This is a genomic window from Streptomyces sp. CB02366 (assembly GCF_001905905.1).
Classification (GTDB): domain Bacteria; phylum Actinomycetota; class Actinomycetes; order Streptomycetales; family Streptomycetaceae; genus Streptomyces.
In genome coordinates, this window is record NZ_LIVT01000015.1 from 1 (window position 1) to 57671 (window position 57671).

44 protein-coding genes are annotated in these 57671 nt (G+C 73.4%); 9 read left to right on the top strand and 35 right to left on the bottom strand.

What is annotated here, in order from left to right; all coding sequences use genetic code 11:
• Positions 1-187: 187 nt before the first annotated feature.
• From AMK24_RS28235 to AMK24_RS28250, 5 genes are all read right to left on the bottom strand, one after another.
• The gene (locus AMK24_RS28235; RefSeq protein WP_073771728.1) at positions 188-1291 is read right to left on the bottom strand and encodes a branched-chain amino acid aminotransferase; all 1104 of its coding nucleotides are present in this window, start codon (positions 1289-1291) and stop codon (positions 188-190) included.
• A 255-nt stretch (positions 1292-1546) separates the two neighbouring features.
• Positions 1547-2590, bottom strand: a complete 1044-nt coding sequence (locus tag AMK24_RS28240) for a 3-isopropylmalate dehydrogenase (protein WP_073771729.1) — start codon at positions 2588-2590, stop codon at positions 1547-1549.
• Between the two features lie 234 nt (positions 2591-2824).
• Positions 2825-2953 carry a hypothetical protein gene (locus AMK24_RS35250; RefSeq protein WP_267488353.1) on the bottom strand — a complete coding sequence of 43 codons (129 nt, stop codon included), beginning with the start codon at positions 2951-2953 and terminating at the stop codon, positions 2825-2827.
• Between the two features lie 331 nt (positions 2954-3284).
• The gene (locus tag AMK24_RS28245) at positions 3285-3836 is read right to left on the bottom strand and encodes a GNAT family N-acetyltransferase (protein WP_073771730.1); all 552 of its coding nucleotides are present in this window, start codon (positions 3834-3836) and stop codon (positions 3285-3287) included.
• Between the two features lie 255 nt (positions 3837-4091).
• Positions 4092-5159, bottom strand: a complete 1068-nt coding sequence (locus AMK24_RS28250; RefSeq protein ID WP_073771731.1) for a S1 family peptidase — start codon at positions 5157-5159, stop codon at positions 4092-4094.
• A 331-nt stretch (positions 5160-5490) separates the two neighbouring features.
• Between AMK24_RS28250 and AMK24_RS28255 the strand changes: the two genes are divergently transcribed.
• Positions 5491-6213, top strand: coding sequence for a nitroreductase family protein (locus AMK24_RS28255; RefSeq protein ID WP_073771732.1), 723 nt, complete (start codon positions 5491-5493; stop codon positions 6211-6213).
• A gap of 158 nt (positions 6214-6371) precedes the next feature.
• On the opposite strand, the gene pruA is transcribed toward AMK24_RS28255, so the two are convergent.
• On the bottom strand, positions 6372-8003 hold the full coding sequence (gene pruA / locus AMK24_RS28260) for an L-glutamate gamma-semialdehyde dehydrogenase (protein WP_073771733.1): 1632 nt from the start codon (positions 8001-8003) through the stop codon (positions 6372-6374).
• A gap of 53 nt (positions 8004-8056) precedes the next feature.
• Positions 8057-8983, bottom strand: coding sequence for a proline dehydrogenase family protein (locus AMK24_RS28265; RefSeq protein ID WP_073771734.1), 927 nt, complete (start codon positions 8981-8983; stop codon positions 8057-8059).
• A gap of 191 nt (positions 8984-9174) precedes the next feature.
• Here AMK24_RS28265 and AMK24_RS28270 point away from each other — a divergent pair, with 191 nt between their 5' ends.
• Entirely contained in the window at positions 9175-10341 is a 1167-nt protein-coding gene (locus AMK24_RS28270; RefSeq protein WP_073771735.1) for a PucR family transcriptional regulator, read from the top strand.
• 247 nt (positions 10342-10588) lie between these two features.
• On the opposite strand, the gene AMK24_RS28275 is transcribed toward AMK24_RS28270, so the two are convergent.
• Positions 10589-12064, bottom strand: coding sequence for a purine-cytosine permease family protein (locus AMK24_RS28275; protein ID WP_073771736.1), 1476 nt, complete (start codon positions 12062-12064; stop codon positions 10589-10591).
• 69 nt (positions 12065-12133) lie between these two features.
• Between AMK24_RS28275 and AMK24_RS28280 the strand changes: the two genes are divergently transcribed.
• Positions 12134-12760 carry a TetR/AcrR family transcriptional regulator gene (locus tag AMK24_RS28280; protein ID WP_073771737.1) on the top strand — a complete coding sequence of 209 codons (627 nt, stop codon included), beginning with the start codon at positions 12134-12136 and terminating at the stop codon, positions 12758-12760.
• Between the two features lie 150 nt (positions 12761-12910).
• Positions 12911-14533 carry an amidohydrolase gene (locus tag AMK24_RS28285; protein WP_073771738.1) on the top strand — a complete coding sequence of 541 codons (1623 nt, stop codon included), beginning with the start codon at positions 12911-12913 and terminating at the stop codon, positions 14531-14533.
• 219 nt (positions 14534-14752) lie between these two features.
• Here the strand turns inward: AMK24_RS28285 and AMK24_RS28290 are convergent, their stop codons facing one another.
• From AMK24_RS28290 to AMK24_RS28330, 9 genes are all read right to left on the bottom strand, one after another.
• Positions 14753-15304: a hypothetical protein gene (locus AMK24_RS28290; RefSeq protein ID WP_073771739.1), complete on the bottom strand. Its 552-nt coding sequence runs from the start codon at positions 15302-15304 to the stop codon at positions 14753-14755.
• Positions 15301-15999 (bottom strand): hypothetical protein, encoded by a 699-nt coding sequence (locus tag AMK24_RS28295; protein ID WP_073771740.1) that lies wholly within the window; start codon positions 15997-15999, stop codon positions 15301-15303. Before AMK24_RS28295 ends, AMK24_RS28290 begins: the two co-directional genes overlap by 4 nt.
• A 115-nt stretch (positions 16000-16114) precedes the next feature.
• Positions 16115-18682, bottom strand: coding sequence for a Tox-REase-5 domain-containing protein (locus AMK24_RS28300; protein ID WP_073771741.1), 2568 nt, complete (start codon positions 18680-18682; stop codon positions 16115-16117).
• A gap of 248 nt (positions 18683-18930) precedes the next feature.
• On the bottom strand, positions 18931-20523 hold the full coding sequence (gene serA / locus AMK24_RS28305) for a phosphoglycerate dehydrogenase (RefSeq protein WP_073771742.1): 1593 nt from the start codon (positions 20521-20523) through the stop codon (positions 18931-18933).
• Positions 20524-20816: 293 nt separating this feature from the next.
• Positions 20817-21818 carry a ketol-acid reductoisomerase gene (ilvC, locus tag AMK24_RS28310; RefSeq protein ID WP_073771743.1) on the bottom strand — a complete coding sequence of 334 codons (1002 nt, stop codon included), beginning with the start codon at positions 21816-21818 and terminating at the stop codon, positions 20817-20819.
• Between the two features lie 117 nt (positions 21819-21935).
• Positions 21936-22463, bottom strand: a complete 528-nt coding sequence (gene ilvN, locus AMK24_RS28315) for an acetolactate synthase small subunit (protein WP_073771744.1) — start codon at positions 22461-22463, stop codon at positions 21936-21938.
• A 23-nt stretch (positions 22464-22486) separates the two neighbouring features.
• A complete protein-coding gene (locus AMK24_RS28320; protein WP_073771745.1) occupies positions 22487-24337 on the bottom strand; it encodes an acetolactate synthase large subunit in 1851 nt (616 codons plus the stop codon).
• A 226-nt stretch (positions 24338-24563) separates the two neighbouring features.
• Positions 24564-27383 (bottom strand): putative bifunctional diguanylate cyclase/phosphodiesterase, encoded by a 2820-nt coding sequence (locus tag AMK24_RS28325; protein WP_073771790.1) that lies wholly within the window; start codon positions 27381-27383, stop codon positions 24564-24566.
• Positions 27384-27792: 409 nt separating this feature from the next.
• Positions 27793-28740 carry a 2-hydroxyacid dehydrogenase gene (locus AMK24_RS28330; RefSeq protein ID WP_073771746.1) on the bottom strand — a complete coding sequence of 316 codons (948 nt, stop codon included), beginning with the start codon at positions 28738-28740 and terminating at the stop codon, positions 27793-27795.
• A gap of 165 nt (positions 28741-28905) precedes the next feature.
• Between AMK24_RS28330 and AMK24_RS28335 the strand changes: the two genes are divergently transcribed.
• The 3 genes from AMK24_RS28335 to AMK24_RS28345 all read left to right on the top strand — a co-directional run bounded on the left by AMK24_RS28335 (position 28906) and on the right by AMK24_RS28345 (position 31624).
• Positions 28906-29862, top strand: a complete 957-nt coding sequence (locus AMK24_RS28335) for an aldo/keto reductase (protein WP_073771747.1) — start codon at positions 28906-28908, stop codon at positions 29860-29862.
• A 167-nt stretch (positions 29863-30029) separates the two neighbouring features.
• A complete protein-coding gene (locus AMK24_RS28340) occupies positions 30030-31241 on the top strand; it encodes a PQQ-dependent sugar dehydrogenase (RefSeq protein ID WP_073771748.1) in 1212 nt (403 codons plus the stop codon).
• A 38-nt stretch (positions 31242-31279) separates the two neighbouring features.
• Positions 31280-31624 (top strand): DUF6191 domain-containing protein, encoded by a 345-nt coding sequence (locus AMK24_RS28345; protein WP_073771749.1) that lies wholly within the window; start codon positions 31280-31282, stop codon positions 31622-31624.
• A gap of 25 nt (positions 31625-31649) precedes the next feature.
• Here AMK24_RS28345 and AMK24_RS28350 read toward each other — a convergent pair whose 3' ends face one another.
• From AMK24_RS28350 to AMK24_RS28420, 15 genes are all read right to left on the bottom strand, one after another.
• On the bottom strand, positions 31650-34790 hold the full coding sequence (locus AMK24_RS28350) for a helix-turn-helix transcriptional regulator (RefSeq protein WP_073771791.1): 3141 nt from the start codon (positions 34788-34790) through the stop codon (positions 31650-31652).
• Between the two features lie 179 nt (positions 34791-34969).
• Positions 34970-35146, bottom strand: coding sequence for a hypothetical protein (locus AMK24_RS34360; RefSeq protein ID WP_199876522.1), 177 nt, complete (start codon positions 35144-35146; stop codon positions 34970-34972).
• A gap of 402 nt (positions 35147-35548) precedes the next feature.
• Entirely contained in the window at positions 35549-36130 is a 582-nt protein-coding gene (locus AMK24_RS28355) for a GNAT family N-acetyltransferase (protein WP_073771750.1), read from the bottom strand.
• Positions 36108-38345, bottom strand: coding sequence for an MMPL family transporter (locus AMK24_RS28360; RefSeq protein ID WP_073771751.1), 2238 nt, complete (start codon positions 38343-38345; stop codon positions 36108-36110). The genes AMK24_RS28355 and AMK24_RS28360 overlap by 23 nt, the downstream gene beginning before the upstream one ends.
• Before the next feature lie 207 nt (positions 38346-38552).
• Positions 38553-40655: a phosphocholine-specific phospholipase C gene (locus AMK24_RS28365; RefSeq protein WP_073771752.1), complete on the bottom strand. Its 2103-nt coding sequence runs from the start codon at positions 40653-40655 to the stop codon at positions 38553-38555.
• Positions 40656-40801: 146 nt separating this feature from the next.
• Positions 40802-42061 carry an SLC13 family permease gene (locus AMK24_RS28370; RefSeq protein ID WP_073771753.1) on the bottom strand — a complete coding sequence of 420 codons (1260 nt, stop codon included), beginning with the start codon at positions 42059-42061 and terminating at the stop codon, positions 40802-40804.
• A gap of 235 nt (positions 42062-42296) precedes the next feature.
• Positions 42297-43805 (bottom strand): Asp-tRNA(Asn)/Glu-tRNA(Gln) amidotransferase subunit GatB, encoded by a 1509-nt coding sequence (gene gatB, locus AMK24_RS28380; RefSeq protein WP_073771755.1) that lies wholly within the window; start codon positions 43803-43805, stop codon positions 42297-42299.
• Between the two features lie 16 nt (positions 43806-43821).
• Entirely contained in the window at positions 43822-44055 is a 234-nt protein-coding gene (locus AMK24_RS28385) for a hypothetical protein (protein ID WP_073771756.1), read from the bottom strand.
• Positions 44056-44060: 5 nt separating this feature from the next.
• Positions 44061-45554 carry an Asp-tRNA(Asn)/Glu-tRNA(Gln) amidotransferase subunit GatA gene (gatA, locus tag AMK24_RS28390; protein WP_073771757.1) on the bottom strand — a complete coding sequence of 498 codons (1494 nt, stop codon included), beginning with the start codon at positions 45552-45554 and terminating at the stop codon, positions 44061-44063.
• Between the two features lie 5 nt (positions 45555-45559).
• Positions 45560-45856: an Asp-tRNA(Asn)/Glu-tRNA(Gln) amidotransferase subunit GatC gene (gene gatC, locus AMK24_RS28395; protein ID WP_003966094.1), complete on the bottom strand. Its 297-nt coding sequence runs from the start codon at positions 45854-45856 to the stop codon at positions 45560-45562.
• Positions 45857-46145: 289 nt separating this feature from the next.
• The gene (locus AMK24_RS28400; RefSeq protein WP_073771758.1) at positions 46146-48425 is read right to left on the bottom strand and encodes a putative bifunctional diguanylate cyclase/phosphodiesterase; all 2280 of its coding nucleotides are present in this window, start codon (positions 48423-48425) and stop codon (positions 46146-46148) included.
• 397 nt (positions 48426-48822) lie between these two features.
• Positions 48823-51036 carry an NAD-dependent DNA ligase LigA gene (gene ligA, locus AMK24_RS28405; RefSeq protein WP_073771759.1) on the bottom strand — a complete coding sequence of 738 codons (2214 nt, stop codon included), beginning with the start codon at positions 51034-51036 and terminating at the stop codon, positions 48823-48825.
• Between the two features lie 31 nt (positions 51037-51067).
• Positions 51068-52096 (bottom strand): methionine synthase, encoded by a 1029-nt coding sequence (locus tag AMK24_RS28410; RefSeq protein ID WP_073771760.1) that lies wholly within the window; start codon positions 52094-52096, stop codon positions 51068-51070.
• 80 nt (positions 52097-52176) lie between these two features.
• A complete protein-coding gene (locus tag AMK24_RS28415; RefSeq protein ID WP_073771761.1) occupies positions 52177-52866 on the bottom strand; it encodes an SDR family oxidoreductase in 690 nt (229 codons plus the stop codon).
• 60 nt (positions 52867-52926) lie between these two features.
• Positions 52927-53466, bottom strand: coding sequence for a TIGR00730 family Rossman fold protein (locus AMK24_RS28420; protein WP_073771762.1), 540 nt, complete (start codon positions 53464-53466; stop codon positions 52927-52929).
• A 103-nt stretch (positions 53467-53569) separates the two neighbouring features.
• Between AMK24_RS28420 and AMK24_RS28425 the strand changes: the two genes are divergently transcribed.
• Entirely contained in the window at positions 53570-53905 is a 336-nt protein-coding gene (locus tag AMK24_RS28425) for a DUF427 domain-containing protein (protein ID WP_073771763.1), read from the top strand.
• Between the two features lie 147 nt (positions 53906-54052).
• On the opposite strand, the gene mnmA is transcribed toward AMK24_RS28425, so the two are convergent.
• Complete coding sequence (gene mnmA, locus AMK24_RS28430; RefSeq protein ID WP_073771764.1) at positions 54053-55189, bottom strand: tRNA 2-thiouridine(34) synthase MnmA; 1137 nt, start codon at positions 55187-55189, stop codon at positions 54053-54055.
• A 61-nt stretch (positions 55190-55250) separates the two neighbouring features.
• On the opposite strand from mnmA, the gene AMK24_RS28435 reads away from it, so the two are divergent.
• Positions 55251-55991, top strand: a complete 741-nt coding sequence (locus tag AMK24_RS28435; RefSeq protein WP_073771765.1) for an N-acetylmuramoyl-L-alanine amidase — start codon at positions 55251-55253, stop codon at positions 55989-55991.
• A gap of 27 nt (positions 55992-56018) precedes the next feature.
• Here the strand turns inward: AMK24_RS28435 and AMK24_RS28440 are convergent, their stop codons facing one another.
• A complete protein-coding gene (locus tag AMK24_RS28440; protein ID WP_073771766.1) occupies positions 56019-57188 on the bottom strand; it encodes a cysteine desulfurase family protein in 1170 nt (389 codons plus the stop codon).
• Between the two features lie 84 nt (positions 57189-57272).
• Positions 57273-57668 carry a hypothetical protein gene (locus AMK24_RS28445; RefSeq protein WP_073771767.1) on the bottom strand — a complete coding sequence of 132 codons (396 nt, stop codon included), beginning with the start codon at positions 57666-57668 and terminating at the stop codon, positions 57273-57275.
• Positions 57669-57671: the final 3 nt, after the last annotated feature.

Here is a 57671-nt window from a genome sequence, read left to right on the forward strand (position 1 = left end):
GTCAATACATCTAGGGCGTGTTTCGGAAGGAGCGTCGTCCGCCCGGAGGGCGGGCTCGGCGGCGTCCGGTGCGTGCGATCGCAAGGCGGAGGGCCGCCCCGATACCGGTGGTATCGGGGTGGTCCCGACAACGCCGCGAGCGTGCGTGCCGGGCGTCGCCGAGCAGGCGGGACTCTCGAAACACGCCCTAGCCGAGCGGGTGCATCCAGCCGTGGGTGTCCTCGACGATGCCGCGCTGGATGTCGAGAAGGCGCTCCCGCAGCCTCATGGTGACCTCGCCGGGCTCGCCTCCGGTCTGGGTCCACTCGCCGCCCGCGGACTTCACCAGGCCGACGGGGGTGATGACGGCGGCGGTGCCGCAGGCGAACACCTCGACGAGGCTGCCGTTCGCCGTGTCCTCGCGCCACTGGTCGATGGAGACCCGGCCCTCCTCGGAGCCGTAGCCGAGGTCGCGGGCGACCTTGAGGAGGGAATCGCGGGTGACGCCGGCGAGCAGGGAGCCCGTGAGGGACGGGGTGACGATCTTCTTCGAGCCGTCCTGCTGGGCGTACACGAAGTAGAGGTTCATGCCGCCGAGCTCCTCGACCCACTTGTGCTCGACCGCGTCGAGGTAGGCGACCTGGGCGCAGCCGTGTTCGGCGGCCTCGGCCTGGGCGAGGAGGGACGCGGCGTAGTTGCCGCCCGTCTTGGCGTCGCCCATGCCGCCGGGGACGGCGCGGACGCGGTTCTCGGAGAGCCAGATGGAGACGGGCTTCACGCCGCCGGGGAAGTAGGCCCCGGCCGGCGAGGCGATGACCAGGAAGAGGTACTCGTTGGCCGGCCGCACCCCGAGGCCGACCTCGGCGGCGATCATGAACGGGCGCAGGTAGAGGGACTCCTCGCCGCCGTGTGCCGGAACCCACGCCTTGTCCTGCTGGACCAGCGCGTCGCACGCCGCGATGAACGTCTCGACGGGCAGCTCGGGCATGGCGAGCCGGGCGGCCGAGCGCTGGAAGCGGCGGGCGTTGGCGTCGGGGCGGAAGGAGGCGACCGAGCCGTCGGGCTGGCGGTACGCCTTCAGCCCCTCGAAGATCTCCTGCGCGTAGTGCAGGGTCATGTTGGCCGGGTCCAGCGACAGCGGGCCGTAGGGGACGAGCTGGGCGTCGTGCCAGCCGCGGCCCTCGGTCCAGCGGATGGTCACCATGTGGTCGGTGAAGTACCGGCCGAATCCCGGATTGGCCAGGATCGCCTCGCGCTCCGCGTCGGACAGCGGGTTCGAGGAGGGCTTGAGCTCGATCGTGGGCGTCGTCATGAGTGCGTGTCCTTCACCAATCTTGTGTGTGATGGACCGCGCTCACACCGTCTCGGCCCGACGCTTTCCGGTCAGGTCCCAGGACGTCCGAGCTTCACCGCGAGCCACGGCCCCGCGTTCGATTATCGCTTGCGGGAGGCCGTGCACGAAATGGCGTGAATGCGGTCCAGAGGTCGATGGTGGCACCCGGGGGCCGCACAGGTGAAGCCGCCGGGCGCTGTCGCGACCCGGCGGCTTCGAAGTGGAGTCGTCGGGTCAGCCCGCTACGCGTACCGCGAGGGCGTCGCCGATCTCGTCGGTCGTGCGCGCGGTGGCCCCGTCGCGCTCCGCGAGATCGGCGGAGACGGCGTCCTCGATGCGCCCGGCCTCGGTCTCGTGGCCGAGGTGGCGCAGCAGGAGGGCGACGGAGAGGACCGTGGCGGTCGGGTCGGCCTTGCCCTGCCCGGCGATGTCGGGGGCGGAGCCGTGGACCGGCTCGAACATCGACGGGAACGCGCCCGTCGGGTTGATGTTGCCGGAGGCGGCCAGGCCGATTCCGCCGGTGACGGCGGCGGCCAGGTCGGTGAGGATGTCGCCGAAGAGGTTGTCGGTGACGATGACGTCGAAGCGCTCCGGCTGGGTGACGAAGAAGATCGTCGCGGCGTCGACGTGCAGGTAGTCGGTGCTGACCTGCGGGTACTCGGCGGCGACCCGGTCGAAGGTGTTCTTCCACAGGTGGCCGGCGTAGACGAGGACGTTGTTCTTGTGGACCAGCGTCAGCTTCTTGCGCGGGCGGGCGGCCGCGCGCTCGAAGGCGTCCCGGACCACGCGCTCGACGCCGTAGGCCGTGTTGACGCTGACCTCGGTGGCGACCTCGGCGGGGGTGCCGGTGCGCAGCGAACCGCCGTTGCCCGTGTAGGGGCCCTCGGTGCCCTCGCGGACGACGACGAAGTCGATGTCGGGGCGGCCGGCGAGCGGGGTCGCGGTGTTCGGGAAGAGCTTGGAGGGGCGCAGGTTGATGAAGTGGTCGAAGGCGAAACGCAGCTTCAGCAGCAGCCCGCGCTCCAGGACGCCCGAGGGGACGGAGGGGTCGCCGATCGCGCCGAGGAGGATGGCGTCGTGGCCCTTGAGGGCTTCCAGCTCCGCGTCCGGGAGGGTGTCGCCGGTGCGGTGCCAGCGCTGGGCGCCGAGGTCGTACTCCTTGGTCTCCAGCTTCACATCCTGCGGGAGGACGGCGTTGAGGACCTTGAGGCCCTGGGCCACGACTTCCCGGCCGATTCCATCACCGGGGATCACTGCGAGATCGATGCTGCGAGACATGCCGGAAGCCTAACGGTGCGTCCCATCCCATGACATCCGATGTCCATCATGCGGACGAACGCATGCGTGTTCGGGGTACGGGCGGGCGGGGTGCTGGAGGACGGAGAGGCCGGTGAGCAGGGGCGCGAGGGCGCCGTACGCCCCGTCGCCCGGTGCGGCGCGACGGACGCGCCGCGCACCTCTCGGCACGCGGCGGTCCGGCGGTCCGGGTCGGCCGGACGAGGGGCCCGGGGCTCAGTGGCCGGTCGAGCCGCCGTTGTCGCGGCGGTCCAGGGCGCGCTGGAGGGCGGCGGCGGCGTTCTTGCGCTCGGCCTCGGCCTGGCGGGAGGCGTGGCGGACGCGGCGCGTGGTGACGTTGGCCATGAGGGATCGACTCCTTGAGATCGCGGATCGCGTGGATGCCGGGAACGGGGCGCACATCGCGGTGCGGGGACCGGGGCCGGGATCGGATTTCGAGGCGCCGGAAGGGGCGGGGAGCGTACGCGGCAGGGGTTGCCTGCTTCAGGGCGTACGCCCGCATCCACCCATCGCTCGATCGAGCGACGCGTTCGGCTCCTTCCACGGTAGGACAGTCGGGCCGTCCTGTCTCCACAGTTAGTCGGACTTCCTACTATCTGAGACGGACGACGCGTCGTCGCAGGTCACAGGGGTGGAGGGAAAGCTTCCACGGAGGGGGCGCGCACGGATCGCGCGCTCAGAGCAGGTCGCCGTCCCGCCAGTCGAAGCGGAGCGGGTGACCGGGGTCGGGCAGGGACCGGCCCGCCGCCGGGCGGACGTGGGTACTGCCCTCCTCCTCGGGCAGCGGGACGGGACCGGCCGGGCCGAGGGCGGCGAGCCGGCCCGGCCACACCTGCCAGCCGCGCGCCGCGTAGAGCGCCGCCCCGGCGTCGGACGCGGAAAGGGCTCCGAGGTCGTAGGCCCTGTCGATGACGTGCTCCAGCGCCGCCATCACCCGGTGGCCGAGGCCCTCGCGGCGGTGGTCGGCGCGGACGGCGACGGCTTCGACGTATCCGACCCGGTAGGAGCGGTCCGCGTGCTGGACGCGGCGCTGGACGACGCTGCCGTGCGCGATCGGACGGCCGTACGGGTCGAGGACCAGGGCGTGCAGGCCGCCGAGAGCGTGGTCCCAGTCGTGGTCGTCGAATCCCCCCTCGAAGGCGGCGTCGAGCAGTTCGCGGATGCGGGCCAGTTCGGCGGGGACGAGTTCGCAGGTGTGGGCGATCCGCACGGCGGGGGTCGAGGCCATGGCGTCAGCCTTCCAGGTCGCTCCCCCGCGCGACAGCGGGTTTCGCCCGCACACGGAGCCGCGTCGCCGCACGGGGAGCCGCGTCGCCGCGCGCGGAGTACGGGGTCACGTCGCCGCGCACGCGGGCCCGCCCGGACCGGGGTGCGGTGGTCCGGGCGGGCGGCGAGGGAGCGCACTTCGGCGGGGGCGGCCCCGTGCGCCGTCACGACGTGGGGGAAACCGCCCGGTGCACCGTCACCTCGTGGGGGAAACGGCTCAGTACACCGTCACCCCGTACGCCGACAGCGCCTCGGCCACCGGCTGGTGGATGGCCGAGCCCGCCGTACCCGAGCAGCCGGAGCTGCCCGAGTGGATGCCGAGGGCGACGGAGCCGGCGAAGTGCGCGCCGCCGCTGTCGCCGCCGGCCGAGCAGGCGGTGGTGCGGACCATGTTGTAGACGGGGCCGTCGCCGTAGTTGACGGTGACGTTGACGGCGGTGACCGTGCCGGAGGTCACCTTGGTGGTGGACCCGCTCTTCTTGATCGCCTGACCGACGACGGCGTTGGCGGCCGAGGAGATGTCCTGAGTCGATCCGTTGTAGAGGTCCACGGTTCCGGCGGGCGAGGAGCCGTCGGTGTAGCGGACGATGCCGTAGTCGTTGGTCGGGAAGCTGGTGCCCTCCCGGACGCCGATGACCGAACCTCCGGAGCTGGCCGACCAGTTGGCGGAGATGTTGGTGCAGTGCCCGGCAGTCACGAAGTAACGCGCCCCGCCCTTGGTGACGTTGAAGGCGGCCGAGCAGCGGCTGCCGCCGCCGTAGATCGCGCCGCCGCCGAGCACCTCGCGCTGGAAGACGCCGGGGACCCGCTTGACGTCGACCGCGCCGCCGAGCCGCTCGGCGACGGCTTCGAGGCGGGCCATGTCCCGTGCGGAGACGGAGGAGTCGGCTTCGACGGCGATCCGGTTGGCGCGCGGGTCGAGGCCCCAGGAGGTGCCGGTGATCTTCGCCTCGGCCTCCAGGGCGTCCATCGCGGCGTCGAGCCGGGCGGCGCTGCGGGCCACCCGGCGGACGGTGGCCCCGGCGGCGCGGGCCTGCTCCTCGGCCCGGTCGGTGGTGACGGTGACGACCAGCTTCCCGGTCTTCGCGTCGAGGTAGCTTCCGGCGGTGGCGTCCCCGAGCTGCCGCTCCACGGCGGCGTCGAGCGCGTACGCGGACGGGGAGGGAATCGCGGAGGGGGCGGCGGCAGGGGCGTCGGCGGCGGTGGAGGGGGTGGCTCCGAGACCGAGGGCGCCGGCGACGAGCAGCAGGGAAACGCCCAGGCGCGCACGGGAGTTGCGTCTCATGGGGGGAGCTCCTTCTGGGGCGACGTGTGGGGACGTACCGAGAAGGAATTTGACATGCTCATTACCTAATCCACAAGACCGCGTGCCCCGACTCCCCGGCGGGCGGTGGCGCCGGGGAGGGAAGGTGCGCCCGAGGCCGGGGCCCGCGGCCTGGGGGAGCCCGGGGTCCGGGGGGCGCGGCCCGGGAGGGAACCCGGAGTCCGGGAGCCCGCCGTCCGGAAGCCGCGAGCGGACAGCCGGTCCCGCTCATCGGACACTGACCGGGACCGGTCCCCGCGCCTGTCCGGTCCGCCGCTTCCCCCGCCCCTCCCCCACCGCGCACACTGCGCCCATGTCCGACACCACGCCCCCGTCCGCGACCGCCCCCGGCCCCTGGAGGCCCACCCACGGCGCCCCCTACCGCCCCACGCCCTACCGCCCCGAGCGGATCGCCGCCGAGGAGTCCCTGGAGCGCGCCGCCCGGCTGCGGCGGCGCATGGACGAGCGCAGGACCGTCCGCGCCTTCTCCCCCGACCAGGTCCCCGAGCAGGTGCTGCGCGACGCCATCGCGTGCGCGGCCACCGCCCCCTCCGGCGCCCACCAGCAGCCGTGGACCTTCGTCCTGGTCAAGGACCCCGAGGTGCGCCGCCGCATTCGGGAGGCCGCCGAGCACGAGGAGAAGGTGAGCTACGACGGGCGGCTCGGCGAGGAGTGGCTCGCCGCGCTGCGCCCGCTGGGCACGGACGCGGTGAAGGCCCACATGACGGACGCCCCGGCCCTGATCGTGGTCTTCCAGCAGCGCTACTGGCTGGGCGAGGACGGCACGAAGCGCAAGCACTACTACGTGGACGAGTCGGTCGGGATCGCGGTGGGCATGCTGCTCACCGCCCTGCACCTGTCCGGGCTCGCCGCACTGATCCACACGCCGAGCCCGATGCGCTTCCTGGCCGAGGTCCTGGGCCGGCCCGAGAACGAGAAGGCGTTCGCCGTGATCCCGGTCGGCCACCCCGCCGAGGACTGCGAGGTCCCCGACCTGGTGCGCAAGTCGCTGGACCAGGTGCTGGTGGAGATCTGAGCGCGCGCCGCATCCGGCTCCCGCGCACGAGGCCCCCCTCCCCATGGAAACCGCCCCCCGTCCGGCAGGGGGGCCGGTCGGGGGGCGGTGCTGAGGGGGGGGCTCCGTGGCGGAGACCCGGGTCCGGGGCGTCGTGCTGCGGCGCCCCGGGGCGGGCGTCAGCCCTGGTGGGGGTAGGTGTAGTCGGTCGGCGGGACCAGCGTCTCCTTGATGGCCCGGGTCAGGGTCCAGCGCTGGAGGTTCTGCGGGGCGCCCGCCTTGTCGTTGGTGCCGGAGGCACGGCCGCCGCCGAAGGGCTGCTGGCCGACGACGGCGCCGGTCGACTTGTCGTTGATGTAGAAGTTGCCCGCGGCGTAGCGGAGCTTGTCCATCGTGTACGCGGCGGCCGCGCGGTCGCCCGCGATGACCGAGCCGGTCAGCGCGTAGTCGGAGACCGACTCCATCTGCTCCAGCATCGCGTCGTACTTCTCGTCCTCGTACACGTGGACGGCGAGGATCGGGCCGAAGTACTCGGTCGTGAAGACCTCGTTCTCGGCGTCGGTGCACTCGATGACGGTCGGGCGGACGAAGTAGCCCACCGAGTCGTCGTAGGTGCCGCCCGCGATGACCGTGCACGCCGGGTCGGACTTCGCGCGGTCGATCGCGGCCTTGTTCTTGGCGAACGAGCGCTCGTCGATGACGGCCCCCATGAAGTTGCTCAGGTCGGTGACGTCGCCCATCGTGATGGAGTCGACCTCGGCCGCGAACTCCTCCTTGAAACCGGAGTTCCAGATGGAGGCCGGGATGTACGCCCGCGAGGACGCGGAGCACTTCTGGCCCTGGAACTCGAAGGAGCCGCGGGTCAGCGCGGTCTTCAGGACGGCGCGGTCGGCGCTGGGGTGCGCGACGACGAAGTCCTTGCCGCCGGTCTCGCCGACGAGCCGCGGGTAGGTGCGGTAGTTGGCGATGTTGTTGCCGACCGTCTTCCACAGGTGCTGGAAGGTGGGGGTCGAGCCGGTGAAGTGGATGCCGGCCAGGTCGCGGTGGTTCAGCGCCACCTCGGAGACGGCCTTGCCGTCGCCGGTGACCAGGTTGATGACGCCCTTGGGCAGACCGGCCTCCTCCAGGAGCTGCATCAGCAGCACGGCGGCGTGGGTCTGGGTCGGGGACGGCTTCCACACCACGACGTTGCCCATGAGGGCGGGGGCGGTGGGGAGGTTGCCCGCGATGGCCGTGAAGTTGAACGGCGTGATCGCGTAGACGAAGCCCTCCAGCGGGCGGTGGTCCATGCGGTTCCACACGCCCGGGGAGTTGGCCGGGGGCTGCTCGGCGAGGATCTGGCGCGCGTAGTGCACGTTGAAGCGCCAGAAGTCGACCAGCTCGCAGGGGGTGTCGATCTCGGCCTGCTGGGCGGTCTTGGACTGGCCGAGCATCGTCGAGGCGGCCATGGTCTCGCGCCAGGGGCCGGCCAGCAGCTCGGCGGCGCGCAGGATGATCGCGGCGCGGTCGTCGAAGGACATCGCGCGCCAGGCCGGGGCGGCGGCGAGGGCCGCGTCGACGGCGTCCTTCGCGTCCTGCTCGGTGGCGCCGGCGAAGGTGCCGATGACGGCCTTGTGGTTGTGCGGCTGCACGACGTCGACCCGCTCGCCGCCGCCCATCCGCTTCTCGCCGCCGATGGTCATCGGCAGGTCGATCGGGTTCTGGCTCAGCTCCTTGAGCTTCTCCTCCAGGCGGGCGCGCTCCGGGGAGCCCGGGGCGTAGGAGTGGACCGGCTCGTTGACCGGCGCGGGGACCTGGGTGACGGCGTCCATGAGTGCCTTGTCTCCTTGGTGTCGGCGGGAATGTGGGTCAGCCCGGGGGCTGCTCAGCCCTTGGTGAGGATCGAGCGGCCGAAGAACAGCAGGTTGGCCGGCTTCTCCGCGAGGCGGCGCATGAAGTATCCGTACCAGTCGGTGCCGTACGCCGTGTAGACGCGCATCCGGTGGCCCTCGGCCGCGAGCCGGACGTGCTCCTCGCTGCGGATGCCGTACAGCATCTGGAACTCGTACTCGTCCAGTTTGCGCCCGGCCTTGCGGCCCAGCTCCTGGGCGATGGCGATCAGACGGGGATCGTGCGACCCGATCATCGGGTAGCCCTCGCCCTCCATCAGGATGCGGGTGATGCGGACGTACGCCTTGTCGATCTCGGCCTTGTTCTGGTAGGCGACGGAGGCGGGCTCCTTGTAGGCGCCCTTCACGATGCGTACGCGGCTGCCGGCGGCGGCCAGGCGGCGGGCGTCGTCCTCGGTGCGGAACAGGTACGACTGGATGACGCACCCGGTCTGCGGGAAGTCCTTCCGCAGCTCCTCGTGGATGGCGAACATCGAGTCGAGGGTGGTGTGGTCCTCGGCGTCCAGGGTGACCGTGGTGCCGATGGCGGCGGCGGCCTCGACGACCGGGCGGACGTTGGCGAGGGCCAGCTCGTGGCCGCCCTCCAGCGCTTGTCCGAACATGGAGAGCTTGACGGACATCTCGGCGCGGGGGCCCAGCTCCAGGTCCTTCAGGCGCTCGATGAGCTCCAGGTAGGCGTCGCGGGCGGCCTCGGCCTGCGCGGGGGTGGTGATGTCCTCGCCGACGACGTCGAGCGTGACCTCCAGGCCCTTGTCCGCGGCGTCCACCACGATCGGGACGACCTGGTCGACGGTCTCCCCGGCGATGAAGCGGTCGACGACCTGCTTGGTGCCGGGCGCGGCCGAGACGAACCGGCGCATCTTGTCGCTGCGCGATGCGGCGAGAATCACGGGACCCAGCACGGGGCACCTCCACGAATGTACGGACGGGAGGCCGCATCGGCACGAACGTGAACGGACCGGTACGGCACGGATAACCACGGTGAAATCTAGGCACCCCGTGCGGGCTGTGCCATCGACAGCTGTCACGCATCCGTGGCCGCCATCTCATACATCTGTCTGAAGAAGCGTGCGCGGGGGTGCAGAATGGCGGAGTGAAAGGCGACTACCAGGAACTGGTCGACGAGATCTCGGCCCTCCTCGACGCCCCGGCGACCCTGGAGAACCGCGACTTCGGCCTGGTCGCCTTCGGAGCCCACGACAGCGACGACGACACGGCGATGGACCCGGTCAGGACCCGTTCGATCCTGACCCGCCGCTCCACGCCCGCCGTGCGCGCCTGGTTCGAGGGGTTCGGCATCACCCGGGCCACCGGGCCCGTCCGCATCCCCGCCGCGCCCGAGGCGGGGGTGTTCCGGGACCGCGTCTGCCTTCCGGTACGCCATCGGGGTGTCGTCCTCGGTTACGTCTGGCTCCTCGACACCGTCCCGGGCCCGACCGACGAACGGCTGGCCGCCGCCATGGAGGTCGCCGCCCGGATCGGGGCGCTGCTCTTCGACGAGGCGCGGGCGGGTGCGGACCTCTCGCGGGAGTTCGGCGCGGTGCTCACGGCGGGCCCCGGCCGGCAGCACGACTCGGCCGTCGCCGCGCTGGGCGAGGTGCTGGGCCGGGACGCGGAGGGGCTGCACGCGGTGGTGTGCGTGACCCCCTGGGCGGACGACACCCCGTCGGTACGGAGCGTGGCGTCGGCGGCCGCCCTCGCCGCGGTCCCCGGGCCGGGGACGGCGGGGCCGCCGTCGCTGGCCGCGCTGGTCCGGCTGCGCGCGCCCGACCGGCTCGACCCCGCCCTGAGCGCCGGGGACCGGCTGCGCTCCGACGCCGGGCCGGCGGCCACCGCGGGGATCGCCACGCCGCGCCGGGGCCTGGCCGAGCTGGCGGCCTCCTGGCGCGAGGCGAGGGCGGCGGCCCGCGCGGCCCGGGCCGAACCCCGGCTCGGCCCGGTGACCCGGTGGTCCTCGATCGGCCCGTACCGCCTGCTGACCTCCCTCCCGGACACCGGGGGCGGGACCGGGGACGGAGCCGGGGGCGGGGATCCGGCGGTCGCCCCGCTGCTGCTCCCGGTCCACCGGGAGCTGGCGCACACCGCCGAGGCGTTCCTGGACCACGCGGGCCAGGCGGGGCGGACCGCCGCGGCGCTGGGCGTCCACCGCCAGACGCTGTACTACCGGCTCTCCCGCATCCAGCAGATCACCGGCCTGGACCTGAACGACGGCGAGGACCGGCTGCTGCTGCACATGGCGCTCAAGCGGGCCCGGCTGTAGCGGGCGTGCCGACGAGCCCCCGCCGGGGGCGGGCACCGGCGCTCGGGCGGGGCGGCCCGCCGTCGGCTGAACAGGCTGCCGTCGCGGTGAGGGCGCCGCGCGGCGCGTCGCCCCGGACACGGCGCCGAAGGGCCACGCCCCTCGTGAAGCAGGCGTTCGTACCCGCGTTCAGCGCCGTCGGCACGCCGTGCACGGGGCGGGCCCCGGGCCGCCCCCGCCGCCCGCGTCCGCCCAGCGGCCCCGGGCCTCAGGGCCGCCGAGGGCGCAGCAGCAGCGCGTAGCCCCCCGCGGCGACGAGCATGCCCGCCGGGAGCGAGAGGTCCACGCCGCCCAGGGCGGCGGCGACCGGCCCGGTGTACACGGTGTCCACGCACAGGGCCGCCGCGGCGACGCCCGCCAGGAGGGCGAGGACGCCCGGGACGTGGACGCCGCCGGTGTACCAGAACCGGCCGGTGCGGCTCTCGTCCGACAGGGCGATGCCGTCGTAGCGGTTGCGGCGCAGCAGGATGTCGGTGGCGTAGACGGCCGTGCTGGGGCCGAGCAGGACGACGGTGAGCTGGAGGACGTCGCTCATGGTGTCGAGCAGGTTGGACACCAGCAGGGCGTACAGGGTGAGGGAGACCGCCGCGAAGCCGTCCACGAGCACGCTGTACGAGCGTCGGATACGCAGGCCCACGGCCTGGAGGGCGAGGCCCGCGCTGTAGGCGGTCAGGGCGTTGATGGCGATGGTGCCGAGCACCAGGGCGGACAGGAAGACGGGCGCGAACCAGCCGGGCAGGATGGTTTCGAGCCCGGTCTGCGGGTCGTTCATGTCCACCGCCGTGGCGGCCAGCGCGCCGATCGAGCAGACGACGACGCCGGGCACGAAGCCGCCGAGCGCCGTCCAGCCCACGATCGCCCGCTTCGGCGTCGTACGGGGCAGGTAGCGGGAGAAGTCGGCGCTGGTGGTGTAGGACAGCGGGCCCGAGGCGACCAGGGCGAGACCGGCGGCGAGGGTGGCCCACAGGGCGGCGCCGCCCAGCGGTTCGGCGGGCCGGTAGGAGAGGTCGGCGTGGTCGAACACGACGGCGGCCACCACCGCGAAGGCCAGGGCCAGCACGAGCGTGATCGGCAGGTAGAGCTTCATGATCGCGGCGTGGCCCCAGACGCTGATGACCAGCGTGAGCGCGGCGATCACCACCACGACGGCAGCCGTCACCCCCTCGCCGGGAGCGATGCCCGCCCGTTCGACGAGGGCGGTGGCGGCGCTCGCGGCGGCGGCCAGGTTGAGGGCGAAGTAGCAGACGGAGATCGCCCAGCCGACGACCGCGTTGTTGACCCGGTTGCCGCGCACGCCGTAGACGGCCCGGGTGATCACCTCGCTCGGGGTGCCCGAGGCCGGTCCGGAGACCGCGAGCACGCCCGTGAGCACCCAGAACAGGTTGCCGACCACGATCACCGCGAGCGCCTGCGCCAGGGTGAGGCCGAGCAGGACGAGCACCCCTCCGGACAGCAGGCTCAGGTAGTTGACGTTGGCGGCGGCCCAGACGGAGAACAGTTCGCGCGGCTTCCCACGCCGGTCGGCGTCGGGGATGTGGTCGATGCCGTGGGCCTCGATGCGCGGCACGGCGCGCTCGGCGAGCGCGGCGGCCCCGTCGTCCGGCAGGGCCTCCCCGACCGCCCGGGGCGGGACGTACGCGGTGTCGTGCCGCCCTGGGATCGGGTCGGGAATCGTGGACGCCATGGGCCCTCCGGGTGCTGGTCGTACCCCACCTGCTTGCTTATTGGTCGCACACTCAATAACGTTCCCGGCATGTCGTCAAGCGTTCAGCGCCCCCGAGTTCGGAAAAGCCCCGCCGCCCGACGTGCGGAAATCGTCGAGGCGGCCGCCGCGGTCGCGCTCACCGAGGGGCTGGAGTGCGTCACCCTGCGCCGGATCGGCGACGAGCTGGGCGTCCGCCCGGGGTTGATCAGCCACTACTTCCCGTCCGCCGAGGAGTTGGTGGCCGAGGCGTTCGGCACCGCGGCCGACGGCGAGCTGGACGCGCTGCTGCCGGACGGCCCGGCGGACGCTTCGCCCGTGCGGCGACTGGCCGGCTTCCTCGCCCGCACGACCGGCGAGGAGTACGACGCGATCAGCCGGCTCTGGATCAACGCCCGCCATCTCAGCCGCTACCGGCCCGCCCTGCGGGAGCGGGTCGCCCGGCAGGAGGCCGCGTGGCGCGGACGGCTGGAGGGGCTGATCCGGGAGGGCGTGGAGCGCGACGGATTCCGTACGTCCGATCCGGAGGTGGCGGCCATCCAGATCCTGGTCGTGCTGGACGGACTCGGCGTCCACGCCAACACGGAGACGAGAGAGCGGCCCGCGGCGGTGACCCGGATGGCGTTCACCACCGCGGAACGCGAACTGGGGCTGCCGCCGGGCACGCTGACCGCCTGACCGCCGTCCCCGGCCCACCCGGGCGCCCTGACCGCCTGCCCGCCCGGCGGCCCGGTCCCGGCCCCGCCCCTCCCCCCCACCCCCGGCCGACCGGCGCACACCCGGCGCCCGGCCCGAACTCCCCCGAGCGAACGACCCCTTGGAGTCCCCTTGCGCACCTCACTCGTCCTGCTCTCCGCCCGCCTGCTCGACCCGGTCACGGGCCGCTTCCTGCCGGAGACCGCGCTGGCCGTGTCCGGTGGCCGGACGGCCGCCCTGGGCGGCGACCGCGAGATCCGGGCCCTGGCCGACGCCTCGACGACGGTGATCGACCTCAAGGGCGCGGTGGTGACACCGGGCCTGGTGGACGGGCACCTCCACCCGGTCACCGGCGCCGAACTGACCGACGGGCTCGACCTGTCCGGCTGTACGGACCTGGCGGGGGTGCGTGAGGCGCTGGCGGGCGGCGTCCGGCGGCTGGCCCCCGGTGCGTGGCTGCACGCCTGGGGCCTGGACCCGAACGTCTTCGGCGACGCCCCGGTGGCGTCCGCCGCCCTCTCCCCCGTGCTCGACGGCGTACCGGCCCTCCTCCAGCTCTTCGACGCCCACTCCGTGCTGGCCAGCCCGCGCGCCCTGGAGCTGGCGGGCGTGGACGGCCCCCGGACGTTCGACCAGGCCGCCGAGGTGGTCTGCGACGCGGACGGGCGGCCGACCGGGCTGCTGCTGGAGGACGCCGCCTGCGAACTGGTCGAGCGGGCCGCCCCCAAGCCCACCCGGCAGGAGAGCCGCGACCGGCTGGCCGCCGCGCTGCGCTCGATGGCCGCCGCCGGGCTCACCGGGGGCCACGCCATGGACGCGAACGGGGACAGCCTCGCCCTCTACGCCGACCTGGACGAGGCGGGCGACCTGCCGCTGCGGCTGCGGGTCGCGCCCTGGTGCCAGCCCGGCGCGGACACGGACGCCGTACGGGCGCTCATCGGGCAGCAGGGCAGGGGCGGGGCGCTGTGGCGGACCGAGGGCGTCAAGCTGTTCATGGACGGCACGATCGACAACGGCACGGCCTGGCTGGAACGGCCCGACTGCCACGGCGAGTCCACGCACTCCTTCTGGCCCGACCCCGCCGTCTACACCCGGGTGATCGGAGAGCTGCACGCCGCCGGGGTGCCGACCGCCACCCACGCGATCGGGGACGCGGCCGTCCGGCACGCCCTGGACGCCGTGGAGCGGGCCCGGACCACCGGGGGCCCGGAGGTACGCCACCGGGTCGAGCACATCGAGACGGTGCCCGACGACACCGTGGCCCGGTTCGCCCGGCTGGGGGTCGTGGCCTCCATGCAGCCCACGCACTGCTGCGACTTCACCCGGGCCGACCACACCGACAACTGGTCGCGGCGGCTCGGCGAGGAGCGCGCTTCCCGTGCCTGGCGCTGCCGCGACCTGTGGGACGCGGGCGCGCGGGTGGTCCTCGGCTCGGACTGGCCGATCGCGCCGTTCCCGCCGCTGGGCGTGATGGCGGGCGCCCGCCACCGCCGCCCCGGCCGCGACCTCACCCAGCCGCCGCACGGCCCCGACCAGGCGCTCACCGCCCTCGAAGCGCTCCAGGGCATGACGGTCAACGCCGCCTGGGCGGCCGGCGAGGAGCACGAGGCCGGGCTGCTCGCCGTCGGCCACCGCGCCGACTTCACGGTCTTCGCGGAGAGCCCGCTGACCACGCAGGCCGTGGATCTGCCCGATCTCCCGGTGCTGCTCACCGTCGTCGACGGCCGCGCCACCCACCGCGCCGCGTCGCTCTGAGCCGGTCCGGTTGGGGGCGGGGGCACGGTTCCGCGCCCCCGCCCCGCCCACCTGCCGAAACGGCGTTCCCGGTTCGCGTACGGGCCCAGCACGCCCCAGAAGCCCACCCGCCGGAAGGCCGGCCACCGGCCCCGCCCGCCGCCTGCCCCTCCCGTACGGGGCAGGCGGCGGCGAGGGATCTCATCAGCGGCGCCGGGGGCCCGGACATGGCCTGCGGCCTCAGAACAGCCCGTCGTCGTCCGCCGGTTCGAGGACCGGGCGGTCGCTGACCAGGGCGGCCAGTACGAACGGCGCGTCCCCGTCGCCGTGGCCGACCGTCACCGCCAGCCACCGGTCGTCGGAGCCGTCCGGGCCGGCTGCGCCGACCGGCCCCCACAGGGCCAGGTCCCCGTACAGGTCCGCGCGGAACAGCGCCTGGAAGAGGGGCTCCACGGGGGAGCCGCCGCTCAGCCACCGTCGCAGCGGAACGTGCAGGCGAACGGTGGCGTGCGGCCCCAAGCGCTGATCCAACTCCCGTGAAAGGGAAGCCAGATGGCCCTCGGCGGCGTCTTCGGCGTCGTTCCACTCGGGGGCGTACACGCCGGTCAGCGGATCGCTCTCCCAGAGGGGCACGATACGGAAGCCCGCGCCTTCGGTGGCGGTCCACTCGCCGGTCGCCCGGTCGCCCTCGGCGGTGGTGGGGCCGGTGGCCGGTACGGGGGCGGCCAGGAGCCGTTCGGCCTCGGCCACCGCCCGGGCCGGCACGAAGGGCTCGCCCGCCCGTGAGGTCACAGCACCGCCCGGTCCATCGGGCGGGGCAGCGGCGCCAGCGCCCCCGACCCGCGCAGACGCTCGTACACCCGCACCACCGTCGCACTGTCGCCCGGGGCGGCGACGCTCAGCAGTTCCCCGCCGCCGGGCAGGGGGGCGCGGACCGCCTCCAGGCCGTCGGGGACCAGAGCCGCGCGGGCCGGGGAGAGATAGCCGGCCCGGCCGACGACGGGATCGCCGACGGAGTACCCGGCCTCGTCCTCCAGCGCGTCCAGTACGTCGTCGTCGCTCACGTCGCCGAAGTCCGGCTCCCACACCCGGGCGACGAGGGACAGCAGCTCCGCCTCCGGCACCACGGCCTCGTCCGGGGCGTGCAGGATGATCGCGAGCGACTGGAGCAGGAACTCCGGCGCCCCGCCCGCCAGTCCGCTGACCTCGGCCTGCCAGCCCGGCGCCCCGGTGCCGACGAGCCGCAGCCCGGTGCCGGTGAGGTCGGACCAGTCGGCGGCGCTCTGCGCGGTGCGGAGCGCGCCGAGCAGCGCGTCCTCGTCGGCGGCGAAGGCGGTGGCGGGGCCGTTGCCGTGCACCTGACTCCAGACGTCGGCCGCCTGCGGAACCAGTTCGGCGAGCCCGTCGAGGGTCCGCCGCCACCGGCCGGCCAGGGCCTCGACCGGCTCCGGCCGGGGGCCCCAGAAGCCCCGCACTACACGTCGCATGCTCGTCTCTCCTCCGTCGCCCGACCGGTCCGCGTACGGCTCCCCCGGCCGCTCGGCGGCCGGGATCGCCCCGCGTTGCAGGCTACTCGGCGCGCCGCCTCCACCGGGGCAGCGCCTACTCGTCGAACGCCTCCGGTTTCCGGGTGCTGTCGTTGGGCTTCGTCGGGCTGTGCACCACCTTGATGGGCAGCCCTTCGTCACGGAACGCCTTGCGTGCCGCCTTGGCCACCTCCGGGTCGGAGAAGTGCCACTCCACGGTCCGGCCGCCGGACGCCTCCACCTGCGCACGGGCCTCGGTGACGAACTTGTCCTTCCCCGAGGGGGTGAGCGTGCCCTTGTCGGTCTTGGACAGGTAGCTGCCGTAACCGTTCTTGGCCTCCAGGAACGTCTGCCGGGAGGAGTCCCAACCGTCGTACTCCACGGCCGGCTTGCCCTCCCGCGGGTGCGGTACGACGTACTCCTGGCCCCGGTTCGTCCCGGTGATCTGCTCCTGGTAGCGGAGCCAGGACTCGTTCTTCCAGTTGGGCGCGGGGTTGCGGTCCCGGCTCGCCCAGTAGCCGTCGCCCGCGTCCGCGTCGCCGAGGGTGCGGTCCTTGAGGTCGTCGGCCCAGGACGGCGGGTTGTAGTTGCGGGGGTCGGAGGTGTCGTTGCGCTGCGGCTCCGGGTACTGCTTCTTGTCCGCCGCCGCCTTCCGCGCCCGCTCCGGCTCCTCCAGCCGCTTCTGCTCCAGGTGCGCCTGCCGCTCCGCCGCCCGCGCCTCTTCGGCCGCCTTCTTGGCCGTCTCGTCGCAGCCGCCCTCGGCGAGGACGACCCGGCCCGGGGAGCCGCCCGCCAGCACACCGGTTCCCGAGCCCGGCACGCCACCGCCGCCGGGGCCGCCGCCGGGGCCGTACGGCACTCTCGGCGGTCCGCCCGCGATCGCGCAACCGGTCCGGCGCGCCGCGTCCTCGGCGCTGTCCGCCGCCTCGTCTGCTTCCTTCGCCGCCTTCCGTACGCCGTCGAGGTCGCCGGCCTCGGCGGCCTTGCGGGCCCGGCGGGCGGCGGAGCTCGCGTCGCCCGCCGCCTCCGCGACCTCCGAGGCGATTTTGCCCAGCTTGCCGAGTTTCCCGACCTTGCCGACGACCTTCGCGACGTTGTAGCCGGGGATGAAGATCGATCCGACGTTCCAGATCACATCGGTGACGGCCCGGGTCTTCTCGCCGTTGTTCCAGCGCTCGCGGACCTCGTCCCCGACGAAGATGTCGTCGCCGACCGTGATCACGGTGTTGACGGAGGCTCCGCCCCAGTCCAGGATCGCGCCGAGGTAGTCGCCGTCGTCCCACTTGTCGCCCGCGCCGGAGGAGTCCTGGACCCACTGGTCGCCGAGCTGCTTGCCGTAGTCGACCAGTCCCGACCAGGTCTCCGGCTTGAACAGGTCGATGATCCCGGAGATGTCACCCCAGATCCCGTCGACCACGAGGCCCTTGACGACCTGCGTCGTACGGTCCCAGGCGCAGCCGAAGAACCCCCAGCCGCCGCAGTCCTCCTGCTCCTCGGCCTCCTCACCGTCCTCGCCTTCGCCCTCGTCGTGGACCGGCTGGACGTCGTAGGCGGCCTCGGGCTCCTCGTCGTCCTCGGGGAAGGTGTCCTCGCCGGTGCCGGGCCGTCCCTGGTCGTCGGGGCCTCCGGTGCCGCCGCCGGTCGTCGTGGAGCCCTCCGTGCCGCCGGAGCCCTCCGTTCCGCCGGAACCCTCCGTTCCGCCGGAACCCTCCGTTCCGCCGGAGCCTTCGGTGCCGCCGGTACCCTCCGTTCCGCCGGAGCCCTCGGTGCCGCCGGAGCCCTCCGTGCCTTCGCCACCGCCCGGTGCCCCGGCGCCGCCGGTGCTTCCCGTGCCGCCCGTCGCGTCACCGCCCGCGGCCCCTCCGGTGGCGCCGCCCGTGGTCGTCGTACCGCCGTCCGCGCTGCCCGCCGTACCGCCGTCCGCGCCCCCGTCCGCTTCGCCGCCGCCCGTAGCGCCGCCCGTGCTGCCGTCCGGACCTTCGCCCGCCTGGACGGAGCCGCCCGGGGAGACCGGGCAGGAGCTGCCGGTCAGCGAGCAGATCGCGGACTGGAGACCCGCCGTGATCCGGCCGCCGAGGCCGCCCACGGTCAGGGCGGCGATCAGCGCCACGACGATCAGGACCAGGCCCAGGTACTCCAGGGCGGTCTGCCCCCGGTCCCGCTTCCAGGTGATCATGTGCGGGAGCGAGAACCTCGGCGGCCGCCCGCGCTCGGCGGCCGGCAGACGGAACCACGCCCGGCTGCCCGCCCGGTTGACCAGGACGAGGATCAGGAGCGGCAGGACCAGCTGCGTGAAACCGTCCGGCGACCCCTGGCCCACGTTGGCGAGGCCGCCGAGGACCAGCCACACCTGGACGGCCACCACGCCCCACCGCACCCGGGGGCCGCCCGTGCGCACATGCCGGGCCAGGAGCGCCGCGAGCACCCCGGGCGCGGAGGCGTACAGCAGGATGCCGAGCACCTCGGCGCCCATCGCCCCCACCGCGAAGGCGGAGCCGGACAGGCCGACCGCCCCCAGCACCGTCGCGCCGAACAGCACGAGGAGCAGGACGCGCACCAGGACGAGCGGGCCCGGGAGTTCACGCCGCGGGGCGGCGGCCGGGGCCGGGCCCCCCGCTACGGGTATGCCACCGACAGCAGACATACGTGACCGACCCCCGGGGCGCCCATGAGTGACATGACAATCGGTCACCCTAGGGTCGCGGGCCCCCTCACGTCGTGGGCCCCCGGACCCAACCCCGGGCCCATACGGGCGGTTCGATCACCCGGGCCGTCGGCCACCCGCCCCCGAAGCGACGTACCCGGTGGCGGGACCACTCGTGCGAAACGAGCGGGCCTGCCACCGGGTACGGAGCGGGGTCGTCCAGCTGTCCGTGCGCCTACCGGGCGAGGTCAGTCGGTGAGGTCCACCGAGCGGGCCGAGGACGCGCCGATCTCCTCCGCGATCTCGGTCAGCACCGGCTGCGGGACCGTCTCGTCCACGGTGAGGACGACCAGCGCCTCGCCGCCCTCCGCGGCACGCGAGACCTGCATGCCCGCGATGTTCAGCCCGGCCTCGCCGAGGATCTTGCCGACCGCGCCCACCACGCCGGGACGGTCCTGGTAGCGCAGGACGACCATGTGGTCGGCCAGCGCCAGATCGACGTCGTGCTCACCGATGGCGACGATCTTCTGGAGGTGCTTCGGGCCTGCCAGCGTGCCGGAGACCGCGACCTCCTGGCCGTCGGCGAGCGTGCCGCGCACGGTGACCACATTGCGGTGGTCGGGCGACTCGGAGCTGGTGGTGAGACGGACCTCGACACCGCGCTCCTGCGCGAACAGCGGGGCGTTGACGTAACTGACGGTCTCGTCGACGACGTCCTCGAAGACGCCCTTGAGCGCGGACAGTTCCAGCACCTTGACGTCGTGCTGGGTGATCTCGCCGTACACCTCGACGTCGAGCCGGGCCGCGACCTCGCCCGCGAGCGCGGTGAAGATCCGGCCGAGCTTCTCCGCCAGCGGCAGACCGGGACGCACGTCCTCCGCGATGACGCCGCCCTGGACGTTGACCGCGTCCGGGACCAGCTCGCCGGCGAGGGCCAGGCGGACGGACTTGGCGACCGCGATGCCCGCCTTCTCCTGCGCCTCGTCCGTGGAGGCCCCGAGGTGCGGGGTGCAGACGACCTGGTCGAACTGGAACAGCGGGGAGTCCGTGCAGGGCTCCTTCGTGTACACGTCGAGGCCGGCGCCGGCGACGCGGCCCTCCTTGAGCGCGGAGGCCAGCGCCTCCTCGTCGACGATCCCGCCGCGCGCGGCGTTGACGATGCGCACCGAGGGCTTCACCTTGTGCAGCGCCTCGTCGCCGATCAGACCCAGCGTCTCCGGGGTCTTGGGCAGGTGCACGGTGATGAAGTCGGCGACCTCCAGCAGCTCGTCCAGGCTGAGGAGCTTGACGCCCATCTGCGCGGCGCGGGCCGGCTGCACGTAGGGGTCGTAGGCGACGATCTTCATGCCGAAGGCCGACATGCGCTGGGCGACCAGGACGCCGATGCGGCCGAGGCCGACGACGCCGAGCACCTTCTCGCTGAGCTCGACCCCGGTGTACTTGGAGCGCTTCCACTCGCCGTTCTTGAGGGCGGTGTTGGCCTGCGGGATGTTGCGCGCGGTGGCCACCAGCAGACCGCAGGCCAGCTCGGCGGCGGTGACGATGTTGGAGGTCGGTGCGTTGACGACCATCACGCCGGCCTTGGTGGCGGCGGAGACGTCGACGTTGTCCAGACCGACGCCCGCGCGGGCCACGACCCGGAGCTTCCTGGCGGCGGCGATCGCCTCGGCGTCGACCTTGGTGGCGGAGCGCACCAGGATGGCGTCGACGTCGGCGATGGCGGGGAGCAGTTCGGCGCGGTCGGCGCCGTTGCAGTGCCGGATCTCGAAATCCGGACCCAGGGCGTCGACGGTGGCGGGCGACAGCTCTTCAGCGATGAGTACGACAGGTTTCGAGCTCACGTGAGTCCTCACAAGTCCAGTGCGGACGGCCGTCCCGACGGCCGCAGGCGGTGGAGGGGCTAGCCGCGTGGTAGACGCACGACACTGTGGGCCCTGACGCGTGTATGTGTGCAGAAGTGTAGTCCTGCGACGGGCTCTGTACTGCGCCCCGGTGGAAGGATCACCCGCACGAGGGTGGACGTCGTGTCCACCCGTACGGAGCGGCCCCTCCGGCGCCCCCGTACGGAGCGACTCCTCCGGTGGTACGAAGCGGGGCGGGCCCCGTGACCAGGACCCGCCCCGCTCCCCGAGGGCTACGCCTCTTCGTCGTTCACCCAGCTCATGAGCTTGCGCAGCTCACGGCCGGTGGTCTCCAGCAGGTGGTCGCCGTCGGCCTTCTTGTACTCGTTGTACTTGGGCAGGCCGTTGTGGTACTCGGCCATCCAGTTCTTGGCGAAGGTGCCGTCCTGGATCTCGGCGAGGACCTTCTTCATCTCGGCCTTGGTGGCGTCGGTGATGATGCGGGGGCCGGTGACGTAGTCGCCCCACTCGGCGGTCTCGGAGATGGACCAGCGCATCTTCTCCAGGCCGCCCTCGTACATGAGGTCGACGATGAGCTTCAGCTCGTGCAGGCACTCGAAGTACGCGATCTCCGGCTGGTAGCCGGCCTCGGTCAGCGTCTCGAAACCGGCCTTGACCAGGGCGGCGGTGCCACCGCAGAGGACGGCCTGCTCACCGAACAGGTCGGTCTCGGTCTCCTCGGTGAAGGTCGTCTTGATGACGCCGGCGCGGGTGCCGCCGATGCCCTTCGCGTACGAGAGGGCCAGCTCCAGGCCCTTGCCCGAGGCGTCCTGCTCGACGGCCACGATGCAGGGGACGCCGCGGCCCTCCTCGTACTGGCGGCGGACCAGGTGGCCGGGGCCCTTGGGGGCGACCATGCAGACGTCGACGTTGGCCGGCGGCTTGATGAAGCCGAAGCGGATGTTCAGGCCGTGGCCGAAGAACAGCGCGTCGCCGTCCTTGAGGTTGTCCTTGACGGACTCCTCGTAGACCTGGGCCTGGATCGGGTCCGGGACGAGGATCATGATGACGTCGGCCTCGGCGGCCGCCTCGGCGGGGGTCACCACGCGCAGGCCCTGCTCCTCGGCCTTGGCCTTGGACTTCGAGCCCTCGTGCAGACCGACGCGGACGTCGACGCCGGAGTCGCGGAGCGACAGCGCGTGGGCGTGGCCCTGGCTGCCGTATCCGAGAACCGCGACCTTGCGGCCCTGGATGATGGACAGGTCGGCATCGTCGTCGTAGAACAGCTCGGCCACTGGGTCTTCTCCTTGGTGTGCAGGTGTTGCGTCCCACCGTACGGCGGGGTGCGTCGTGTGCGTTGTCGGGTCTCGCCATGCGAGCGGAGCCGGTGGCTCCGCCCGGGGCGCGTCCGCTCAGGCCGAGCGGTCGAGGGCGCGCAGGGACCGGTCGGTGATCGAGCGCGCGCCGCGCCCTATGGCGATGGTGCCGGACTGGACGAGCTCCTTGATGCCGTACTGCTCCAGCATCTTGAGCATCGCCTCCAGCTTGTCGGCCCCTCCGGTCGCCTCGATCGTGACGGCCTCCGGGGAGACGTCGACGGTCTTGGCGCGGAACAGCTGGACGATCTCGACGATCTGGGAGCGGGTCTCGCTGTCGGCGCGGACCTTCACCAGGACGAGCTCCCGCTGGATCGCAGCGGAGGGCTCGAGTTCGACGATCTTCAGGACGTTGACCAGCTTGTTGAGCTGCTTGGTCACCTGCTCCAGGGGCAGGCCCTCGACATTCACGACGATGGTGATGCGGGAGATGTCGGGGTGCTCGGTGGTACCGACCGCGAGCGAGTCGATGTTGAAGCCGCGTCGGGAGAACAGGGCGGTGATCCGGGCGAGGACACCGGGCTTGTTCTCGACCAGGACGGAGAGCGTGTGCTTTTCGGCCATGGGAGTCGTTCTCTCTCTGTCTCTCAGTCGTCTTCGTTGTCGCCGAAGTCGGGGCGGACGCCGCGTGCGGCCTGGACCTCGTCGTTGGAGGTGCCGGCGGCGACCATCGGCCAGACCATGGCGTCCTCGTGGACGATGAAGTCGATCACGACGGGGCGGTCGTTGATGGAGTTGGCCTCTTCGATGACCTTGTCCAGGTCGGCCGGGTCCTCGCAGCGGATGGAGTAGCAGCCCATGGCCTCGGAGAGCTTCACGAAGTCCGGGACGCGGGTGCCGCGGGCGGGGGTGCCGTCCGCGTCCGGGCCGGAGTGCAGCACGGTGTTGGAGTAGCGCTGGTTGTAGAAGAGGGTCTGCCACTGGCGGACCATCCCGAGGGCGCCGTTGTTGATGACGGCGACCTTGATCGGGATGTTGTTGAGCGCGCAGGTGGTCAGTTCCTGGTTGGTCATCTGGAAGCAGCCGTCGCCGTCGATGGCCCAGACGGTGCGGTCGGGCGCGCCGGCCTTGGCTCCCATCGCGGCCGGGACCGCGTAGCCCATCGTCCCGGCGCCGCCGCTGTTGAGCCAGGTGGCGGGCTGCTCGTAGTCGATGAAGTGGGCGGCCCACATCTGGTGCTGGCCGACGCCCGCGGCGAAGATCGTGCCCTCGGGGGCGAGCCTGCCGATGCGCTGGATGACCTGCTGCGGGGAGAGGCTGCCGTCGTCGGGCAGGTCGTAGCCGAGCGGGTAGGTCTCGCGCCAGCGGTTGAGGTCCTTCCACCACGCGCTGTAGTCGCCGGTGTTGCCCTCGGTGTGCTCGGCCTGGACGGCCTGGACCAGGTCGGCCAGGACCTCGCGGGCGTCACCGACGATCGGCACGTCGGCGGTGCGGTTCTTGCCGATCTCCGCGGGGTCGATGTCGGCGTGGACGATCTTGGCGTACGGGGCGAAGCTGTCCAGCTTGCCGGTGACGCGGTCGTCGAAGCGGGCTCCGAGGGCGACGATCAGGTCGGCCTTCTGCAGCGCGGTGACGGCGGTGACCGAACCGTGCATGCCCGGCATCCCCACGTGCAGCGGGTGGCTGTCGGGGAAGGCGCCGAGCGCCATCAGGGTGGTGGTGACGGGCGCTCCGGTCAGCTCCGCGAGGACCTTCAGCTCGGCGGTGGCCCCGGCCTTCAGGACGCCGCCCCCGACGTACAGCACGGGGCGCTTGGACTGGGTGATCAGCTTGGCGGCCTCGCGGATCTGCTTGGCGTGCGGCTTGGTCACCGGGCGGTAGCCGGGCAGGTCCATCGACGGCGGCCAGCTGAAGGTCGTCCGCGCCTGCAGCGCGTCCTTGGCGATGTCGACGAGGACCGGCCCCGGGCGGCCGGTGGAGGCGATGTGGAACGCCTCGGCGATGGTGTGCGCGATGTCCTCGGCGCGGGTGACCAGGAAGTTGTGCTTCGTGATCGGCATCGTGATGCCGCAGATGTCGGCTTCCTGGAAGGCGTCGGTGCCGATGGCGGAGGAGGCGACCTGGCCGGTGATCGCGACCATGGGCACCGAGTCCATGGCGGCGTCGGCGATCGGGGTGACCAGGTTGGTGGCGCCGGGGCCCGAGGTGACCATGCAGACGCCGACCTTGCCGGTGGCCTGGGCGTAGCCGGTGGCCGCGTGGCCGGCGCCCTGCTCGTGGCGGACCAGGATGTGGCGGACCCGGGTGGAGTCCATCAGCGGGTCGTAGGCGGGGAGAATGCAGCCGCCGGGGAGGCCGAACACGGTGTCGGCGCCGACTTCCTCGAGCGAGCGGATGAGGGACTGCGCGCCCGTGACGTGCTCAACGGTGGCGGAGGGCTGTCCGCCGGTACGGGCGCGCGGCTGCGGGTGGTGGGCCCCGGTGGCCTGCTCGGTCATCTGCGTTCTCTTCTCGAAGCTGAGGGTTTTCGCGGGTGTTTTGCAGCGTTTTGAGAGGTGTCAGTGCAACAAAAAAACCCCTCGTGCCGTGAGGCAAGCGAGGGGAGCGCGCCGGGTGCGGTCCGCAGAGTGTCAAGGGAGTGACTCTGCTTCAGCCGACGCGCTTTCCAAGTACGAGAATTCGGGTGCGCATGGCATTGACCCTCTCTCCGGCACGCATGACGTGTCAAGTGGGTGGGACGGGCGTCTCAGTATGTGATCCGGCGAGCAGCGGGACCGAGCCGCCCGCCATCACGGGCCGAGGGGCCGGGACGCCCGGCACGGGGAACTCCCCCCGGACCAGGGCGCGTCGCAGCCGGTACTCGTCGAGCGGGCCGGAGAAGGCCATCCCCTGGCCGTGGGTGCATCCCATGGCGCGCAGCGCGAGCACCTGCTCGGGGACGTCCACGCCGTCCGCGACGGACTGGAGGCCGAGGTCGCAGGCGATCCGCAGGAGGCCACTGGTGATCTTGTGCAGCCTGGCCGACTCGACCACGCCCTCCACCAGGTTCCGGTCGAGCTTCAGTACGTCGATGGGGAGCCGGCGCAACGCGTTGATCGCCGCGAACCCGCTGCCGAAGCCGTCGAGCGCGATCCGCACGCCGAGCCGGCGCAGGGCCACGAGGCGCTGCTCCAGGGCGTCGAAGGAGACCCGGGGGTCGCTGTCGGCCACCTCGATCATCAACGCGCCCGAGGGCAGCCCGTGGCGGGTCAGCAGCGCCTCGACGGATCCGAGCGGCGGGCCGGGGTCCAGCAGCCGGGCGGCGGAGAGCCGGACGGAGACGGCGACGGGATGGCCGGCCCTGGTCCGCTCGGCGGCCTGGGCCACCGCCTCCTCCAGGAGCCAGCGGCCGAGCTCGGCGGTGCGGTCGTCGTCGCCGGAGACCCGCAGGAACTCGGCGGGGGTGAACAGGATGCCCTGGGCGGAGCGCCAGCGGGCCTGGGCGGCGACGGCGGCGACGGAGCCGCTGGCGAGGTGGACGACGGGCTGGTGGAGCAGGGCGAACTCGCCGTCGCGCAGGGCGGAGCGCAGCCGGGTCGCCAGCTCCGTGCGGCGTGCGACGTCGGCCTGCATCTGCGGGGCGTACAGCTCGACCCGGTCCTTGCCCCCGGCCTTGGCGCGATACATCGCGAGGTCGGCGTTGCGCATGAGGTCGGTGGGGCTGATGGCGGGCTCCGCGAAGGCCACCCCGATGGAGGCGGCCACCCGGACCTCGTGGGAGCCGATCCGGTAGGGCTGGGAGAGGGTGAGGCGCAGCCGCTCGGCGATCTCGTGGACCTGGTACTCCCGGGCGCCCTGGTCCCGGGCGCCGTCCCCGAGGATGAGCGCGGCGAACTCGTCGCCGCCGAGCCGGGCGGCGGTGTCGCCCGCCCGGACGGAGTCCTGGAGCCGCCGTCCGGCCTGGATGAGCAGTTCGTCGCCCGCCTGGTGGCCGATGGTGTCGTTGACCTGTTTGAAGCCGTCGAGGTCGATGAAGAGGACGGCGGTGCCCGGGTCGCTCGACCGCCGACCGCCGAGCGCCTGGCGGACCCGGGCGGTGAACAGGGCCCGGTTGGGCAGGTCGGTGAGCGGGTCGTGTTCGGCGTTGTGCTGCAACTGCGCCTGGAGGCGGACCCGTTCGGTGACGTCCCGGCTGTTGAGGAGGAGGCCGCCCTGGTGACGGTTGACGGTGGACTCGACGTGGAGCCAGTCGCCCGTGCCCGAGCGGAAGCGGCACTCGATGCGGGTGGTGGGCTCCTCGTGCGGCGGGGCGGCGAGGAAGCGCCGCACCTCGTGGACGAACCGGCCGAGGTCCTCGGGATGGATGAGCGAGGACAGCTCGGAGCCGACGAGGTCCTCCGCGTCCCGTCCGTAGACCCCGGCGGCGGCGGGGCTGACGTAGCGCAGGGTGCCGTCCGGCGCGGCGATCATGATGACGTCGCTGGAGCCCTGCACCAGGGAGCGGAAGTGGTTCTCCTTCTGGGCCAGTTCCTGGGTGAGGGAGATGTTGTCGAGGAGCATGATGCCCTGCCGGACGACCAGCGCCAGGACGACGGTGCAGGCGGTGAAGATGACGACCCGGTCCACCCGCCGCCCGTCGACCACGTTGTACAGGATGCCGAGCGTGCAGACGGCGGCGGCGAGGTACGGGGTCAGGGCGGCCAGCGAACCCGCGATCGGCCGGCTGGCGACGGCCCGCGGCGGGCCGGGCCGGGGGGGCGGGCGGTGCGCCCGCCGGGCGCCCCAGGGGGCGTAGGCGAGGAGCAGCGACCCGGCGAACCACCCGGCGTCGAGGAGTTGGCCCGAGTGGTAGGTGGAGCGCAGCAGCGGCGAGGTGAACACCGCGTCGCTCAGGACGGTGAGCGCGAGGGCCGCGACGGCGGTGTTCACCGCCGAGCGGTTCGCCCCGGAGCGGCGGAAGTGCAGGGCGAGCACCATCGAGACGAGCACGATGTCGAGCAGGGGATAGGCCAGGGCGAGGGCGGCGGGCGCCACGTCGGGGTCCTGCGCGCCCGCCAGGTGCGTGGTGTGGGCGAGGGCGAGGCTCCAGGCGAGCGTCAGCAGGGAGCCGCCGATCAGCCAGGCGTCCAGCCCCAGGCAGATCCACCCGGCCCGGGTGACGGGGCGCTTGGCGAGCACCAGCAGGCCCACGATGGCGGGCGGCGCGAAGCAGAGGAAGAAGACGTCGGCGAGGGAGGGGGCGGGCACGGGGACGCCGAGGACCACCTCGTACCAGCCCCAGACGGCGTTGCCGCAGGCCGCCATGAGGGAGGAGAGCGAGAACAGCAGCCAGGCGGGCCGCAGCCGGCCGCCGACCGCCCGCGCGTACAGGAGGCAGGAGACGGCGGCGACCAGCGCGGCGGCGGCGAGGCCGAAGTCCCCCATGAAGACGGCGACCCGGGGCGATCCCCAGCCCGCGGCGGCGCCCACCGAATACCCCGCGCAGACGAGGCCGAGCAGGACCCGGGAGCGCATCCCGGAGGAGTCGGCGGATCCCGAGGAGAGCAGGGCCCCCAGCGCGCTCACCGGAGGGCTCCCCGGCCCGGGCCGGCCGGGCAGCCGGCCCCCGGCGCCCGGCTCTCGTCCGGACCGCTGCGGCACCGCCCGGCGCGGGCCGCGCGCGGACGCTCCGCCGCGCCCCGCGCGGGGCAGGGATCCGGCCATCGGCGGGCACCGCGCTCCGTCGGCGCGGACGGCCTCGGCCGCTCGCTCGTCCTCGTCGGATCGTCTCTCCATGGCCAGCACATCGCCCGTCGCCCCCTCGCGTTCCGGTGCTCCCCCCGCGCCGTCCCTTTCACAGCGCAGCCCCCCGGACCGGACGATACACCAGGTCGGTCACGCAGGGCCATAGCTTCTCTACTCTCCGTGACGAAAGGCGAGGTGAACGGCACTGTGCGCATCCGGACCGCCCCGTAGCGTGGCTGTCCGGGAGGGTTCAGCCGGTGGTGCGGACGACGTTGTCCACCGGCTCCCCGGCGGCGAACCGGGTGAGCTGGGCCGCCAGCAGCCGCTTGGCGCGCGGTTCGAACGCGGAGGTGCTGCCGCCCACATGAGGCGTGATCAAGACATTCGGAGCATGCCAGAGAGGATGGCCGGCGGGCAGGGGTTCCGGGTCGGTCACGTCGAGTGCCGCACGCAGGCGTCCGGATTCCAGTTCGGCCACCAGGGCTTCGGTGTCGACGACTCCGCCGCGGGCGACGTTGACGAGGAGGGCGCCGTCGGGCATCGCGGCGAGGAAGCCGGCGTCCACCAGGCCGCGCGTGGACGCGTTCAGCGGGGTGGAGAGGATCACGACGTCGGACGCGGGGAGCAGGGCGGGCAGGTCGTCGAGCGTCTGTACGGGGCCCCGGGCGGAGGCGCGTGCGGAGCGCGCGACCCGCGCCACCCGCGCGCACTCGAACGGGGCGAGCCGGTCCTCGATGGCCGCGCCGATGGAGCCGTAGCCGACGATGAGGACGGACTTGTCGGCGAGCGCCGGGTAGAAACCGGACCGCCACTCCTCCTCGTCCTGGCCGCGCACGAACCCGGGAAGCCCGCGCAGGGAGGCGAGGACCAGGGTGAGCGCCAGCTCGGCGGTGGACGCCTCGTGGACCCCCTTGGCGTTGCAGAGCCGCACGCCGGCCGGCAGCAGGTCGAGGCCGGGCTCCACGTGGTCGATGCCGGCGGAGAGCGTCTGCACCACCTGGACGGAGCCCATCTTCGCGAGCGGGCGCACCGCGACCTCGGGGCCCTTCATGTAGGGCACGACGTAGTAGGCGCAGTCGGCGGGGTCCCCGGGATAGTCCGGTTCACCGTCCCAGTAGCGGTAGTCGAGGCCCTCGGGGAGTCCGTCGACCTCTTCGGCCGGGAAGGGCAGCCACACGGCGGAATTCGTCGCAGTCATGGTCAGGAGGCTATGCGACGGACGGGCGGGCGCTCCAGGACGGCTGCGCGGAGGACCGGGGAGGCCAGAGGTTACTTTTGGGTTGCGGTACGGCCCCGTGACCGCGCATACGAGGGAGGGTTCGGGGAGTTGGAGCGCAGGACTATCGGGGCGGCGGGGCTGGCCGTGGGCGCGGTCGGGCTGGGCTGCATGCCGATGAGCTGGGGTTACAGCGCGTCGCAGCAGCTCGGCGACCGCTCGGTGCGGACGGTGCACGCGGCGCTGGACGCGGGCGTCCGGCTGCTCGACACCGCCGACATGTACGGCCCGTTCACCAATGAGCTGCTGGTGGGGCGGGCGTTGAAGGGCCGCCGCGACGAGGCGTTCGTCTCCACCAAGTGCGGGCTGCTGGTGGGCGACGGGCACATCGTCGCCAACGGCCGCCCGGGGTACGTCCGGCGGGCCTGCGACGCCTCGCTGCGGCGGCTCCAGACCGATGTGATCGACCTGTACCAGCTCCACCGGGCCGACCCCGAGGTGCCGGTGGAGGAGACCTGGGGCGCGATGGCGGAGCTGGTCACGGCGGGCAAGGTGCGCTCGCTCGGACTGTGCGCGGTGGGGGCCCGGGCCCCGCGCCGGTCGGGCGCGGACCCGCATGAGGGAACGGTCCGTCAGTTGGAGCGGATCCAGCAGATCTTTCCGGTCAGCGCCGTCGAGGCGGAGCTGTCGGTGTGGTCGCGCGAAGCGCTGGCGGAGCTGCTGCCGTGGTGCGTGGCGCGCGGGGTGGGGCTGCTGGCCGCGATGCCGCTGGGCAGCGGGTACCTGACCGGAACGCTGAAGCCGGGCCAGGGGTTCGAGCCGGAGGACCTGCGGGCCCGTCACCCCCGGTTCACGGCGGAGGTGATGGCGGCGAACCAGCCGGTGGTGGCCGGTCTGCGGCGGGTCGCGGAGCGCCGCGGGGCGACCGTGGCCCAGGTGGCGCTGGCCTGGGTGCTGCGCCAGGGCCCGCACGTGGTGCCGGTGCCGGGGGCGAAGCGGGAGCGGTGGGCGGTGGAGAACGCCGGGGCGGCCCGCGTGGTCCTGGAGGACCGGGACCTGGCGGAGATCGACGGGCTGCCCCCCGCCCGCGAGTCGTGGGACTGAGGGGGCGGGCGCGGCGGCGCCGGGCGGCGCGCGGCCGGTCCTCGGCGTACGGGGCGACGCGGCCGGTACGGCGGGAGAATGGGCGGATCGGGAGCTCCCGGACCGGGCGCGCGGTACGTACACGGTCCGGGAGCGGGTAGTCGGGCAACGTCGAAAGGATCGGTTCCGTGCGTGGTGCTCTGTTCGGACCTGTGCAGTCCCCGGCCGTGCGCAGAGGGGCGGTGGCCGCGCTGGCGTCGGCCGCCCTGCTGCTGGCCGCCGCGTGTTCCGGCGACGGGGGCGGGAGTTCGTCCGGGCGGCCGGCGGGCTCCCCGACGGCCTCGGGGGGCTCCGCTCCCCCGGCCTCCCCGAGCCGGCCGGCCGACCTGCCGCCGGCGAAGGGCTCGGCGAAGGTCGTCTCCACGCTGACGGAGAAGCTGGCGTCGCCCTGGGGGCTGGCCGCGCTGCCCGGCGGCGACCTGCTGGTCTCCTCGCGCGACGAGGGCACGGTCCACCGGATCGACGGCGGGAGCGGGAAGCGGACGCTGCTGGGTTCGGTGCCCGGGGTGTCCTCGTCCGGCGAGGGCGGGCTGCTGGGGCTCGCCGTCTCCTCCACGTTCGGTGCGGACCAGTTGGTGTACGCCTACTTCACCACCGCGTCCGACAACCGGATCGTGCGGATGAGCTACGACGAGAAGCGCCCGCAGGGGCAGCAGCTCGGGGCCCCGGACACCGTGCTGCGCGGCATCCCCAAGGGCGGCGTCCACAACGGCGGCCGGATCGCCTTCGGTCCGGACAAGATGCTGTACGCGGGCACGGGCGAGACCGGGGACACCGGGCTGGCCCAGGACAAGGAGTCGCTGGCGGGCAAGATCCTGCGGATGACCCCGGACGGCGAGCCGGTGCACGGCAACCCGGAGGAGGACTCGGTGGTGTACTCGTACGGCCACCGCAATGTGCAGGGCCTGGCCTGGGACGCGGACAAGCGGCTGTGGGCCGCCGAGTTCGGGCAGGACACCTGGGACGAGCTGAACCTGATCGAGCCCGGCGGGAACTACGGCTGGCCCGAGGTGGAGGGCGAGGAGGGCGAGGCCGGGTTCATCGACCCGGTGGCCCAGTGGAAGACCTCGGAGGCCTCCCCCAGCGGGATCGCGTACGCGAAGGGGTCGATCTGGATGGCCGGGCTGCGCGGCGAGCGGCTGTGGCGGATTCCGCTCTCCGGCGAGCGGGCGAAGGAACCTTATGCGGCCCCCCAGCCGTTCCTGGAGAAGGAGCACGGCCGCCTGCGCACCGTGGTGAGTGCGGGGGGCGACCACCTGTGGCTGGTCACCAGCAACACGGACGGACGGGGCACGCCGAAGTCCGGGGACGACCGGATCCTCCGGGTGGAAGTGGAGTAGCCGGCCGCCCGCGCGGCATGTCGGAGGGAGCACGGCCCGTGTTCAATTTCTTCGAGGAGCTGTTCGCCCCGGGGCGCAAGCACACCTCGGACGAGCGGAAGCGGCTGGCGTTGAGCCGGGTGGACCTCGGCGTCGGGGATCCGCACCGCGGGCCGATAGACCTGAGCTCGGGGAAGGTGACCGTCCGCGCGCCGGCCCGGGACGACGCGGCGGGACGGGACGCCGCACCCGCGGGGGGCACCCGGCCTGCGCGGGAGACCGGGCCGGCGGGGGACGCCGGACCCTTCCGGGACGGTCCGGGCCCCGGGCGCCCCGCGGGCGCGTCCGCGCGGGAGGGCGCACCGGAGCGCCGGGACGGCGGGCGGGAAGACCCCAGGGCGTAGTACCGGGCGGGGCCCCGCCCCGGTGCTACGCGGTCGGGTAGAGCCTCAGGCGGTGGGCGAGGGCGGCGGCCTCGCCCCGGCCGGCGACGCCGAGCTTGGCCAGGATGTTGGAGACGTGCACGCTCGCGGTCTTCGGCGAGATGAACAGCTCCTCCGCGATCCGGCGGTTGGTGTGGCCCGCCGCGACCAGCCGGTGCACGTCCTGCTCGCGCGGGGTCAGCCCGAAGGACGCCACGGCGGCGATCGCCGGGTCCTCCTCGTCCGCCCGCGCCCGCTCCGGGCCGTCTCCGCCGGTCAGGACGGCCGGGTGGACGGCCGGGTCGGGGCGGGGCGCCGCGGCCGGTCCGTCGAGCGTGATGCGGGCCCGGGCGGCGAGTTGCTCGACCGCCTCGGCCAGGGGGCGCGCGCCGAGGCGGCGGGCGGTCTCCAGCGCGCGGTGCAGCAGGACGGTGGCGGTGGACCGGTCGCCGGGCGCGATGAGCAGGGACTCCGCCCAGCGGCGGTGGATCTGGGCCAGTTCGTACGGGCGGTTCAGCGGGCCGAACGCCTCGGCGGCGCGCGCCCAGTGTCCGGGGGTGTCCGCCCCCTCCGCGCGGGCCAGCTCCGCGTCGATGAAGACGCCGTGGGCCGCCCACACGGGAACGAGCGTCGGGAGGTTCTTCCTGCACCGGCGGATCAGCGCGAGCAGTTCCGGGCGGTCCGGTTCGGCGGCGGGCAGCCCGCGGGCGTCCGCCTCGATCATGGCGGCGGTCTGGAGCAGAGGCAGGGCGTAGCGCTGGGTGCCGGGCGGGAAGCCGTGCCGGGCCAGCTCCTGGAACGCGGCCCGCGCCTCGGCGAGCCTGCCCTGGGAGGCGGCCAGCAGCATGGTGTGCCGGACCGGGGTGATCAGGTGCTGGGGCTGCGGATCGCGTTGGCCGAAGTGGGTCCGGGCCAGGGCCAGCAGCTCCTCCCCCTCGGCCAGGTCCCCGCGCGCGACGGCCAGTTCGGTACGGCGGAGGGCGGCGAGCCCCTTCGCCTTGGGGGCCAGTGCCAGGCGGGCAGCGGACGCGGCGGCGGCCTCGCTCTGGGGCCAGTGCCCGAGGGAGAAGAGGGACTGCGCCTGATTGGCGTACACCCAGGCCCCGGAGTCGGCCAGGCCGTGGCTGTGGCAGATCTCGATGCCGTGGTCGGCGGCGGCGACGGCCTCCAGCGAGCGGCCCATCGCTTCGAGCGAGGAGGGCAGGTTGACGCTGACCCGGCCGAGGAGGTTCATCAGGTGCAGCTTCTCGGCACGGTCCCGGACCGCGTACATCTCGGCGAGGCCGTCCTCGACACCGCCCGCGTCCGCGGTGAGCCAGCCCCGGGTGAGGCGGGCGTGCAGCTCGATGTACTCGTCGCCGACGAGCCGGGCGTACTCCACCGCGCGGTCGCTGTCGACGAGCGCCTGCGGGCCCGGCTGGTGCAGCGCCCGCCAACTGGCCACATTGGTCAGGACGTCGGCCAGCACGGGGGACGGCGGCAGCCCGCGCACCAGCTCCTGCGCGGTGGCCAGCTCCTCCCAGCCGTCCCCCTTGTCGAGCCCCTGGACCAGGCGGGCGCGCTGCACCCAGAACCATGCCTCGCGCAGCGGGTCGGCCTCGGAGGCCAGGACCCGCATCGCCTTCTTGGAGATGGCCAGGGCGCGCTTGCGGTCGCCGCCGAAGTGGGCGGCGACGGTGGCCTCGGCCATCACGTCCAGGTAGCGCAGCGGTGTGTTCTCCGGGTCGCAGCCGGAGGCCGGGTAGACCTCCGCGTAGTCGAAGGGGCGCAGGGTGGCGAGCACCGCGTCGGGAACGTCGTCCCAGAGCTCCATCGCCCGCTCCAGCAGCCGCAGTTGTTCGGAGTAGGCGTAGCGTCGGCGGGCCTCGACGGCGGCCCGCAGGACGGCGGGCAGGGCCTTGGCGGCATCGTGGGCGGCGTACCAGTAGCTGGCGAGGCGGGTGGCGCGTTCGTCGTCCCGGACGAGGGAGGGGTCGGCCTCCAGGGCCTCGGCGTACCGGCGGTTGACGCGGGTGCGCTCGCCGGGCAGCAGGTCGTCGCTGACGGCCTCGCGGACCAGGGAGTGGCGGAAGCGGTAGCCGTCGTTGTCGGACGCGGGTTGCAGGAGGTTGGCGCCGACGGCCGCGCGCAGCGCCTCGTCGAGTTCGACCTCGCCCAGCCCGGCGACGGCGGCCAGCAGTTCGTGTTCGACGAAGGAGCCGCCCTCGGCGACGATCCGGGCGATCCGCTGGGCGTGTTCGGGCAGGGCCTCCACCCGGACGAGCAGGAGGTCGCGGAGGGATTCGGTCAGCCCGGAACCGTCGCCGCAGCACTCCAGGGAGCGGGCCAGCTCCTCGACGAAGAAGGCGTTGCCGTCGGAGCGTTCGAAGATCTCGTCCACGAGCGCGGCCTGCGGGGTCTGCGCGAGGATGCCGGCGAGCTGGCGGCCGACCTCGTCGTGGCTGAAGCGGTCGAGCTCGACGCGGGTGACGGTGCGCAGCCGGTCCAGCTCGGCGAGGAGGGGGCGCAGCGGATGGCGGCGGTGGAGGTCGTCGGCGCGGTAGGTGCCGACGACCATGAGGCGGCCGGCGCCCAGGGTGCGGAAGAGGTAGGCGAGGAGGTGCCGGGTGGAGGCGTCCGCCCAGTGCAGGTCCTCCAGGACGAGGACGACCGGCCGGTCGGCGGAGATCCGTTCCAGCAGGCGGGCGGTGAGTTCGAAGAGGCGGGCGATGCTGTGCTCGTCGGTGGCGTCCCGGTGGACCTCGCCGAGTTCGGGCAGCAGCCGGGCCAGTTCGCCCTCCTGGCCGGCGCAGGCGGCGGCCATCTCCTCGGGCAGGGCCCGGCGCAAGGCGCGCAGGGCGGTCGGGAAGGGGGCGAACGGCAGTCCGTCGGCGCCGATCTCGACGCAGGAGCCGACCGCGACCACCGCGCCGCGCCGCTCGGCGGTGGTGACGAACTGCTCGACCAGCCGGGTCTTGCCGACGCCCGCCTCACCGCCGATCAGCAGGGCCTGCGGGTCGCCGGACGCGGCCCGCCCCAGCGCCTCGGTGAGCGAAGCGAGTTCCTCGGCGCGTCCGATGAACTCGGGGCTGACTGACCTGGTCTCCACGTCGCCGAGCATCGCATACGCGTACGAGGCAGTGGGGACTTTTTCGCGCACGGTGATCATGCTCTCCGCCGCTCCCACCCCCGTCACGGGGCCCGGGCCCGCCCCGTCCGAGGCCGCCGCGCCCCGGGCCCCCGCCGTGTCGCGTCCCGCCGCGGCCGACGGCCCCGGCCCCGCCGCGCCCGCCGGGAAGGGGGCGCCTGCGGGGCCGGTTGCGGGGGCCGCCCCGGGACCGGCCACCGTCAGGCGGCGGGGGCGAAGCGGACGCGGTCGTCCTCCCTCACCCGCCCCTCCGGGTCGTGGCGTCCGGTGCGGCGGGCGGCCCGGCGGGCGGTGCGGGCCCGGCCGAGCTCGCGCTCGGCGTCGGCCCGGCGGATCAGTTCGGCGGAGGCGGTGCGGTAGATCTCGTACTCGTACACGGGGTTCTCCCTTGGTGGTCGAGGGCGACAGCGGGCCGGTGGGCGGTCCGGCCGGTCGGCCGGGGCGCTGTGTCCACCGGGTGTCCACTGTCGTCCGCCGGGAGGGGGCGCCGCATCGGGCGAGTGCCGCATCTTCGCGGGGGCGGGGGCCTTAGGGCGCGTCCCGTCGTTCAGGACGCTGCCGGGGCCGGGGCGCGGCCGTCCGGGGAATCCCGGGTTCCGTGCCGTAGGAATCGCCGGGGACCGGGGAGGGGCCGGGGACCTCGGGCCGGGGACCTCGGGCCGGGGACCTCGGGCTGGGGGCCCCGGGCCCGGGAGGCCGGGGCCCAGGGGGTGGGAGGCCCGGAGCGCAGAGGGTGGGAGGCCCGGGGCGCAGGGGGTGGGAGGAGGCCCGGGGAGGGGTCAGCCGGCGGGCGGCGCCTCCGTGGGAGCGTCGCGCCGCGCCTTCCACTCCGGGGCGAGGACGGACCAGACCTCGGTGTCGTGGCGGACGCCGCGGTAGAGGTAGTTCTGCCGGATCACCCCGTCGCGGGTCATGCCGAGCCGCTTCGCCACCGCGATCGACTTCGTGTTCGCGGCGGAGGCGTCCCACTCGACGCGGTGCATGCCGCGCTCGTACACAGCCCAGTCGATCAGGCGCTCGGCGGCGCGGGTGATCAGGCCCCGGCCCTGGGCCGAGGGCTCCAGCCACACGCCGATCTCGCAGACGCCGGAGGCCGTGTCGAAGATCCGGAAGAGGACGCCGCCGACGAGGACGCCCTCCAGCCAGATGCCGTACAGCCGCCCGGTGTCGGCCGCCTGCTTCTCCGCGTACCGCTGGAGCAGGGCGCGGGCCGACTCCCGGTCGGTGGCGAAGGAGGCGAAGGGGATCCAGGGGTCGACCAGCTCGCGGGCCCGGTCCATGTGGGCCAGGAACTCCTCGTCCTGCCAGACCTCCAGCGGGCGCAGCTCCGCCCCGTCCTCACCCAGGGATATGGCGAACACCGTGCTCCTCCTTCGGCCGTGCGGCGCCTTCCTCGGCGCGCGCCCCGGGGATCTTCGCACGGAACGGCACGCGGTCGGGCGGTTCGATGCTGATCCGCGGCAGCCGCTTCTCCAGCCAGCCGGGCAGCCACCAGTTCGCCCCGCCGAGCATGTGCATGAGGGCGGGCACCAGCAGGGTGCGCAGGACGAAGGCGTCCAGGGCGACGGCGGTGGCCAGCGCGATGCCGAACATGGCGATGACCCGGTCGCCGCTGAGCACGAAGGCCAGGAAGACGGAGATCATGATCACGGCGGCGGAGTTGATGACCCGGCCGGTCTCGGCGAGGCCGACCCGGACGGACCTCCGGTTGTCGCCGGTCTCCAGCCACTCCTCGTACATCCGGCCCACCAGGAAGACCTGGTAGTCCATGGAGAGGCCGAAGAGGACCGAGACCATGATCACGGGGAGGAAGGGCTCGATGGGTCCGGCGCTGCCGAGGCCGAGCAGTTCGCTGCCCCAGCCCCACTGGAAGACGGCGACGACGACGCCGAAGGAGGAGGCGACGGCGGCCACGTTCATCACGGCGGCCTTGAGGGGGATGCCGATGGAGCGGAAGGCCAGGAGCAGCAGCAGGCAGCCGAGTCCGATGACGACCCCGACGAAGAGGGGCAGCTTGCCGACGATGATCTCGGCGAAGTCGTCGTAGCTCGCCGTGACCCCGCCGACGTGGGCCTCCAGCGAGGTGTCGGCCTTCGCCGGCGGCAGGACGTCGCCCCGGATGCGGTCGACCAGCTCGCTGGTGTCCTGCGACTGCGGGGAGGAGTCGGGGACGACGGTGAGGAAGGCGGTGTCGCCGGGGCCGTTGTAGGTGACCGGGCTGACGGAGGCGACGCCCTCGGTGGTCCGCAGCTTCTCGGGCAGCGAGTCCAGCGCGAGCCGGTCGTCCGCCCCGTCGAGCCGGGCGGCGATGGTGAGGGGCCCGTTGACGCCGGGACCGAAACCGTCCGCGAGGAGGTCGTACGCCTGCCGGGTGGTGGCGGTGGCCGGGTTGTTGCCCTGGTCGGAGGTGCCGAGGTGGAGGCCGAGGGCGGGCAGGGCGAGGACGGCCATGACGACGGCCGCGATGCCCCCGAGCAGTTTGGGGTGGTGCTCGACGAAGGCGGACCAGCGGGCGGCGAAGCCGGTGGGCGTCTCGGGCCGGGGCCCGTGTTCGGCGAGCTGCCGGCGCTCGCGGCGGCTGAGCGCCCGCATCCCGATGAGGGAGAGCAGCGCGGGCAGCAGGGTGACCGAGGCCAGCACGGTGAGGACGACGGTGAGCGAGGCGGCGATGGCGACGCCGTTGAGGAAGCCGAGCCGCAGGACGAGCATGCCGAGCAGGGCGATGCAGACGGTGGCTCCGGCGAAGACGACGGCGCGGCCGGTGGTCGCGACGGCGTTCTGGGCCGCTTCGGGCACGGACATGCCGCGCCGGAGCCCTCTGCGGTGCCGGGTGACGATGAACAGGGCGTAGTCGATGCCCACGCCGAGCCCGATGAGCATGCCGAGCATCGGGGCGAAGTCGGCCACGGTCATCAGGTGGCCGAGCAGCACGATGCCCGCGTAGGCGGTGCCGACGGAGACCAGTGCGGTGGCGATGGGCAGCAGGCTGGCGGCGAGCGAGCCGAAGGCCAGGAAGAGGACGACGGCGGCGACGACGACGCCGATGCCCTCGGTGAGGTGGACGAAGGGCGCTTCGGTGAGGGCGACGGCGGTGCCGCCCAGTTCGACCCGGAGCCCGTCGCCCTCGGCGGCCTGCGCGGTGTCGACGAGGGCCTGGGCCTGGGCGGCGGGGATCTCGTCGGCGGGGCGGTCGAAGGTGACCGCGGCGTAGGCGGTGTGGCCGTCCTCGCTGATCTGCCCGGGACCGGAGGCTCCGTAGGGGCCGGTCACCGCGCCGACTCCGGGCAGCTCCTCGATCGCGTGGAGCGTCCGGGTCATGGTCTGTTCGACGTCGGCGGCCCGGACGGTGGAGCCGGTGGTGTGCCAGACCACGGTGTCGGTGTCGCCGCCGAGGTCGGTGAAGCCGCGCGTGAGGAGTTCGGCGGCCCGGCCGGACTCGGTGCCGGGGACCTCGTAGTCGTTGGAGTACGCGGAACCCGCGAACCCCGCCGCGGCTGCGGCGCCGCCGAGGGCGGCGAGCCAGATGAGGACGGCGACGAGTCGGTGCCTGATGCACCAGCGGGCGATGGCAGCCAACGGACGAGCTCCCTGCGGGTTCGTGGACCTTTACCCGCAGATGATGCGATCTGCCCGTAAACGTCTCATGACCTGAGAACGCCACTCTGACAGCATTAGGTGATCCTTTGTCCGTTTCGTGGCCATGGTCACAGGGCCTGATCTGCCCCTTATACGGGACGGACCGGGCCCTGCGACCGGCCGGCGGACCGGGCCGGGGCGGAGGGGTCAGCCGGAGACGCTGGCGCGGCCGTTCTCGATGTGGCCCATGAGCCGCCGCCGGAAGCCGTCCTCTCCCTCGGCCGTGACCTCGAGGTCGTACCAGCCGTGGGCGTCGGCCGCCGAGTGCACCAGCGACCGGCTGCGGCCGGGCTTGACCGTGACGCGGCGGGTCCAGTCCCGTACGTCGTCCTCGTCCACGTAGCCGAGCGGGCGCACCAGGAAGGTCAGGGTCCGGCGGCCGGTGTTGCGCAGGGTGAGGTGGAGGTCGCGGTCGCGGGGGTCGATGCGGCTGGCGACCTCCGCTCCCCCCTCGGCCGGTCCGGCGAATTCGCGCCGGAAGCCGTTCGGCCCGGTGACCGTGAAGCGGTACGCGTCCCCGCTCACCGGCACGGTCCAGTGCGCGCGGCCCCGGACGTCCCGGTGCTGCGGGGAGGGGAACTCGCCCGTGTAGGGGTACAGGGCGAAGTGCGCCGAGGACCGGCCGGTGTTGGCCAGCTCCACGCGCAGTCCGCCGTGCGTCCTGCGCGCCTGCGCGTCCGGCTGGTAGGGCAGCGGGCGCGCCGGACGTACGCCGGGCTCCTGCTCGGGCAGGTGCTGCACGGCGGGCGGCTTGGGCTGCCAGCGCCCGCTCAGCGGCGGGATCGCGGCCGGCTGCTCGACGGCGGGCTGCCGACGGGCCCGGGTGAAGTCGAAGGCGGAGGTGAGGTCGCCGGTGACGCGGCGGCGCCACTCGCCGATGTTGGGCTCCTCCACCCCCGTCCAACGCTCCAGGAAGCGGATGACGGAGGTGTGGTCGAAGACCTCGGAGCAGACGTAGCCGCCCACGGTCCACGGCGAGACGACCAGCATCGGCACCCGGATGCCCAGCCCGGTCGGGCGGCCCTCCCACTGCTCGTCGACCACCTCGGGGGGCGCGACGGGCGGCGGGACGTGGTCGAAGAAGCCGTCGTTCTCGTCGTAGTTGATCAGCACGGCGGTGTGCCGCCACACGTCGGGGTGGTTGCCGAGCGCGTCGAGGATCTTGTAGACGATCGTGGCGCTGTGCACGGGCGAGGAGACGCTCGGATGCTCGGAGTCGATCGCCGAGGGCACCAGGTAGGAGACCTCCGGGAGCGTCCCGGCCGCCACGTCCCTGGCGAACTCGTCGGCCAGCGTGCCGGTCGGAACCCGGCGCAGCCCCCGCTCGAACAGGCTGCGCTCGCGCCGGGTGAGCGTGGCGACCCCCTCGTCCAGCAGCCCGAGGAGCCGGGTGCGCTCGGCCTCGGACGCGTCGCGGACCTTCGCGTAGAAGGACTCCATGTAGGTGTGGCCGCCGGTCCTGGCCAGCGCCTTGCGGGCGATGGCCTTGAAGGTGGCGAAGAACTCGATCTGGTTGTCGGTGAAGTTCTCCCACTCGGTGTACGTCCGCCAGCTGCGCCCGGCGTCCTCCAGCCGCTCGGCGTAGGTGGACCAGTCGTAGCCGGGGTGGGAGCCCTCGTTGTACGCGTCGTTGCCGACGGCCCGCTTCCCGTTCGGCTCGAAGCCGGTCTTGCCGCTCCACAGGTGGTTGCGGTTGGGGCTGGTGGAGGTGTGGACCGAGGAGTGGTAGGCGTCGCAGACGGTGAAGGTGTCGGCCAGCTCGTAGTGGAGCGGGATGTCGCGGCGGTCGTAGTACGCCATCGTCGCGGCCGTCTTGGCGCTGATCCAGCCGTTCATCCAGCCGCCGCCCCAGGCTTTCGCCCCGCCGTTCCAGGAGTGGTCGAGGGCGCCGATGTACTGGAGGTCCTTCTTCTGCTTCTCGGCCGCCTCGCGCACCGGGAAGGGCAGCACGGCGGCGCCCGCCGCGCCGGGCTGCTCGAACACCGTCCCGCCGGTGGGCAGCTCCACGGCGTTGCGGTCGCCGAAGCCGCGTACGCCGCGCAGGGTGCCGAAGTAGTGGTCGAAGGAACGGTTCTCCTGCATGAGGATCACCACGTGCTTGATCGACCCGAGCCCGCCGGACCCCGCGTGCGCGGGCTGCGCGGCGATGGCGGCCTGGAGCGAGGGCGGCAGGAACGATCCGGCCGCAGCGGCGCCGAGTGCGCCGCCGCCCAGCGCGAAGAGCCGTCGCCGTGACATGTCCGTGGTCAAAGGAGCCTCCTGGTCCGGTGGTTACAGCCGGGAAGCTAGTCACGCCAGGTGGCTTCGGGAAGGACTGCGTACGGCCCGGTGGTGAACGTCCAAGAGGTCGGACGAGAAGTCCAACCGCCCTCCCGCCCCTCGGGACGCGCCCCGGTTCACACCCCGATGAGGTGCAGCGACGCCCAGAGCGCGAGGGTGGCGGCCAGGAGCGTCGCCGGTACGGTCGCCAGCCCGAGCCGGGTGAAGCGGCCCAGCTCGGGGGCGTCGCCGTGCGCGTGCAGGATGCGCCGCCACAGGAGGGTGGCCAGCGATCCGACGTAGGTCAGGTTCGGTCCGATGTTGACCCCGATGAGAGCGGCGAGCAGGGGCCCGGGCCCGGCAGCGGCGACGATCGGCAGCAGGGCGAGGATCGCGGGCAGGTTGTTGATCAGGTTGGCGAGCAGCGCGGCGACCGCGGCGACGCCGAGCAGGGCGGGCAGGGTGTCGCCGCCGGGCAGCAGGGCGGCGATGCCGTCGCCGAGCCCGTTGTCCACGACGGCCTTGACGACCACGCCGAGCGCGAGGACGAAGAGGCAGAACAGCGGGTTGGCCGAGCGGACGACGGCCAGGGGCGTGGTCTCCCGCTTGGCGAGCGCCCGGACGCCGAGAACCAGGGCTCCGGCCAGCGCCGCCCACAGGGGCTCGGCCCCCGCGAACGAGGTGGCGACGAACCCGGCCAGCGTCAGTGCCAGCACGACGAGCGTGAAGACCGGCACGGGCGTGCGCTCCGCCTCGGGGTCCGGCGCGTGCGCCCCGGCGGCCAGGTCGTCCTGGAAGGCCCGGCGGAACACCGCGTACTCGACGGCGACGGCGGCGAGCCACGGCAGCGCCATCAGCGCGGCGAACCGGGTGAAGGAGAGGCCGCTCGCGGTGAACGCCAGCAGGTTGGTGAGGTTGGAGACGGGGAGCAGGAGGGAGGCGGAGTTGGCGAGGTGGGCGCAGGCGTAGACGTAGGGGCGGGGGCGCGCGCCGACCCGGGCGGCGGTGGCGAGGACGACCGGGGTGAGCAGGACGACGGTGGCGTCCAGGCTGAGGACGGCGGTGATGAGCGAGGCGACGGCGAAGACGCCGCCGAGGAGGGGCCGGGTCCGCCCCCGGCAGGCGCGGGCGACCAGCTCACCGGCGGCCCGGAACAGCCCCTCGTCCGCGCAGAGCCGGGCCAGCACGAGGATCGCGGCGAGGAACCCGACGACGGGCAGCAGCTCGCCGGCCTGCTCCCGCGCCTCGGACCAGGACACCGCCCCCACGGCCACCACGAGGACCGCGGCGGGCACGGCGGCGGTCGCCTCCGGCAGGCCGCGGGGGCGCAGGACCGCGAAGGCCAGGACGCCCAGGAGCAGGGCGAAGGAGACGAGTTCGGCGGTGAGGGTGTTCAGCGGGTGCTCTCAGGCTCTGCGCGATGGCGACGGCGACGGCGACGGCGACGGCGATGGCGATGGCGATGGGCGCCGGGGCCTGCCCGGCGCGGGACGGCGCGGGAGGCGCGGGAGGCGCGGGACGGGCAGGACGGGAGGGACGGTGCGGGACGGGCGGGACGGCTGAAGGGGCGGTGCGCCCGCACGTACGGGGAGTACGTGCGGGCGCACCGCCCCTTCGGGGACGGTCGGGCGGTCAGCCCTCGACGCCGAGCTTCTCCAGGATCAGCTCGCGCACGCGCGCCGCGTCCGCCTGGCCCCGGGTGGCCTTCATGACCGCGCCGACGAGCGCGCCCGCCGCCGCGACCTTGCCGCCGCGGATCTTGTCCGCGATGGCCGCGTTGCCCGCGATGGCCTCGTCCACGGCCGTGGACAGCGCGCCCTCGTCCGAGACGACCTTCAGGCCGCGCTTCTCGACGACGGTGTCCGGGTCGCCCTCGCCCGCGAGGACGCCCTCGATGACCTGGCGGGCCAGCTTGTCGTTGAGGTCGCCCGCGGCGACGAGCGCGGCCACCCGGGCGACCTGCGCCGGGGTGATCGGCAGCTCGTCCAGACCGCGGCCGGTCTCGTTGGCGTTGCGGGCCAGCTCGCCCATCCACCACTTGCGGGCCTGGTCCGCGGGGGCGCCCGCCTCGATCGTGGCGACGATCAGGTCGACCGCGCCCGCGTTGAGGATGGACTGCATGTCGTGGTCGGAGACTCCCCACTCCTCCTTGAGCCGCGCCCGGCGCAGCCGGGGCAGCTCGGGGAGGCCCTTGCGCAGCTCCTCGACCCAGTCGCGCGCGGGGGCGACGGGGACCAGGTCCGGCTCGGGGAAGTAGCGGTAGTCCTCGGCGTTGTCCTTGATGCGGCCGGCCGTGGTGGAGCCGTCCTCCTCGTGGAAGTGCCGGGTCTCCTGCACGATCGTGCCGCCCGAGGACAGCACGGCGGCGTGGCGCTGGATCTCGAAGCGCGCGGCCCGCTCGACGGAGCGCAGCGAGTTCACGTTCTTCGTCTCGGAGCGCGTGCCGAAGGCGGTGGTGCCGTTGGGGCGCAGCGACAGGTTGACGTCGCAGCGCATCTGGCCCATCTCCATGCGGGCCTCGGAGACCCCGAGGGCCTTGATCAGCTCGCGCAGCTCGGCGACGTACGCCTTGGCGACCTCGGGGGCGCGGGCCCCGGCCCCCTCGATCGGCTTGGTGACGATCTCGATGAGCGGGATGCCGGCCCGGTTGTAGTCGAGCAGGGAGTGGGACGCGCCGTGGATGCGGCCGGTGGCGCCGCCGACGTGGGTCGACTTGCCGGTGTCCTCCTCCATGTGGGCGCGCTCGATCTCCACGCGGAAGATCTCGCCGTCCTCCAGCTGGACGTCCAGGTAGCCGTTGAAGGCGATCGGCTCGTCGTACTGCGAGGTCTGGAAGTTCTTCGGCATGTCCGGATAGAAGTAGTTCTTCCGGGCGAAACGGCACCATTCGGCGATCTCGCAGTGGAGTGCGAGACCGATCTTGATGGCCGACTCCACGCCGATCTCGTTGACGACCGGCAGGGCGCCGGGCAGTCCGAGGCAGACCGGGCAGGTCTGGGAGTTGGCGTCCTGCTTCAGCTCCGTGGAGCAGCCGCAGAACATCTTGGTCTTGGTGCCGAGCTCGACATGGACTTCGAGGCCCATGACGGGGTCGTAGGACGCCAGCGCGTCCTCGTACGACACCAGGTCGGTGACAGTCACGGTGAAACTTTCCCTCTCAGCCCAGCAGAACGTCGTCGTCGCCGAGACGCTTCAGTTCGCGATAGAGGATCGCGAGTCCGGTGACGATGGCGGCGGCCGAGACCGCCGCGTCGACGAGCCGCAGCACGTCGTTGTCGTTGCGGGCGAGCTTCGCCTGCTTGGCGACGCTGATCGCGCCGAACGCGGTACTGCCGAGCGAGACGTACAGCCCGGTCCTGGACTTCTTGAAGTTACTGGCCTTCTTTGCCATGGCACTCACAGCGACGGAGCCTCCTCAAGCAGCGGGTGCCCCCACTTTTCCACGAAGGCGGCCTCGACGGCCGCTCCGACCTTGTAGAGCCGGTCGTCCTTCATGGCGGGGGCGATGATCTGCAGGCCGACCGGCAGGCCGTCCTCGGGGGCCAGGCCGCAGGGCAGCGACATGGCGGAGTTGCCGGCCAGGTTGGTGGGGATGGTGCACAGGTCCGCGAGGTACATCGCCATCGGGTCGTCGGCGCGCTCGCCGATCGGGAAGGCGGTGGTCGGGGTCGTCGGGGAGACGATCACGTCGACCTGCTCGAACGCCTTCTCGAAGTCCTGGGTGATGAGGGTGCGGACCTTCTGGGCCGAGCCGTAGTACGCGTCGTAGTAGCCGGAGCTGAGCGCGTACGTGCCCAGGATGACGCGGCGCTTGACCTCGTCGCCGAAGCCGGCCTCGCGGGTGAGCGCGGTGACGTCCTCGGCCGAGCGGGTGCCGTCGTCGCCGACCCGCAGCCCGTAGCGCATGGCGTCGAAGCGGGCCAGGTTGGAGGAGCACTCGGACGGGGCGATCAGGTAGTACGCGGAGAGCGCCAGGTCGAAGGACGGGCAGTCCAGCTCGACGATCGTGGCGCCCAGCGACTTCAGCAGCTCGACGGACTCGTCGAACCGCTGGAGGACGCCCGCCTGGTAGCCCTCGCCGCGGAACTGCTTGACGACGCCGACGCGCATGCCCTGGACGGAGCCGTTGCGGGCGGCCTCGACGACCGGCGGGACCGGGGCGTCGATGGAGGTGGAGTCCATCGGGTCGTGCCCGGCGATGGCCTCGTGGAGCAGCGCCGCGTCCAGGACCGTACGGGCGCAGGGCCCGCCCTGGTCGAGGGAGGAGGAGAAGGCGACCATGCCGTAGCGGGAGACGCCGCCGTAGGTGGGCTTGACGCCGACGGTGCCGGTGACGGCGGCGGGCTGGCGGATCGAGCCGCCGGTGTCCGTCCCGATGGCGAGCGGGGCCTCGTAGGAGGCGAGGGCGGCGGAGGAGCCACCGCCGGAGCCGCCGGGGATGCGGGTGAGGTCCCAGGGGTTGCCGGTGGGGCCGTAGGCGCTGTTCTCGGTGGAGGACCCCATGGCGAACTCGTCCATGTTGGTCTTGCCGAGGATGACGACGTCGGCGGCGCGCAGCCGCTGCGTGAGCGTCGCGTCGTACGGCGGGACCCAGCCTTCGAGGATCTTGGAGCCGACGGTGGTCGGCATGTCCTTGGTGGTGAAGATGTCCTTGAGCGCGAGCGGGACGCCGGCCAGCGGGCCGAGCTTCTCGCCCGCCTCCCGCTTGGCGTCCACGGCGCGGGCCTGGGCGAGCGCGCCCTCGCGGTCGACGTGCAGGAAGGCGTGGACCTTCTCGTCGACGGCGTCGATCCGGGCCAGGTGGGCCTCGGTGACCTCGACGGCGGTCAGTTCGCCGGAGGCGATCCTCGCGGCGATCTCGGCCGCGGTGAGCTTGATGATGTCCGTCATGGTGATCAGTCCTCCCCCAGGATCTGCGGCACCTTGAAACGCTGCTGTTCCTGGGCCGGGGCGCCGGAGAGTGCCTGCGCGGGGGTGAGCGACGGACGGACCTCGTCCGCGCGCATGACGTTGGTCAGCGGCAGCGGGTGGGAGGTCGGCGGTACGTCTTGGTCGGCGACCTCGGAGACGCGGGCGACCGCGCCGATGATGTCGTCGAGCTGACCGGCGAAGTGATCGAGCTCTTCGCCCTTCAGCTCCAGACGCGCCAGCCGGGCGAGGTGGGCGACCTCCTCGCGCGTGATGCCAGGCATGCAGCGATCCTCAGGGGTTGGTGTGCGGTTGTGGCTGGGGGTGGGCGGCACATTTCCACCGTCCGTCCGAAGGACGGGCCGCGCGGCGGATGGTGCGTGCGATCGCAAGGCGCCGGAGCGCCCTCGTGGCGGAGCCACGTGGGCGTTTCGGCAACGCGGCGAGCGTGCGTGCCAGGCGTCGCGCGGCAGGTGGAAATGTGCCACCGACCCCCAATCCTATGGGGTCCGTCAGGGACGGGTGCCCCACCCCGATCGGGCTACTCCTCCGCGGGCCGCGCCCCCGGGGTCCTCAGGGGGCCTCGGTCTCCGCCGGGCCGTTCGCCGCCCGGTTCGCCGAGCCGTTCACCGACCGGTTCGCCACGCCGTTGACCACGCCGTTCACCGCGCCGTTGACCGCCCGGTTCGCCACCCCGTTCGCCGCCCCGTTGACCACGCCGTTCACCGCGCCGTTGAGCGACGCGTTCAGCGGGCCCGTCGCCGAGGCGGTGGCGGCGGCCGCCGCCTCGGCCTTCAGCTCCGCGGGCCGGCGCCAGCCGTGCTCGCCGCGCGCCCGCAGCCAGGCCGTCGTCTCCTGCGGCGGCATCGCGGCGGCCACCAGCCAGCCCTGCACCGCGTCGCACCGCAGATCCCGCAGCCGCTCCCACGTCGTGTCGTCCTCGACGCCCTCCGCGACGACGACCAGGCCGAGCGAGTGGGCCAGGTCGATGGTGCAGCGGACGATCTCGGCGTCCTCGTGGTCGACCGCGAGGCGGGCCACGAAGGAGCGGTCGATCTTCAGCTCGCTGACCGGGAGCCGGCGCAGGTGGACCAGGGAGGAGTAACCGGTGCCGAAGTCGTCGAGGGACATCTTCACGCCGTGCGCGGTGAGGCCGGCCAGGGTGTCGGCGGCGCGCTGCGGGTCCTCCAGCAGCACATGCTCGGTGATCTCCAGTTGGAGCGCTCCCGCGGGCACGCCGTGGCGGGCGAGCCGGGCGGCGACGCTCCCCGCGAAGCCCGGGGTGTGCACGTCGCGCGGGGAGACGTTGACCGCCACCGGCACGAACAGGCCCTGCGCCCGCCAGCGGGCGACCTGGGCCAGCGCCGTCTCCAGGACGTACTCCGTGAGGTGCGGCATCAGCCCGGAGGACTCCGCGATGGCGATGAACTCGTCCGGGGGGACCCGGCCGCGCTCCGGGTGCACCCAGCGCACCAGCGCCTCCAGCCCGGCCACCTGCCCGTCGAAGCGGACCTTGGGCTGGTAGTGCAGCTCGACCTCGCCCGCGTCCAGCGCCCGGCGCAGGTCGCCGAGGAGCCCGAGCCGGTCGGGGGTGTTGCTGTCCCGTTTGGACTCGTAGACCTCCACGCCCGTGCGGTCCCGCTTGGCCTGGTACATCGCGACGTCCGCCCGGCGCAGCAGGCCCTCGGCGTCCAGGGCGTGGTCCGGGTGGACCGCGACCCCGGCGCTGGCCTCCAGGACGAGGGTCAGCCCGTCGAGGTCGAGGGGCGAGGACAGTTCGGCGACCAGGTGGCGGGCGACCTGCTGGGCGCTGGTGGTGGAGTCGGTGTGCGGCAGCAGCACGGCGAACTCGTCGCCGCCGAGCCGGGCCGCCTCCGCGCCGCGCGGCAGGGCGAGCCGCAGGCGCTCCGCTATCTGGAGCAGCAGCCGGTCGCCGGCCAGGTGCCCGAGGGTGTCGTTGACCGCGCGGAACCGGTCGAGGTCGATGAGGACCAGGGCGGAGCGGGCGCCGATGGCCTCCGCGTCCTCCAGCGCCGACCAGGTCCGCTCCAGCAGCCACTGCCGGTTGGGCAGCCCGGTCAGCGGGTCGCGCAGCTGTTCCTCGGCGCGGGCGCGGGCGATCCAGAGCGTGGAGTCCAGGGCGATGAGCGGCACCGCGAACAGCGGCAGCAGGACGGGCATGGACACCGCGACGACGCAGATCAACGGAGCGAGCCCGAGGAGGGCCACGGCGACGAGCCCCTGACGCAGCATCGCGGTCCGGGCGATGGTGGGCAGCCCGCCGTTGTGCGGGACCTGGGCGTACCACAGCAGGACCCGGGTGACGAGCAGGTACGTGGAGGCCGTCAGGAGCAGTTCCGGGACGGCGGTGATGCCCCAGTCGAGTGGCTGCCAGGGCTGCTCGACGGTGGGGACCTCGCCGAAGGCGGCCAGCACGAGGGCGGCCGCGGCGATGCCGAGCATGTCGACCCCGCCGTGCAGCAGCCCCTGCCGCCAGCGGTGGCGTCGGGCGGTCCCGACGAGCACCACCACGGCGAGGGAGACCAGGACGGCCGGGAGCCAGCCGTACAGCAGGAGCACGGCGAGGGTGAGGGCGGCGCCGGAGCCGGTGCCGCCCCACCACCGGTCGCGGCCGAGGGCGACCAGATGGCCGACGACGATCCCGGTGAGCACGGCGAAGGACCAGCCGACCGCCCCGTCCGGGAAGAGGGCGTGGCCCTGCTGGACCGTCCGGTACGACCCGACCGCCAGCAGGAGCGCGGCGATCGCCACGACGACTGCGCCCACGGGGGGCGTGAGGCCGGCGAAACCTTGCAGCCGCGACACCGGGGCGGCGCTCTCGGTCGGTTTCATTCCGTCCCTCTCACAGCCGGCGGTGCCGATGTCCCTCGGTGGCGCCCGCTTCCATGGCGCCACGGCCCGATCGAAGGGCCGTGCACGGCGGGCGTACGTCTCAACAGTAGGCCGCGAAAGGCTTCCAGGGGCAGCGCTCTACAGCTCTTGCCCGAATGCGAACCGACCACCCGTCACCATCTGCTATTGACCCGAACGGGTGGTGCGGCAGGGCCATTCGGGGAACAGGCGGCCCTTCTTCGCCCCTCTGTCCCCATTCTTTCCCCAGGGGGGCCGCGCCACGCCGGAGGAGCGTCTCGAAGGCGTTGCGATCCGGCGAACAGCGGGCGGCCTCCGGGGGCCGACGGCGCCCGCCGGTCCTCCGGGGCAGCGCCCTGCCTGCCCCGGAGCGGCGGTGCTACGTCGCCTCGGGCGCGGCCTCCGGCACGGGCAGGGCGGCCTCCCGGGCGCGCTCGGGCCCCTCTTCGAGCAGGACCGCGAAGCCGTCCTCGTCGAGCACGGGGACCTTCAGCTGCATCGCCTTGTCGTACTTGGAGCCGGGGTTGTCGCCGACGACCACGAAGGCGGTCTTCTTCGACACCGAGCCGGTGACCTTCGCGCCGAGGGCCTGGAGCGCCGCCTTGGCGCCGTCGCGGGTGTGGCCCGCCAGGGTGCCGGTGACGACGACGGTGAGCCCTTCGAGCGGGCGGGGGCCCTCGTCCTCGTCGGAGCCCTCGTCGGCCATCCGTACCCCCGCCTCGCGCCACTTGCGCAGGATCTCGCGGTGCCAGTCCTCGGCGAACCACTGCTTGACGGAGGCGGCGATGATCGGCCCGACGCCGTCGGCGTCGGCCAGCTCCTGCTCGCTCGCCTCGTCGATCCGGTCGATGGAACGGAACTGGCGGGCCAGCTCCTGGGCGGCGACGGGTCCCACGTGGCGGATGGAGAGCCCGGTGAGGATCCGGGCGAGCGGAGCCTCCTTGGCCGCGGCGATGCCCTCCAGCAGGGCCACGGCGTTCTTCTTCGGCTCGCCCTGCTGGTTGGCGAAGACCGTGGCGACCTTCTCCTCGCCGGTCTTCGGGTCGCGCTTGGGCAGACCGCTGTCCTGGTCCAGGACATACGCCCGGATCGGCAGCAACTGCTCGATGGTGAGGGAGAACAGGTCGCTCTCGTCCCGGAGGACCGGCTCGGCGGGCTCCAGCGGCCGGGTCAGGGCGGCGGCGGCCACATAGCCGAAGTGGTCGATGTCGAGGCTCTTGCGCCCGGCGAGGTAGAAGACCCGCTCGCGCAACTGGGCCGGACAGGTGCGGGCGTTGGGGCAGCGGAGGTCGATGTCGCCCTCCTTCATGGGGCGCAGCTCCGTCCCGCACTCGGGGCAGTGCGTCGGCATCTCGAATGCCTTTTCGGTGCCGTCGCGCAGATCGACGACAGGGCCGAGGATCTCCGGGATGACGTCGCCCGCCTTGCGGATGACGACGGTGTCGCCGATGAGGACGCCCTTGGCCTTGACCACGTTCTGGTTGTGCAGGGTGGCGAACTCCACCTCGGAACCGGCCACTTCGACCGGTTCGACCTGGGCGTAGGGGGTGACGCGGCCGGTGCGGCCGACGCCGACGCGGATGTCGACCAGCTTGGTGTTGACCTCTTCGGGGGCGTACTTCCAGGCGATGGCCCAGCGCGGGGCGCGCGAGGTGGAGCCCAGCCGCCCCTGGAGCGGGATCTCGTCGAGCTTGACGACGACACCGTCGATCTCGTGCTCCACGGAGTGCCGGTGCTCGCCGTAGTAGGTGATGAACTCCCGCACCCCCGCCAGGGAGTCGACGACCTTGTTGTGCCGGGCGGTGGGCAGGCCCCAGCCGTGCAGCAGCTCGTACGCCTGGGAGAGCCGGTCGATGCTCAGGCCCTCGTGGGCGCCGATGCCGTGCACCACCATGTGCAGCGGGCGGCCCGCGGTGACCTTGGGGTCCTTCTGGCGCAGCGAACCGGCCGCCGCGTTGCGCGGGTTGGCGAAGGGCTTGTCGTCGGCGGCGACCAGCCGGGCGTTCAGCGCCTCGAAGTCCTCCATGGGGAAGAAGACCTCGCCGCGGATCTCGACGAGCGCGGGGACGTCCTCGCCCGTGAGGCGGTGCGGGATCTCGGCGATCGTGCGGACGTTGGGGGTGATGTCCTCGCCGGTACGGCCGTCGCCGCGGGTCGCCGCCCGGGTGAGGCGGCCGTTCTCGTAGGTGAGGTTGACCGCGAGCCCGTCGATCTTCAGCTCGCACAGGAAGTGGTGGTCGGGGGTGCCGACGTCCTTGGCGACCCGGTCCGCCCAGGCGGCCAGCTCCTCGTCGTCGAAGGCGTTGTCCAGGGAGAGCATCCGCTCCCGGTGCTGCACGGAGGTGAACTCCGTGCGGTAGGGACCGGCGACCTTCTGGGTGGGGGAGTCCGGGGTGCGCAGCGCCGGGTGTTCCTCCTCCAGGGCCTCCAGCGAGCGCAGCAGCCGGTCGAACTCGCCGTCGCTGACGACCGGCTGGTCCTTCACGTAGTAGCGGAAGCGGTGCTCCTCGATCTGCTCGGCCAGCAGCGCGTGCTCCTCCCGCACGGCCGCCGGCACCGAGCTGTCCTGCTCCACCCGCTGTTCGCCCGCCATCGTCCCGTCCTCCCGTTTCCCGTCGTCCCCGTCACTCAGGGTTGTCCGCGAGCGACCTCGCCGCTCTGGCGCTGTAGGCGAGCGCGGTGCGGGCGTACGCGGGCGACGCGCCCGCGAGACCGCACGCCGGGGTGATCGCGACGGACTCGGCGAGAGTCCCCGGATTCAGCCCCAGTCTGCTCCACAGCGTCCTGACCCCCATGACGCTACCGCCCGGGTCCGACAATGCCGTCGCTGCCGCGTCGGTGGAGGGCACCACGCCCAGGAAGAGGTGCGTACCGCCCTCGACGGCTTCCCCGATCGCCTCCTCCTCACGCTCCGTGAGGAGGGAGAAGTCGAACGAGATCCCGGCCGCCCCGGCCCGGCGCAGCAGCGCGAACGGCACCTCGGGGGCGCAGGAATGGACGAGCGTCGTGCCGCCCTCCCCCGCCGCCGCGAGGACGTCGCGCAGCGTCCCCTCGACGACCTGGCGGTCGACGGCCCGGTAGGTGCGGTAACCACTGGCGGAGCGGACCCGGCCCCGCAGGACGGCGGTCAGGGAGGGTTCGTCGAGCTGGAGGACGACCTCGGCGCCCGGCACCCGGCGGCGGACCTCCGCGAGGTGGGCGCGGAGCCCCTCGGCCAGGGAGCCGGCGAGGTCCCGGCAGGCCCCGGGGTCGGCCAGCATGGCTTCGCCGCCGCGCAGTTCGAGGCCGGCGGCGAGCGTCCAGGGCCCGACCGCCTGGACCTTGAGCAGCCCCTCGTACCCCTGGGTGAACTCCTCCAGGGCGTCCAGGTCCTCTCCCAGCCAGGCCCGGGCCCGCCGGGTGTCGCGGCCGGGCCGGTCGCCGATCCGCCAGCCGCTCGGCTCGACGTGCCCGTACATCTCGACGAGCATGCCGATGGTCCGGCCGATCATGTCGGCGCCGGGCCCGCGCGCGGGCAGCTCCGGCAGGTGCGGCATGCCCTGGCCGTCGGCGAAGGACCCGGTGACGGTCTTCGCCGCCTCCCTCGCGTCTCCCCCGGGCATCGAACCGATGCCGGTCGCCGGACACCCGCTGAACTCGCTCTTCTCGCTCACGCGGGAAGCCTACGGGCCTGGGGCCGCCGCCCGTGTACGCGGGGCGCGGGCGGCCGTCCGCCGGCGGCCGGGCCCCGGGTTCAGCGGCCGGGCCGGACGGTCAGGTCGTTGACCTCGGCGTCGCGCGGCAGGTCGAGCGCCATCAGGATGGTGGTGGCCACCGACTCTGGGTCGATCCAGCGCTCCGCGTCGTACTCCTTGCCCTCCTGCTGGTGCACCTTGGCCTGCATGGGGCTGGCCGTGCGACCCGGATAGACGCTGGTGACACGGACGCCGTTGCCGTGCTCCTCGTGGCGCAGCGAGTCGGCGAGCGCCTTGAGCCCGTGCTTGCTCGCGGCGTACGCGCTCCACCCGGCGTGGGCGTTGAGCCCCGCCCCGGAGTTCACGAACAGGACGTGGCCCCGGGCGACGCGGAGCTGCGGGAGCAGGAGGCGGGTGATCTCGGCGGGGGCGACCAGGTTGGCGGCGAGCTGGAAGTGCCATGCCTTGGGGGTCAGCTCCCCGACCTCGCCCAGTTCGACGACGCCCGCGATGTGCAGCAGGGTGTCGATCCGCTCGGGCACGGTCTGCTGGCCGAACGCCCAGGACAGCCGGTCGGGGTTGCCGAGGTCGCCGACGAGGGTGCGCGCGCCCGGGTAGCGGTCGGCGAACCCCTTGGCGCGGCCGGCGTCACGGGAGAGCAGGACGAGGTCGTCGCCGCGCTCCAGGAGGCGGCGAGCGACGGCGGCGCCGATGCCGGAACCGGCGCCGGTGATGAGGTGGGTAGGCATGGGGCGATCCTAGGGCGTGTTTCGGAAGGAGCGCCGTCCGCCCGGAGGGCGGTCGGGCCCCTACTGCAGACCGGCGGACTCCTCCAGGTAGGCCAGCGCGCCGACGCCGTCCTTGGCGAAGAAGACCAGGTCGGTCAGGGGTACGGGGAGGAAGCCCTCGTCCTCCATGCGCTGGAACTGCTGGCGCAGCCCGTCGTAGAAACCGGCCGTGTTCAGCAGGACGACGGGCTTGGTGTGCTTGCCGTGCTTCTTCAGCTCCAGGATCTCGGTGGCCTCGTCGAGCGTGCCGGTCCCGCCGACCATGATCACGATCGCGTCGGCCTTCTCCAGGAGCAGCGCCTTGCGCTCGGCGAGGTCGCGGGCGATCACCATCTCGTCGGCGTCGGCCCGGGCCTTCGCGGCGAGGAAGTCGACCGATACGCCCACGAGCCGCCCGCCGGCCGCCTGCACGCCGTCCGCGACGACCTTCATCAGCCCGCTCTCCGACCCGCCCCAGACCAGGGTGTGGCCGCCCCGCCCGAGCAGCTCGGCGAATTCGCGGGCGGGCACGGTGTAGCGGTCGTCGAGGTCGGCGGCGGAGAGGAAGACGCAGATGTTCATGGAGCCACCGTACGACCCGCCCCGGACGCGTCCGCGCCCACCCGTCGAGGGGGAAATCCGGCGTACGGGGAAGAACACGGGCCCGTGCGCCGCTGCACCGGGTATGACTTCCACCCGAGGACACCGCATCACCGTCGAGCAGGGCTCCGAGCACGTCCGGGCGGTGCACGACGGACAGGTGCTGGCCGAGAGCCGCCGACCGCTCGTGCTCCGCGAGACCGGCTGTCCGGTCCGCTACTACCTGCCGCCCGAGGACGTCCGCACCGACCTGCTCTCCCCGTCCGACACCTCCACCCACTGCCCGTTCAAGGGGGACGCCTCCTACTGGTCGCGGCCGGGAGCCGCCGACCTCGTCTGGGCCTACCCGGACCCGAAGCCCGCAGTCGCCGCGATCAAGGACCACTTCTGCTTCTACGCCACGGAGACGGTGGCCGACTGACCCGCGCCCGGCTGTTCCGCGGCCGAAGGGCCGCGGGCCGCCGGCGCCCGCTCCGGGGCGGCGGAGTCCTCCGCCGGGGGCGTGGACGCGTGCGGGCGGGCGCCGTGAGCCGTGCGCGGGCGTGGGGCGCCCCTCCGGGCCGGGACGTCAGCCGCCCGTCGCCATCCGCTCGCGGCGGACGGTGGTGGCGATGGTGGCCGAGCCGACCACGCGCGTGCCGTCGTACAGGACGACCGCCTGGCCGGGGGCCACGCCCCGGACCGGCTCGGCGAAGGCGACGTGGAGCTGGGAGCCGTCCATCAGCTCGGCGGTGACCTCGGTCTCGCCGCCGTGGGCGCGGAGCTGGGCGGTGTACGTGCCCGGGCCGGAGGGAGGCGTTCCGCACCAGCGGGGCTTGATGGCGGTCAGCGCGGTCACGTCCAGGGCCTCGACGGGGCCGACGGTGACGGTGTTGTTCACGGGGGAGATGTCGAGGACGTAGCGCGGCTTGCCGTCGGGGGCCGGGTGGCCGATCTTGAGGCCCTTGCGCTGGCCGATGGTGAACCCGAAGGCGCCCTCGTGGGTGCCCAGCTTCGTACCGGACTCGTCGACGATGTCGCCCTCGGCCGGGCCGCCCAGGCGGTTCGCCAGGAAGCCCTGGGTGTCGCCGTCCGCGATGAAGCAGATGTCGTGACTGTCGGGCTTCTTGGCGACGGCGAGGCCCCGGCGCTCGGCCTCGGCGCGGATCTCGTCCTTGGTGGTGAGGGTGTCGCCGAGCGGGAACATCGCGTGGGCGAGCTGCTTCTCGTCCAGGACGCCGAGGACGTAGCTCTGGTCCTTGGCCATGTCGGAGGCGCGGTGCAGCTCGCGGCCGCCATCCTCGGTGAGGACGACGGTGGCGTAGTGGCCGGTGCACACGGCGTCGAAGCCGAGGGCGAGGGCCTTGTCGAGCAGCGCGGCGAACTTGATCTTCTCGTTGCAGCGCAGGCAGGGGTTGGGCGTGCGCCCGGCCTCGTACTCCGCGACGAAGTCCTCGACGACGTCCTCGCGGAAGCGTTCCGCCAGGTCCCAGACGTAGAACGGGATGCCGATGACGTCGGCCGCGCGGCGGGCGTCCCGGGAGTCCTCGATGGTGCAGCATCCGCGCGCCCCGGTCCGGAAGGACTGGGGGTTCGCGGAGAGGGCGAGGTGGACACCGGTCACGTCGTGGCCCGCCTCGACGGCGCGGGCGGCGGCGACGGCGGAGTCCACGCCGCCCGACATCGCGGCGAGGACACGCAGGGGGCGCTGGGAAGTCTGAGTCATAGCCCCTCCAGGGTACGGGTCGCCGGGAACCGAACGCTCGCGGATATGCGTTGACGATCACATGAGCAACAACGGGAGCACCGGCGCGTCCCCCCAGCCGTCCGGTTCGTCGTCGCGGAAGAAGCCCGGCGGCGGCGTGAGCCGGCGCGCACTGCTGATCGGCGGCGGCGCGGTGACCGCCGTGGGCGCCGCCGTGCTCGCGCGCGACGAGGTGAAGCGGCTGTGGTGGCGGGTGCCCGGCGTGGGAAAGCCCCGCAAGCCGGGCGAGCTGGACTACCCGGGGGCGACGTGGGTGGCGGCGTCGGATGCGAACTGGCGGCGCGCGGACCGGCCCGACGACTTCCCCATCGACCGGGTGATCATCCATGTCACCCAGGGCAGCTTCGCCAGCGCGGTGCGGGTGTTCCAGGACCCGTCCCACCAGGCCGCGACGCACTACATCGTGGGGCAGGACGGGCGGGTGGTGCAGATGATCCGCGAACTGGACGTGGCGTACCAGGCGGGCGACCGCTCCTACAACGAGCGGGCGGTCGGCATCGAGCACGAGGGGTTCGTGGACCGGCCGAAGGACCTCACCAAGGAGATGTACGCGTCGTCGGCGCGGCTCACCGCCTCCATCTGCGCCCGGCACGGGATACCCGTCGACCGGGAGCACATCATCGGGCACGTGGAGGTGCCGGGCACCGACCACACCGATCCCGGTCCGCACTGGGACTGGGACCGGTACATGGAGCTGGTGCGGCGGGCCGCGACGGCGCCGCCGAGCCCGACGCCCACCGCGTCGGCCGCCGTGAAGCCGTAGCGGGTCCGCCTCGGCGGGGGCCGGCCGTCAGCTGAGTCCGGCCGTCCTCGCCCGTTCGACCGCCGGGCCGATCGCCTCGGCGAGCGCCTTCACGTCCTCCTCGGTCGAGGTGTGGCCGAGCGAGAAGCGCAGGGTGCCGCGGGCGAGGTCCGGGTCGGTGCCGGTGGCGAGGAGCACATGGCTGGGCTGGGCGATCCCGGCGGTGCAGGCGGAGCCGGTGGAACAGGCGATGCCCCGGGCGTCCAGCAGGAGCAGCAGGGAATCGCCCTCGCACCCCGGGAAGCTGAAGTGGGCGTTGGCGGGCAGGCGTCCGGCCGGGTCCGGGTCGCCGCCGAGCACGGCGTCCGGCACGGCCCGGCGCACGGCGGCCACGAGGTCGTCGCGCAGGGAGCCCACGCGCCGGGCGAACCGCTCGCGCCGTTCGGCGGCCAGCCGTCCGGCGACCGCGAAGGAGGCGATGGCGGGCGCGTCCAGGGTGCCGGAGCGTACGTGGCGCTCCTGGCCGCCGCCGTGCAGCACGGGTACGGGGGCGTGGTCGCGGCCCAGCAGCAGCGCGCCGATCCCGAACGGGCCGCCGATCTTGTGGCCGCTGACCGTCATCGCGGCCAGGCCGGAACGGGCGAAGTCGACCTCCAGCTGCCCGAACGCCTGGACCGCGTCGGCGTGCATGGGGATCTGGAACTCCGCCGCCACCGAGGCCAGTTCGCGTACCGGCATGATGGTGCCGATCTCGTTGTTGGCCCACATCACGGTGATCATCGCGACGTCGTCGGGGTTGCGGAGGATCGCCCGGCGCAGGTCTTCGGGGTGCACCCGGCCGTAGCGGTCCACCGGGAGGTGCTCGACGGTCGCGCCCTCGTGCCCGGCGAGCCAGTCGACGGCGTCCAGGACCGCGTGGTGCTCGACCGGACCGGTCAGGACGCGGGTGCGGCGGGGGTCGGCGTCGCGGCGGGACCAGTAGAGGCCCTTCACGGCGAGGTTGTCGGCCTCCGTGCCGCCGGAGGTGAACACCACCTCGCTGGGGCGGGCGCCGAGGGCGTCGGCGAGGGTTTCTCTGGACTCCTCGACGGTACGGCGGGCCCGGCGTCCGGCGGCGTGCAGCGAGGAGGCGTTGCCGGTGACGGAGAGCTGGGCGGTCATCGCCTCGATCGCTTCGGGAAGCATCGGCGTGGTCGCGGCGTGGTCGAGGTATGCCATGGTGGGGCCGATTCTACGAGCCCGGGGCGGGGCGCACGTCGGGCGCGTCACGGCCGGGGCAGGGCGCACGCCCCGACGGGCGGGTCAGCCGGCGACGTTCCAGGCGACCGCGCCGTCGGCGGTGACCAGGACGGCGAGCACGGCGAGGTCGGCGACCCCCAGCGCGAGACCGAGGCGGGCGCGCCCCCGGCGGCGGGTGCGGCGGGCCAGGGACAGCAGCGCCATCACGATCGCGGTGGGGCCGAGCACGAGGTTGAAGACCAGCAGTCCGACGAGGCCGAGGACGAAGGAGGCGACGGCGAGACCGTCCGCCTCGCGCCCCGCGGGCCGGGAGGCGGCAACGTCCGTACGGGCGTCCGTTCCCCCGCCCGGGGCGGGGGCCGCGGTCTCCTCCGCGGGGCGCTCCGCGGCGGCGGGGGCGTTTGCGGAGGGGGCGGCGGGGGCCGGGGTCGCGCGGCGGGCGAAGTCGGTGAGGGCCATGGT

Bases quoted from the DNA above. Each gene is read 5' to 3' on its own strand.
- AMK24_RS28235 (WP_073771728.1), bottom strand. From the start codon at position 1,291: ATGACGACGCCCACGATCGAGCTCAAGCCCTCCTCGAACCCGCTGTCC.
- AMK24_RS28240 (WP_073771729.1), bottom strand. From the start codon at position 2,590: ATGTCTCGCAGCATCGATCTCGCAGTGATCCCCGGTGATGGAATCGGC.
- AMK24_RS35250 (WP_267488353.1), bottom strand. From the start codon at position 2,953: ATGGCCAACGTCACCACGCGCCGCGTCCGCCACGCCTCCCGCCAGGCC.
- AMK24_RS28245 (WP_073771730.1), bottom strand. From the start codon at position 3,836: ATGGCCTCGACCCCCGCCGTGCGGATCGCCCACACCTGCGAACTCGTC.
- AMK24_RS28250 (WP_073771731.1), bottom strand. From the start codon at position 5,159: ATGAGACGCAACTCCCGTGCGCGCCTGGGCGTTTCCCTGCTGCTCGTC.
- AMK24_RS28255 (WP_073771732.1), top strand. From the start codon at position 5,491: ATGTCCGACACCACGCCCCCGTCCGCGACCGCCCCCGGCCCCTGGAGG.
- pruA (WP_073771733.1), bottom strand. From the start codon at position 8,003: ATGGACGCCGTCACCCAGGTCCCCGCGCCGGTCAACGAGCCGGTCCAC.
- AMK24_RS28275 (WP_073771736.1), bottom strand. From the start codon at position 12,064: ATGGCGTCCACGATTCCCGACCCGATCCCAGGGCGGCACGACACCGCG.
- AMK24_RS28280 (WP_073771737.1), top strand. From the start codon at position 12,134: ATGTCGTCAAGCGTTCAGCGCCCCCGAGTTCGGAAAAGCCCCGCCGCC.
- AMK24_RS28295 (WP_073771740.1), bottom strand. From the start codon at position 15,999: ATGCGACGTGTAGTGCGGGGCTTCTGGGGCCCCCGGCCGGAGCCGGTC.
- AMK24_RS28300 (WP_073771741.1), bottom strand. From the start codon at position 18,682: ATGTCTGCTGTCGGTGGCATACCCGTAGCGGGGGGCCCGGCCCCGGCC.
- ilvN (WP_073771744.1), bottom strand. From the start codon at position 22,463: ATGGCCGAAAAGCACACGCTCTCCGTCCTGGTCGAGAACAAGCCCGGT.
- AMK24_RS28320 (WP_073771745.1), bottom strand. From the start codon at position 24,337: ATGACCGAGCAGGCCACCGGGGCCCACCACCCGCAGCCGCGCGCCCGT.
- AMK24_RS28330 (WP_073771746.1), bottom strand. From the start codon at position 28,740: ATGACTGCGACGAATTCCGCCGTGTGGCTGCCCTTCCCGGCCGAAGAG.
- AMK24_RS28350 (WP_073771791.1), bottom strand. From the start codon at position 34,790: ATGATCACCGTGCGCGAAAAAGTCCCCACTGCCTCGTACGCGTATGCG.
- AMK24_RS28385 (WP_073771756.1), bottom strand. From the start codon at position 44,055: ATGGCAAAGAAGGCCAGTAACTTCAAGAAGTCCAGGACCGGGCTGTAC.
- gatA (WP_073771757.1), bottom strand. From the start codon at position 45,554: ATGACGGACATCATCAAGCTCACCGCGGCCGAGATCGCCGCGAGGATC.
- gatC (WP_003966094.1), bottom strand. From the start codon at position 45,856: ATGCCTGGCATCACGCGCGAGGAGGTCGCCCACCTCGCCCGGCTGGCG.
- AMK24_RS28400 (WP_073771758.1), bottom strand. From the start codon at position 48,425: ATGAAACCGACCGAGAGCGCCGCCCCGGTGTCGCGGCTGCAAGGTTTC.
- ligA (WP_073771759.1), bottom strand. From the start codon at position 51,036: ATGGCGGGCGAACAGCGGGTGGAGCAGGACAGCTCGGTGCCGGCGGCC.
- AMK24_RS28415 (WP_073771761.1), bottom strand. From the start codon at position 52,866: ATGCCTACCCACCTCATCACCGGCGCCGGTTCCGGCATCGGCGCCGCC.
- AMK24_RS28420 (WP_073771762.1), bottom strand. From the start codon at position 53,466: ATGAACATCTGCGTCTTCCTCTCCGCCGCCGACCTCGACGACCGCTAC.
- AMK24_RS28425 (WP_073771763.1), top strand. From the start codon at position 53,570: ATGACTTCCACCCGAGGACACCGCATCACCGTCGAGCAGGGCTCCGAG.
- mnmA (WP_073771764.1), bottom strand. From the start codon at position 55,189: ATGACTCAGACTTCCCAGCGCCCCCTGCGTGTCCTCGCCGCGATGTCG.
- AMK24_RS28435 (WP_073771765.1), top strand. From the start codon at position 55,251: ATGAGCAACAACGGGAGCACCGGCGCGTCCCCCCAGCCGTCCGGTTCG.
- AMK24_RS28440 (WP_073771766.1), bottom strand. From the start codon at position 57,188: ATGGCATACCTCGACCACGCCGCGACCACGCCGATGCTTCCCGAAGCG.
- AMK24_RS28445 (WP_073771767.1), bottom strand. From the start codon at position 57,668: ATGGCCCTCACCGACTTCGCCCGCCGCGCGACCCCGGCCCCCGCCGCC.